This is a genomic window from Pseudoalteromonas sp. MMG024 (genome assembly GCF_021654175.1).
In the GTDB taxonomy this organism is placed as follows: Bacteria; Pseudomonadota; Gammaproteobacteria; order Enterobacterales; family Alteromonadaceae; genus Pseudoalteromonas.
On record NZ_JAKFZO010000011.1, the window covers coordinates 57672 to 115342 of the forward strand.

55 protein-coding genes, 5 tRNA genes and 1 riboswitch (2 of these 61 cut by a window edge) are annotated in these 57671 nt (G+C 41.5%); of the genes, 39 read left to right on the forward strand and 21 right to left on the reverse strand.

Annotated features, from left to right (window positions below):
* From L1068_RS12120 to L1068_RS12135, 4 genes are all read left to right on the forward strand, one after another.
* On the forward strand, positions 1-411 hold the end of the coding sequence (locus L1068_RS12120) for a TonB-dependent receptor (protein WP_237130491.1). Its footprint begins 1725 nt before the window's first position; the window shows 411 of its 2136 coding nt (coding positions 1726-2136); its start codon lies off the left edge, out of view; its stop codon occupies positions 409-411.
* A gap of 128 nt (positions 412-539) precedes the next feature.
* Positions 540-800: a YkoF family thiamine/hydroxymethylpyrimidine-binding protein gene (locus L1068_RS12125; RefSeq protein ID WP_100912601.1), complete on the forward strand. Its 261-nt coding sequence runs from the start codon at positions 540-542 to the stop codon at positions 798-800.
* Positions 801-1415 (forward strand): nicotinamide riboside transporter PnuC, encoded by a 615-nt coding sequence (pnuC, locus tag L1068_RS12130; protein ID WP_237130492.1) that lies wholly within the window; start codon positions 801-803, stop codon positions 1413-1415. It begins immediately after the preceding gene.
* Positions 1408-2190, forward strand: coding sequence for a phosphotransferase (locus L1068_RS12135; protein WP_237130493.1), 783 nt, complete (start codon positions 1408-1410; stop codon positions 2188-2190). Before pnuC ends, L1068_RS12135 begins: the two co-directional genes overlap by 8 nt.
* On the opposite strand, the gene L1068_RS12140 is transcribed toward L1068_RS12135, so the two are convergent.
* Positions 2187-2369, reverse strand: coding sequence for a helix-turn-helix domain-containing protein (locus tag L1068_RS12140; protein ID WP_054979053.1), 183 nt, complete (start codon positions 2367-2369; stop codon positions 2187-2189). The two genes, L1068_RS12135 and L1068_RS12140, sit on opposite strands and share 4 nt — an antisense overlap.
* Positions 2370-2806: 437 nt before the next feature.
* Here L1068_RS12140 and L1068_RS12145 point away from each other — a divergent pair.
* The 8 genes from L1068_RS12145 to L1068_RS12180 all read left to right on the forward strand — a co-directional run bounded on the left by L1068_RS12145 (position 2807) and on the right by L1068_RS12180 (position 11959).
* Positions 2807-2881, forward strand: a tRNA-Arg gene (locus L1068_RS12145).
* A 91-nt stretch (positions 2882-2972) separates the two neighbouring features.
* Positions 2973-3089, forward strand: a riboswitch (TPP riboswitch).
* A gap of 143 nt (positions 3090-3232) precedes the next feature.
* A complete protein-coding gene (thiC, locus tag L1068_RS12150) occupies positions 3233-5191 on the forward strand; it encodes a phosphomethylpyrimidine synthase ThiC (RefSeq protein ID WP_275419486.1) in 1959 nt (652 codons plus the stop codon).
* A gap of 75 nt (positions 5192-5266) precedes the next feature.
* Positions 5267-6268, forward strand: coding sequence for an FAD-dependent oxidoreductase (locus L1068_RS12155; protein WP_237130494.1), 1002 nt, complete (start codon positions 5267-5269; stop codon positions 6266-6268).
* Positions 6269-6277: 9 nt separating this feature from the next.
* Positions 6278-6475 (forward strand): sulfur carrier protein ThiS, encoded by a 198-nt coding sequence (gene thiS / locus L1068_RS12160; RefSeq protein ID WP_237130495.1) that lies wholly within the window; start codon positions 6278-6280, stop codon positions 6473-6475.
* Positions 6475-7260, forward strand: coding sequence for a thiazole synthase (locus L1068_RS12165; protein WP_138634693.1), 786 nt, complete (start codon positions 6475-6477; stop codon positions 7258-7260). The genes thiS and L1068_RS12165 overlap by 1 nt, the downstream gene beginning before the upstream one ends.
* A gap of 36 nt (positions 7261-7296) precedes the next feature.
* Complete coding sequence (gene thiE / locus L1068_RS12170; RefSeq protein WP_237130496.1) at positions 7297-8811, forward strand: thiamine phosphate synthase; 1515 nt, start codon at positions 7297-7299, stop codon at positions 8809-8811.
* Positions 8812-8813: 2 nt separating this feature from the next.
* A complete protein-coding gene (locus L1068_RS12175) occupies positions 8814-9566 on the forward strand; it encodes a HesA/MoeB/ThiF family protein (protein WP_237130497.1) in 753 nt (250 codons plus the stop codon).
* 185 nt (positions 9567-9751) lie between these two features.
* Positions 9752-11959 carry a M14 family zinc carboxypeptidase gene (locus L1068_RS12180; protein ID WP_237130498.1) on the forward strand — a complete coding sequence of 736 codons (2208 nt, stop codon included), beginning with the start codon at positions 9752-9754 and terminating at the stop codon, positions 11957-11959.
* 40 nt (positions 11960-11999) lie between these two features.
* Here the strand turns inward: L1068_RS12180 and asd are convergent, their stop codons facing one another.
* On the reverse strand, positions 12000-12908 hold the full coding sequence (gene asd / locus L1068_RS12185) for an archaetidylserine decarboxylase (protein WP_054979062.1): 909 nt from the start codon (positions 12906-12908) through the stop codon (positions 12000-12002).
* Positions 12909-12962: 54 nt separating this feature from the next.
* Positions 12963-14018 (reverse strand): small ribosomal subunit biogenesis GTPase RsgA, encoded by a 1056-nt coding sequence (gene rsgA, locus L1068_RS12190; protein WP_054979063.1) that lies wholly within the window; start codon positions 14016-14018, stop codon positions 12963-12965.
* A 111-nt stretch (positions 14019-14129) separates the two neighbouring features.
* On the opposite strand from rsgA, the gene orn reads away from it, so the two are divergent.
* From orn to L1068_RS12215, 5 genes are all read left to right on the forward strand, one after another.
* A complete protein-coding gene (gene orn / locus L1068_RS12195; RefSeq protein WP_237130499.1) occupies positions 14130-14675 on the forward strand; it encodes an oligoribonuclease in 546 nt (181 codons plus the stop codon).
* A 250-nt stretch (positions 14676-14925) separates the two neighbouring features.
* Positions 14926-15001: transfer RNA gene (locus tag L1068_RS12200), tRNA-Gly, on the forward strand.
* 139 nt (positions 15002-15140) lie between these two features.
* A tRNA-Gly gene (locus L1068_RS12205) sits at positions 15141-15216 on the forward strand.
* A 105-nt stretch (positions 15217-15321) separates the two neighbouring features.
* Positions 15322-15397 (forward strand) — tRNA-Gly (locus L1068_RS12210).
* 52 nt (positions 15398-15449) lie between these two features.
* Positions 15450-15525 (forward strand) — tRNA-Gly (locus L1068_RS12215).
* A gap of 317 nt (positions 15526-15842) precedes the next feature.
* Here the strand turns inward: L1068_RS12215 and L1068_RS12220 are convergent.
* On the reverse strand, positions 15843-16742 hold the full coding sequence (locus L1068_RS12220; RefSeq protein ID WP_100912614.1) for a phosphoribulokinase: 900 nt from the start codon (positions 16740-16742) through the stop codon (positions 15843-15845).
* A 124-nt stretch (positions 16743-16866) separates the two neighbouring features.
* On the opposite strand from L1068_RS12220, the gene L1068_RS12225 reads away from it, so the two are divergent.
* The gene (locus L1068_RS12225) at positions 16867-17748 is read left to right on the forward strand and encodes a hypothetical protein (RefSeq protein ID WP_237130500.1); all 882 of its coding nucleotides are present in this window, start codon (positions 16867-16869) and stop codon (positions 17746-17748) included.
* A gap of 336 nt (positions 17749-18084) precedes the next feature.
* Here L1068_RS12225 and L1068_RS12230 read toward each other — a convergent pair whose 3' ends face one another.
* The 5 genes from L1068_RS12230 to L1068_RS12250 all read right to left on the reverse strand — a co-directional run bounded on the left by L1068_RS12230 (position 18085) and on the right by L1068_RS12250 (position 21698).
* The gene (locus L1068_RS12230) at positions 18085-18759 is read right to left on the reverse strand and encodes a hypothetical protein (RefSeq protein WP_054979065.1); all 675 of its coding nucleotides are present in this window, start codon (positions 18757-18759) and stop codon (positions 18085-18087) included.
* Positions 18760-18873: 114 nt separating this feature from the next.
* Positions 18874-20223: an FAD-dependent oxidoreductase gene (locus L1068_RS12235; protein ID WP_237130501.1), complete on the reverse strand. Its 1350-nt coding sequence runs from the start codon at positions 20221-20223 to the stop codon at positions 18874-18876.
* On the reverse strand, positions 20220-20780 hold the full coding sequence (locus tag L1068_RS12240; protein WP_237130502.1) for a GNAT family N-acetyltransferase: 561 nt from the start codon (positions 20778-20780) through the stop codon (positions 20220-20222). The genes L1068_RS12235 and L1068_RS12240 overlap by 4 nt, the downstream gene beginning before the upstream one ends.
* Positions 20773-21114 (reverse strand): DUF2750 domain-containing protein, encoded by a 342-nt coding sequence (locus tag L1068_RS12245; protein ID WP_237130503.1) that lies wholly within the window; start codon positions 21112-21114, stop codon positions 20773-20775. The genes L1068_RS12240 and L1068_RS12245 overlap by 8 nt, the downstream gene beginning before the upstream one ends.
* 5 nt (positions 21115-21119) lie before the next feature.
* The gene (locus L1068_RS12250) at positions 21120-21698 is read right to left on the reverse strand and encodes a glutathione S-transferase family protein (RefSeq protein ID WP_237130504.1); all 579 of its coding nucleotides are present in this window, start codon (positions 21696-21698) and stop codon (positions 21120-21122) included.
* A gap of 96 nt (positions 21699-21794) precedes the next feature.
* On the opposite strand from L1068_RS12250, the gene L1068_RS12255 reads away from it, so the two are divergent.
* Entirely contained in the window at positions 21795-22289 is a 495-nt protein-coding gene (locus L1068_RS12255) for a GNAT family N-acetyltransferase (protein ID WP_237130505.1), read from the forward strand.
* A 62-nt stretch (positions 22290-22351) separates the two neighbouring features.
* Here L1068_RS12255 and L1068_RS12260 read toward each other — a convergent pair whose 3' ends face one another.
* A complete protein-coding gene (locus tag L1068_RS12260) occupies positions 22352-23206 on the reverse strand; it encodes a collagenase (RefSeq protein ID WP_237130506.1) in 855 nt (284 codons plus the stop codon).
* Positions 23207-23453: 247 nt separating this feature from the next.
* Positions 23454-23960: a hypothetical protein gene (locus L1068_RS12265; RefSeq protein ID WP_237130507.1), complete on the reverse strand. Its 507-nt coding sequence runs from the start codon at positions 23958-23960 to the stop codon at positions 23454-23456.
* A 197-nt stretch (positions 23961-24157) separates the two neighbouring features.
* On the opposite strand from L1068_RS12265, the gene L1068_RS12270 reads away from it, so the two are divergent.
* From L1068_RS12270 to L1068_RS12280, 3 genes are all read left to right on the forward strand, one after another.
* Positions 24158-25978 carry a sodium:proton antiporter gene (locus tag L1068_RS12270; RefSeq protein ID WP_237130508.1) on the forward strand — a complete coding sequence of 607 codons (1821 nt, stop codon included), beginning with the start codon at positions 24158-24160 and terminating at the stop codon, positions 25976-25978.
* Positions 25979-25997: 19 nt separating this feature from the next.
* A complete protein-coding gene (locus L1068_RS12275; protein WP_237130509.1) occupies positions 25998-26726 on the forward strand; it encodes a transporter substrate-binding domain-containing protein in 729 nt (242 codons plus the stop codon).
* A 278-nt stretch (positions 26727-27004) separates the two neighbouring features.
* Positions 27005-29707 carry a hypothetical protein gene (locus L1068_RS12280; protein ID WP_237130510.1) on the forward strand — a complete coding sequence of 901 codons (2703 nt, stop codon included), beginning with the start codon at positions 27005-27007 and terminating at the stop codon, positions 29705-29707.
* A gap of 98 nt (positions 29708-29805) precedes the next feature.
* Here the strand turns inward: L1068_RS12280 and L1068_RS12285 are convergent, their stop codons facing one another.
* Positions 29806-30312 carry a hypothetical protein gene (locus L1068_RS12285; protein ID WP_237130511.1) on the reverse strand — a complete coding sequence of 169 codons (507 nt, stop codon included), beginning with the start codon at positions 30310-30312 and terminating at the stop codon, positions 29806-29808.
* A 93-nt stretch (positions 30313-30405) separates the two neighbouring features.
* Between L1068_RS12285 and L1068_RS12290 the strand changes: the two genes are divergently transcribed.
* Genes L1068_RS12290 through L1068_RS12300 form a run of 3 tightly spaced genes read left to right on the forward strand, consistent with a single transcriptional unit; the run spans position 30406 to position 33701 of the window.
* Entirely contained in the window at positions 30406-30609 is a 204-nt protein-coding gene (locus L1068_RS12290; RefSeq protein ID WP_054979076.1) for a DUF1289 domain-containing protein, read from the forward strand.
* Positions 30581-32533, forward strand: a complete 1953-nt coding sequence (locus L1068_RS12295; RefSeq protein ID WP_237130512.1) for an ATP-binding protein — start codon at positions 30581-30583, stop codon at positions 32531-32533. Before L1068_RS12290 ends, L1068_RS12295 begins: the two co-directional genes overlap by 29 nt.
* 46 nt (positions 32534-32579) lie before the next feature.
* Positions 32580-33701: a response regulator gene (locus L1068_RS12300; protein ID WP_237130513.1), complete on the forward strand. Its 1122-nt coding sequence runs from the start codon at positions 32580-32582 to the stop codon at positions 33699-33701.
* Positions 33702-33794: 93 nt separating this feature from the next.
* On the opposite strand, the gene queG is transcribed toward L1068_RS12300, so the two are convergent.
* Positions 33795-34934: a tRNA epoxyqueuosine(34) reductase QueG gene (queG, locus tag L1068_RS12305; protein ID WP_237130514.1), complete on the reverse strand. Its 1140-nt coding sequence runs from the start codon at positions 34932-34934 to the stop codon at positions 33795-33797.
* Positions 34935-34951: 17 nt separating this feature from the next.
* Here queG and L1068_RS12310 point away from each other — a divergent pair, with 17 nt between their 5' ends.
* The 12 genes from L1068_RS12310 to L1068_RS12365 all read left to right on the forward strand — a co-directional run bounded on the left by L1068_RS12310 (position 34952) and on the right by L1068_RS12365 (position 47592).
* The gene (locus tag L1068_RS12310; protein ID WP_237130515.1) at positions 34952-36430 is read left to right on the forward strand and encodes an NAD(P)H-hydrate dehydratase; all 1479 of its coding nucleotides are present in this window, start codon (positions 34952-34954) and stop codon (positions 36428-36430) included.
* 11 nt (positions 36431-36441) lie between these two features.
* Positions 36442-36918 (forward strand): tRNA (adenosine(37)-N6)-threonylcarbamoyltransferase complex ATPase subunit type 1 TsaE, encoded by a 477-nt coding sequence (gene tsaE, locus L1068_RS12315; protein ID WP_237130516.1) that lies wholly within the window; start codon positions 36442-36444, stop codon positions 36916-36918.
* A complete protein-coding gene (locus L1068_RS12320; RefSeq protein ID WP_237130517.1) occupies positions 36911-38257 on the forward strand; it encodes an N-acetylmuramoyl-L-alanine amidase in 1347 nt (448 codons plus the stop codon). Before tsaE ends, L1068_RS12320 begins: the two co-directional genes overlap by 8 nt.
* 28 nt (positions 38258-38285) lie before the next feature.
* Positions 38286-40097, forward strand: coding sequence for a DNA mismatch repair endonuclease MutL (gene mutL / locus L1068_RS12325; RefSeq protein WP_237130518.1), 1812 nt, complete (start codon positions 38286-38288; stop codon positions 40095-40097).
* Positions 40098-40129: 32 nt separating this feature from the next.
* Positions 40130-41047 carry a tRNA (adenosine(37)-N6)-dimethylallyltransferase MiaA gene (gene miaA, locus L1068_RS12330; protein ID WP_237130519.1) on the forward strand — a complete coding sequence of 306 codons (918 nt, stop codon included), beginning with the start codon at positions 40130-40132 and terminating at the stop codon, positions 41045-41047.
* Between the two features lie 80 nt (positions 41048-41127).
* Complete coding sequence (gene hfq, locus L1068_RS12335) at positions 41128-41382, forward strand: RNA chaperone Hfq (RefSeq protein ID WP_010561063.1); 255 nt, start codon at positions 41128-41130, stop codon at positions 41380-41382.
* A gap of 18 nt (positions 41383-41400) precedes the next feature.
* Entirely contained in the window at positions 41401-42684 is a 1284-nt protein-coding gene (gene hflX / locus L1068_RS12340; RefSeq protein ID WP_237130520.1) for a ribosome rescue GTPase HflX, read from the forward strand.
* Between the two features lie 101 nt (positions 42685-42785).
* Positions 42786-43955 (forward strand): FtsH protease activity modulator HflK, encoded by a 1170-nt coding sequence (gene hflK / locus L1068_RS12345; protein WP_237130521.1) that lies wholly within the window; start codon positions 42786-42788, stop codon positions 43953-43955.
* A complete protein-coding gene (hflC, locus tag L1068_RS12350; RefSeq protein ID WP_237130522.1) occupies positions 43952-44827 on the forward strand; it encodes a protease modulator HflC in 876 nt (291 codons plus the stop codon). The genes hflK and hflC overlap by 4 nt, the downstream gene beginning before the upstream one ends.
* A 64-nt stretch (positions 44828-44891) precedes the next feature.
* Positions 44892-45050: a DUF2065 domain-containing protein gene (locus tag L1068_RS12355; RefSeq protein ID WP_237130523.1), complete on the forward strand. Its 159-nt coding sequence runs from the start codon at positions 44892-44894 to the stop codon at positions 45048-45050.
* A 200-nt stretch (positions 45051-45250) separates the two neighbouring features.
* Complete coding sequence (locus tag L1068_RS12360; RefSeq protein ID WP_054979088.1) at positions 45251-46567, forward strand: adenylosuccinate synthase; 1317 nt, start codon at positions 45251-45253, stop codon at positions 46565-46567.
* Between the two features lie 392 nt (positions 46568-46959).
* Positions 46960-47592, forward strand: a complete 633-nt coding sequence (locus tag L1068_RS12365; protein ID WP_237130524.1) for a tetratricopeptide repeat protein — start codon at positions 46960-46962, stop codon at positions 47590-47592.
* A 21-nt stretch (positions 47593-47613) separates the two neighbouring features.
* On the opposite strand, the gene recG is transcribed toward L1068_RS12365, so the two are convergent.
* From recG to gmk, 8 genes are all read right to left on the reverse strand, one after another.
* Positions 47614-49731, reverse strand: a complete 2118-nt coding sequence (recG, locus tag L1068_RS12370) for an ATP-dependent DNA helicase RecG (protein ID WP_275419489.1) — start codon at positions 49729-49731, stop codon at positions 47614-47616.
* 50 nt (positions 49732-49781) lie between these two features.
* Entirely contained in the window at positions 49782-50480 is a 699-nt protein-coding gene (trmH, locus tag L1068_RS12375) for a tRNA (guanosine(18)-2'-O)-methyltransferase TrmH (RefSeq protein ID WP_237130526.1), read from the reverse strand.
* A gap of 78 nt (positions 50481-50558) precedes the next feature.
* Complete coding sequence (gene asnC, locus L1068_RS12380; RefSeq protein ID WP_010561054.1) at positions 50559-51017, reverse strand: transcriptional regulator AsnC; 459 nt, start codon at positions 51015-51017, stop codon at positions 50559-50561.
* Between the two features lie 8 nt (positions 51018-51025).
* Positions 51026-52633 carry a FapA family protein gene (locus tag L1068_RS12385; RefSeq protein ID WP_237130527.1) on the reverse strand — a complete coding sequence of 536 codons (1608 nt, stop codon included), beginning with the start codon at positions 52631-52633 and terminating at the stop codon, positions 51026-51028.
* 113 nt (positions 52634-52746) lie between these two features.
* Positions 52747-53139, reverse strand: a complete 393-nt coding sequence (locus L1068_RS12390; protein WP_237130528.1) for a RidA family protein — start codon at positions 53137-53139, stop codon at positions 52747-52749.
* A 15-nt stretch (positions 53140-53154) separates the two neighbouring features.
* Positions 53155-55260 (reverse strand): bifunctional GTP diphosphokinase/guanosine-3',5'-bis pyrophosphate 3'-pyrophosphohydrolase, encoded by a 2106-nt coding sequence (gene spoT / locus L1068_RS12395; protein ID WP_100912641.1) that lies wholly within the window; start codon positions 55258-55260, stop codon positions 53155-53157.
* Positions 55261-55413: 153 nt separating this feature from the next.
* Positions 55414-55692 (reverse strand): DNA-directed RNA polymerase subunit omega, encoded by a 279-nt coding sequence (gene rpoZ, locus L1068_RS12400; RefSeq protein WP_010561050.1) that lies wholly within the window; start codon positions 55690-55692, stop codon positions 55414-55416.
* 77 nt (positions 55693-55769) lie between these two features.
* A complete protein-coding gene (gene gmk / locus L1068_RS12405) occupies positions 55770-56393 on the reverse strand; it encodes a guanylate kinase (RefSeq protein ID WP_237130529.1) in 624 nt (207 codons plus the stop codon).
* A 140-nt stretch (positions 56394-56533) separates the two neighbouring features.
* Between gmk and yjjX the strand changes: the two genes are divergently transcribed.
* Both yjjX and yjjG read left to right on the forward strand, forming a co-directional pair.
* Positions 56534-57076, forward strand: a complete 543-nt coding sequence (yjjX, locus tag L1068_RS12410) for an inosine/xanthosine triphosphatase (protein WP_237130530.1) — start codon at positions 56534-56536, stop codon at positions 57074-57076.
* Between the two features lie 12 nt (positions 57077-57088).
* Positions 57089-57671 carry the 5' portion of a pyrimidine 5'-nucleotidase gene (yjjG, locus tag L1068_RS12415; protein ID WP_237130531.1) on the forward strand. It continues 110 nt past the right edge of the window, so 583 of the gene's 693 nt are visible here — the first part of the coding sequence; the start codon lies at positions 57089-57091; its stop codon lies off the right edge, out of view.

Consider the following 57671-nt stretch of genomic DNA (forward strand, 5'->3'; position numbering starts at 1 on the left):
GGCGCTGTTGGTTACTTACGTACCCGCATGGATGATTTTGCGAATGCTGATGGCGAAAGCAAAGACGGTCGCGAACAAGCCCAGGCTCCGCGTTACAACTACGCGTTCTCGGCACGTTTCGATGCCACTGAAAACTTGTATGTTAATTTAGGCATTGAAGGTAAAGACGATTACTATTTCTCAGATAGCCATGACGCAAAAGCCGACAGTGTAAACTTGGTGAATGCTAAAGTTGGTTACGCCCTAGACTCATGGGAAGTCAGTGCATGGGTGCGCAATATGTTTAATCAAGACTATGCCACGCGCGGTTTTGAATTTGGTAATGATCCGTACAATTACGATGAAATCCATACTTATGTGCAATTTGCTGAGCCGCGTATGGCTGGTGTAAGTTTTACCTATCAGTATTAATTCAATTATAAGTAATGTATTTGGGTTTCAGATGTGGCTGTTAGGCTCTTCTGAAACCTGAAACCTGAAACCTGAAACCTGAAACCTGAAACCTGAAACCTGAAACCTGAAACCTGAAATTAAAAGCTATGAAATTATCTGTAGAAATTAGTAAATACCCGCTGCATCAAGATTATATTCCATTTATTAAAGGGTTTATTGACCGTTTAAACGCGAACGCAAACCTAGAAGTGATTACTAATACCATGTCTACGCAGGTGTTTGGTGACTACGATGAGGTAATGAACGCAGTAACGAGTGAAATTAAACGTTCTCACCAAGAATTTGGTAAGGCAATTTTTGTGTGTAAATTTATTGGTGGTGATTTATCACCTAACAAAGAGGTGTAAATGGAATTTTTATCACAAGCCTTAAGCGGTTTTACAGCAATGAGCTATTGGGAATATATCGCGGTAGCGCTTGGCCTTGCTTACTTAGTGTTTGTGATGAAAGAAAGCTTGTGGGCGTGGCCTTGTGCCTTTGCAAGTACCTTTATTTACACTCTGCTATTTTGGAACGGAGCTTTATTAATGGAGTCATTGCTGAATTTTTATTATTTGGCAATGGCGGTTTATGGTTTCTATTGTTGGAAAAATGGTAAAGAAAAAAAAGAATTACCCATCTCAAGTTGGCAGTTTAATACCCACCTTATCATTATCACTGTAACCAGTTTAATTGCACTAGCCTTGGGTTATGTGATGGATAATTACACGCATGCAGATTTTGCTTACCTAGACTCCTTTACTACCTGTTTCGCGGTAATGACTACTTACTTAGTTGCCAAAAAGGTACTTGAAAACTGGCTTTACTGGCTAGTGATTGATGCGGCATCTATTTATCTGTATCTACAAAAAGGGTATTACCCAACAGTTGTACTATTTGCGATTTATACTGGCATGGTGATTTGGGGCTATTTGCAATGGCGCCAGCATTTTCAGCTGCAAAGAGAGTTGGCTTTTGCTTAATCAATGCCAAGACTACCTAGTTAAACTTGGATTAGAGTTTGTAGCTAAAAAAGCGCTTTATCTTACTCAAGGCGTTAACAATACCTGTTTTCGGGTTGAAACCCAGTGTGGAAAAACTCTGCTATTAAAGCATTTTGATCGTGAAAATAACTTCAAAGTGACTTTAGTTGAGCTGCATTTAGCAAAAGAAGATGTTGTGCCAAGCGTTATAGCGACTAGTGAAAAACATAAGCTGATTGCTTATCAATTTATTGAAAGCGTAGAGTTTAATAAATCGCTTCACCTTAAATCGTTAGTCGCAAAACTAGTTGTTTTACACAATTTGAATAGTGACTATGACTATGAAGAGATAAATCTAAGTACACTCTTTAGTAGTTACACTGAGCTAGCAGAATATAAAAACTATCAAACAACAATTAATCAATTACTTGCGAAGTTAGAAGATTACCCATATGAGCTTGGCGTGTGTCATAACGACTTAGTGCGAGAAAATCTAATTTTTTCAAATAAAACGAGTTGGTTAATCGACTTTGAATATGTGGGGATTAACGATGTTTACTTTGATTTAGCAGCGCTTTGTAGCTCACTGATACTTAATAACAATGACAAAAAACACTTGCTTGCATGCTATTTTAAGTTGCCGAGCGTGTCTTCACAGCAACTAGAAAAGCTAGACTTATATCAGCAGCTTTATAACTTCATTTGTTACTTTTGGTATTTAAAGCATGGCTTTAAAAACCATGCTTTAGCACTAAAACCGTTTATAAACGATTAAATACCACCAATACGCTCAGCTAATTCTTTATAGCGTTTTACATCGTCTTCTTTAAATTTGGCATTGCCTGCATCGTCTTTTTCAGCCGCAATTAATAAGCTTTCACGCTCTAAACGACGGACGCGTTCTTCTTTTACACCAAGAAATTCTGCAACTTGTTCTGTAGTCATTAATGCCATTTTGTTCTCCTAGTAATTAGGGTCTGTTGATCTTTAAAGTTCGTTTTTGCAGCAGTTTGACTGGCTTTTATACAAGGCAGAGGCTGCGTGGCATGGTTATTCCATGTGAGTCAGCCGATAACACTGTAAAAAAGCCAATCAAGCGCTGCCTCTCGGCTCTTTTGAGCGCACTTTTCTTGTTGTTGTTCGATATTCGCTTAGATGACTAGGCCACACATCGAACGCCGCGATAAAAGCACGCTCAAAGAGAGCAAAAATAGAACCGCAAAGGTCAACAGACCCTAGGCATGCTTAAAGTGAATCTTTTAATTAAAGCGTTTTTTATTAAAAAATGCGAGTAAATTACAACTTAATTGTAACTATCTTGTTGATATATTAGCCAAGTGAGTTTTCATTAGCTGGTAATTAGGTAGTTTAGCCATTATTATTGTCGCCGTGCTCTCGTGGTGAAATGGATATCACGTGGCCCTCCGGAGGCCGAGTTCTAGGTTCGATCCCTAGCGAGAGCGCCAATTCTTATTTGGCACAGTCAATTACTTCTCCATTGGTCTTATCAGCGTAATCTTTTATTGCGTCGCTTAGAATAAACGCATAGAATTCAGTCGTTACTTGTCGGAGTGCCTTTTACTTTTTAAGTAAAACTAAGGCTGAGATCGCATTAGCGGGATCCGTGAACCTGAATAGATTAGCATCTACGTAGGAAACAAGCAGCTTGGTGGCAAGCGTTTGTTTGCCATTTGGCAAAAAACCTTTTCACTGTTGTCTTAATTATATTAAGAACTGCCTCCTAGGCGCTGTGTGCGCTTCAATCATCACGAACTTTGGCAAGACCGTCACTCGATTTAATTATTTAAAGGTGCGTCATGTCACAAAGTAATACTAAGCCAGCAAATCAAATGAGCCGTCGCGAAGCGCGACAAGCAGCATCTGATTATATATACAACCTTAAAACTCAGCCGTTTCCTAATTCTCAAAAAACTTATGTGGAAGGTGAAAACCCAGGCGTACGCGTTGGTATGCGCGAAATCACATTAAGTGATACTTTCGCTGGTGGTACTGAAGAAAACCCTATTTTTGAAAAGAACGAACCGGTGCGTGTTTACGACACATCGGGCCCTTATACTGATCCGAATGCTGAGCTGAATGTTGAAGTTGGTTTACCAAAATTCCGTCAAGCGTGGATTGAAGGCCGTGATGATACTGAAGAGCTAGTGTCTGTAACCTCGCAATACACACAGCAGCGAATGGCTGACGAAGGGTTAGATCATTTACGTTTTGAGAATTTACCAAAAGTGCGCTGTGCTAAAGCGGGTAAAAACGTTACGCAAATGCATTATGCGCGTCAGGGAATTATCACACCAGAAATGGAATACGTTGCGATTCGTGAAAATATGGGCCGTGAAAAAATTCGTGAAGAAATTTTAGCGCAGCAACACAAAGGCGAATCGTTTGGTGCGGAGCTGCCAGATTTTATTACACCAGAATTTGTTCGTGATGAAATTGCACGCGGCCGTGCGGTATTACCAAATAATATCAACCACCCAGAATCTGAGCCAATGATCATTGGCCGTAACTTTTTAGTTAAAGTTAATTCAAACATTGGTAACTCGTCAGTATCAAGCTCAATTGAAGAAGAAGTTGAAAAGCTTGTATGGTCAACACGTTGGGGCGCTGATACGGTAATGGATTTATCGACTGGCCGTTATATTCACGAAACACGTGAATGGATTGTGCGTAACTCGCCAGTACCAATTGGTACCGTACCAATTTATCAAGCGCTTGAAAAAGTAAACGGTGTAGCAGAAGACCTAACTTGGGAAATCTTCCGTGATACGCTCATTGAACAAGCAGAGCAGGGTGTGGATTACTTTACTATTCACGCCGGTGTTTTACTTCGCTATGTACCAATGACGGCAAAACGTGTTACCGGTATTGTATCGCGTGGTGGTTCAATTATGGCGAAATGGTGTTTAGCGCACCATAAAGAAAACTTCTTATACACTCACTTTGAAGAAATCTGTGAAATTTTAAAGCAATACGATGTGTGTTTCTCACTCGGTGATGGCCTGCGCCCAGGCTCAGTAGCTGATGCAAACGATGAAGCGCAATTTTCAGAGTTACGTACATTAGGTGAGCTAACTCAAATTGCTTGGAAACACGATGTGCAGGTATTCATCGAAGGCCCAGGTCACGTGCCAATGCATATGATCAAAGCCAATATGGACGAGCAGCTTAAGCATTGTCATGAAGCACCATTTTATACCTTAGGTCCACTAACAACCGATATTGCACCGGGTTATGATCACTTCACATCAGGCATTGGGGCAGCGCAAATTGCTTGGTACGGCACAGCAATGCTTTGTTATGTAACGCCAAAAGAGCATTTAGGTTTACCGAATAAAGATGATGTTAAAGAAGGCCTTATTACTTATAAGATTGCAGCGCATGCAGCAGATTTGGCAAAAGGTCACCCAGGTGCGCAAATTCGCGATAACGCACTTTCTAAAGCACGTTTTGAGTTCCGTTGGCACGATCAGTTTAACCTTGGTTTAGATCCTGAACGCGCGCTTGAGTATCATGATGAAACCCTTCCGCAAGAGTCAGGCAAAGTTGCACATTTTTGTTCAATGTGTGGTCCTAAATTCTGTTCGATGAAAATCACCCAGGAAGTGCGTGATTACGCGAAAGACTTAGAAAATCAGGGGGTCGATATTTCAGATGCGAATGCAATTGAAATCAAAATGATTGATGTTGAGGCAGAAATGAAAGCGAAATCAGAAGAGTTTAAATCGGCTGGTTCTGAAATTTATCAGAAAGTGTAAAACAGTAATAAGCATTCAGAATTCAGTAAGTAAAGGTACTGAATTCTGATTATTCATTAACTGCTTGGGCGTATTATGACAGCAACTTCACAGCGAAAAAAAATAGCGATTTTAGGTTACGGCTTAACGGGGCGCTTAGCGGCTTTACAGCTTTATCAACAGCATCAGGTATCGGTGTTTGAGTCAGGTAAGGTAACTGGTGAGCAAAGTGCAGGTTTTGTTGCGGCAGCCATGCTTGCACCGTTGGCTGAATCGGTATTATGTGAAGCTGATTTAGCAGAGCTTGGCTTGCAGGCGATACCACTGTGGCAGTCGATCCTTGAATTGTTAGACGAGCCGGTGTTTTTTCAACAAAACGGCAGCTTAGTGGTTGCACATCAGCAAGACAAAGGCGATTTAGACTCGTTTGCGAATCGCTTAAAGCCGCTGGCAGAGCAAAGTGCTCAGCAACTGAATAGTGCGCAGCTTGCAGAACTTGAACCATCCCTTGCTGGGCGTTTTCATCAAGGTATTTATTTACCATGTGAAGGTCAGCTTGATAATCGAGCGTTTTTTGCGGCAAGTTACCAACAAGTAAAAGACAAGGTTACTTTCTTTGATTCGTTTTCAGGCAATATTAACGAAAACCACTTTGATGTGATTTTGGATTGCCGTGGCTTAGGTGCTAAACCTTCGCTTAATAACCTTCGCGGTGTTCGCGGTGAAGTAGTGCGCTTGTATGCGCCAGAAGTGACGCTTAATCGCCCTGTACGATTAATGCACCCTCGCTATCCAATCTATATTGTGCCAAAGCCAAATCATGAATTTGTAATTGGCGCGACAGAGATTGAATCGCAATCAACAAAGCCTATGACGCTGCGTTCTGCGATGGAGTTGTTGTCGGCTGCGTATACAGTGCACAGTGGCTTTGCTGAAGCCGAAATACTTGAAATGCAAGCAGGGCTAAGGCCAAGCCTGCCCGATAACCGCCCATTGGTTGAAAAACAAGGTAAGCGCATAGTGATTAATGGCTTGTATAGACATGGTTATTTACTGGCGCCAAAAGTGGTTGAAATGGCGCTTGAACAGATTAACTAAGAGTGCAAAATGAATTTAATAATTAATGGCGAAAAGCGCGATGTTGAAAGCAATACGACGTTGCTTGCTTTGCTATCGCAGTTGGGTGCGAGTGAACCCTATGCGGTGGCGGTAAATCAAAGCTTTGTGCCGCGTGAACAGTGCGAAGGCATCAAATTGGCTGATGGCGATCAGATTGAAATTCTCTCGCCAATACAGGGGGGCTAATGGATAAACCGTTAACTATTTATGGGCAAACGCTGTCGAGCCGTTTATTTATTGGCTCAGCCTTGTATCCATCTCCAGCAGTAATGCAGCAATCAATTAAGGCATCGGGTGCTGAGGTGGTGACGGTATCGTTGCGCCGCCAAGGAACTCTTGAAGCCGGTAATGACTTCTGGCAATTGATAAAAGATACCGGCCTTAAAGTATTACCCAATACCGCAGGTTGTCATAGTGTGCAAGAAGCCGTAACCCTTGCCAAAATGTGCCGCGAAGTGTTTCAGACTAATTGGATTAAGCTTGAGCTTATTGGTGATGAGTATAATTTACAGCCCGATCCGATTGGTTTACTGGAAGCGACAAAACAACTAATTGACGACGGTTTTGAAGTGTTACCCTATTGCACTGATGATTTAGTGATTTGCCAAAAATTAGTAGATTTAGGGTGTGAAGTACTGATGCCGTGGGGCGCGCCAATTGGAACAGGTAAAGGATTGTTAAATCCGTATGCGTTAAAAACCATTCGTGAGCGTTTACCCAATACCACATTACTTGTGGATGCAGGACTTGGCTTACCTTCACACGCAGCAACCGCAATGGAAATGGGGTATGATGCGGTACTATTAAATAGTGCGGTAGCGCAAGCGGGCGACCCAATTGCAATGGCAAAGGCTTTTTCTCTTGCGGTAGACGCAGGCAGAATCGCTTATGAAGCCAAAGCAATGCCAGAAAAAGAGGTTGCAAAACCATCAACCCCTACAATGGGCATGCCTTTTTGGCATCAGCAGTAAATCGCACAACATAAATCAGTTTTAAATTGGGATCTAATGGGTAATTTAATTTGGACTATTGCTGGCTCTGACGCTGGCGGCGGCGCGGGTATTCAAGCTGATATAAAAGCAGCGCAAAGTTTTGGTGTGCATGCATGTAGTGTTATTACGGCGCTTACAGCGCAAAATAGCATGGGCGTTGAAGAGATCAATAGTGTGGCAATCAAGGTGATTGAATCCCAACTTGATGCCCTTGAGCAAGATGTACAACCTAAAGTGATTAAAATTGGCATGCTTGCCAATGAACAGCAAGTAGAGTTCATTGCTAATACACTTAAACGCTACAAAACCACATGGCAAACGCCACCAGTTGTTGTTTACGACCCTGTAGCGGTAGCCTCAAGCGGTGACAGTTTAACTGAAGAAGATATTCTACCGGCGATTAAAACCCATTTATTACCACAAGTCGATGTGATCACACCAAATACACAAGAAACGCAAATTCTTACCGGTGTGTATTTAATTGGCCCAAGTGCAGTGCAAGATGCAGCGAAAGCGTTTAAAGAGTTAGGTGTACCAAGTGTGCTGATAAAAGGCGGCCATTGGGATTATCCAAAAGGCTATTGCATCGATTATGGTGCTCATCAAGGTGAAGAGTATTGGCTAGGCAATAAAGCAATTAACACACCGCACAGTCATGGTACAGGGTGTTCCTTTGCTTCCAGTGTTGCAGCCAATCTCGCGAAAGACTATCCGCTGAATGATGCCTTTATTCTTGCTAAAGCCTATATTAATCAAGGCTTAAAGCATGCAACACGCTATGGTCAAGGTATCGGCCCAGTGGCTCATTGTGGTTTTCCACACGATATAAATGACTACCCAGAAGTGATTGAAGCGGATTCGTGGCTAGGTCAGGAACTAGATCTAGAAATGGATTCTGAGCAAGTCAGTGCCCGTGATTTTGCAAAAATAGAAACGCGTAATTTAGGTATTTACCCCGTGGTTGATTCAGTTGATTGGATTGAGCGCTGTTTAAAAGCGGGTATTAAAACCATTCAGCTGCGTATTAAAGATAGCAGCGATGCTGATCTTGAAGAAAAAATCGCAACCGCGATTACCCTTGGTAAAAAATACGACGCGCGCTTATTTATCAATGATTATTGGCAATTAGCAATAAAGCATGGTGCTTACGGTATACATCTTGGCCAAGAAGATATTTCGGTCGCTAATTTAGCTGAAATTAAACAAGCAGGCATTCGCCTAGGTGTCTCTACTCATGGTTTTTATGAAGTGCTACGTGCTCATAATTATCGCCCAAGTTATTTGGCTTTTGGTGCAATTTATCCAACCACAACCAAAGATATGACCGGGCAAATTCAAGGCCTTGAAAAGTTAAAACACTTTGTACCACTAATGCATGATTATCCTGTAGTGGCAATTGGTGGCATAGACTTAAACCGTGCTGAAGAGGTTGCAAAAACTGGCGTTGGCAGTATTGCGGTTGTGCGCGCAATTACAGAAGCAGCTGACCCGGAAGCGGCCATTGTTGAACTTGAAAGTGTATTGAAGTAATCATGTCATCGTTATCAAACCAAGAACTAATTCGTTATTCTCGCCAGTTACTATTGCCAGAAATTGACGAAACTGCGCAACTTAAATTAAAAGTGGCACGCGTATTAATTATTGGTTTGGGTGGCCTTGGTTCTCCCGCAGCGTTTTATTTGGCAGCATCGGGTATCGGACAGCTAACGTTGGTCGACCATGATGAGGTTGAGTTGTCTAATTTGCAGCGGCAAATTCTCTATAAAGTCAGTCATATTGGGCAAAGTAAAAGCAAAGCCGCGGGCAAAACGCTGCAAGCGCTGAATAACCAAATATCACTATCAACTATCTCAGAACAATTGGATGAGCATAATGCGAAGTTGCTTATCGAAGATTGTGATTTAGTACTTGATTGCAGTGATAATTTCAAAACACGCTATTTAGTTAATCGCCTTGCTAAGCAGTTTGCTAAACCGCTTGTTTCCGGTGCTGCTATGGGCTGGCAGGGTCAGCTTTGTATTGTTGATAATAGAGGAAATGACGCCCCTTGTTATGAGTGTTTATTTCCAAATGACAATCAAAATCATGCGCAAAACTGCGATACCTTGGGCGTTATCAGCCCGCTGCTAGGTGTAATTGGCGCACAGCAGGCAATCGCCGCAATACTTTTACTGTTGGGTGAAGATAACTTACCGCAGTTTTTACAATTTGATGCTCGAAGTTTTAAGCAAAGTGCTTTTGCATTTACCACGTCAAAAACCTGTACAGTGTGTAACAACGTATAAGGCTGGCTGAATTCATACCCAGTTAGAGTAGATACGATTCTACGTAATACTACCTTTCATTTACATTTCCCAACGTTATGATATTTGTGTTTTTACCCGAATTAGGTATTTTAGTTTATATCAATTCTGTTAAGCATGTGAACAGCTACTTAAGTGAATTGGTATTCATGCTAATTGGAGGGAACATGCTTAGAAAATTATTAATTTCGGGTTTAATGCTTGGTGCTACAAATGCAATTGCAAGTGTGCAGCCATCACAACACTATTTAGTCACTTTTCCTAATTCAGATATTGAAGCCAAAGCTAAGATAAGTTTGCATCATAATTTAATTGGCGATCGTCCAAATGGTGTATTGTTTACGCTTAGCAAAGAAGAACAATCCTTATTAAAGCGCTTTGGTGCAACTTTGCAACCAGCAGAACATCTGGCAAAGCAATTTTTAACCAAGCAACAAAACATTTTTGATAAGTTGACTAGCAACAGCACGGGAATACCAGGTTTTAGCTGCTACGCAACGGTAGAAGAAACTTTTCAGCAAGTGGATGATTTAGTAGCAGCTCACCCCGAATACACAGAACTGGTAGATATTGGTGATTCATGGCAAAAGCAAAACAAAGGTGAAGGCTACGATTTAAAAGTTTTAAAAATCGGTAAAAAAGATTTAGTTAATCCGCCAATTTTATTTATTCAAAGCGCAATGCATGCCCGAGAGCTAGCTACAGCCGCATTGACATTAGATTTTGCCAAACAGTTATTAGCAGAGCGTGAAACCAATGCTGATATCAACTGGATTTTAGAAACACAGCACATTCATATTCTCTTTCAAACAAACCCCGATGGACGAAAAATTGCGGAAACAGGCGTTTCTCAGCGTAAAAATGTTAACGAAAATCATTGTTTAGAGGCCAATGTTGGTGTTGATTTAAATCGTAACTTTAGCTTTGGCTGGGGCTCGGTTGATGGCGGCTCTAGTGGTGATGCATGTTCTGCAACATATCGGGGAGATAGCCCAGGTTCAGAGCCTGAAGTGGCTGCAGTTGAGAGCTATGTTCGTAGTATTTTCCCTGATCAACGCGGGCCAAATATTAGCGATGCAGCGCCTGAAAATACTCAAGGCTTGTATTTAGACATTCACAGCTACAGTCAGCTTATTTTATGGCCTTGGGGTGGCAGCTATGATGCTGCGCCAAATGCCAAAGGGTTAGAATCGTTAGGTCGAAAACTTGCGTATTTTAATGACTATCGACCAATGCAATCGGTAGGTTTATACCCGACCGATGGTACTTCAGATAATTTAGCTTATGGTGAACTTGGTATTGCACATATTACCTTTGAATTAGGTACCGCGTTTTTCCAATCGTGTGGTTATTATGGTGCGTTAATCAAGCCAGATAACTTAAAGGCACTACTTTATGCAGCTAAGGTAACAAAAGCGCCTTATCAGTTAACACAGGGTCCAGATATTGCCGATATAAATTTGGCGTTGAATGCGCAGCAGCAAATAGTTTTAAAAGCGAACGCAACGGATGCACGCTTTAAAAACAATAGCTCCTGGCCAATGCAAAATATTTCTAAGGTAAGGTATGCGGTTAATCAGCTGGTGTCAGATGACAATCAACAGCTGGCGATGTTTAGTGATGGTAACGCAGATAGCATCACCGAGCAGTTTGAGATTGTGATTAACAACAATCAACTAATCGACAAAAAAGCAATTGTGTATATGCAAGCGCAGGATAGTGATGGCTATTGGGGCACGATTACGGCACAAAGTATTGATACGAATCCGCCAAGTGTGGCAGGAAACGTTGTGTGTTCTGGCGCTAAATGCCAATTTAATGTGGAAAACCCAGTAAGTGGCTTCAACTACAAATGGCAACTGTCTAGCGGCGATGTGCTCGAAGGGGAAGAGGCGACACATATATTGCCTTCACTTGGCAGTTATTCTGCAACCCTTGTTGTGACTAACTCTATTGGTGTGTCAAATAGCTTAGCTATAGACTTTAATGTTACAGAGTTATTTGCGCCAGAAGCTGTTGTTTCACACCTGTGTAACTATTTAGCGTGTGAGTTTGATGCATCGCTTAGTACCGATGCTGATAGCAACACGTTAAGTTATGCTTGGAAAGCGGAAGACGCATCGGCGAGTGGAATGTTATTCTCGCATAGCTTCTCTCAAGCAGGCAGCTATAAAGTTGAGTTAGTGGTAACTGATGAGCATGAGCAAGAGGCGCGTTATGAGCTAGATTTAAAGGTTGAAGCTGAGCCAGAGCCAGTGCCTCTTCCAGAGGTACCAGAAGACGTTAAAAAGGATTCGTCTGGCAGTAACTCATGGTTAATGTTGTTTATTCTTACTGCTGGCGCAGTGATAAGAAGACAGCGCGTAAAACATTAAAAAAGGGAGCGGTTGCTCCCTTTTTTGATTTTAGTACTGATTACTCTTCAGTAGGCGCGTCAGCTTGTTCGTTTTGCTCTTCTTTATTTTTGATTTTCGCAAATGGCGTACCCATGCGCGTTACTGTACCTGCAACTTCACCATCAAGGAAATCAGCTACTTCAGAACCCCAAGCTAAGATAACGGTAGAGCCCAATTTAAAGCGGCCCATTTCATCACCTTTATTTAAAATAAGTTGATTGTGGCCATTTTCAGGGTAATCCCATGTGAATACGTCTTTACCTGCTGGTGGTGTTACTGTACCAGCCCAAATGGTTTCGATGCTGGCTACAATGGTTGCACCCACTAAAACCATAGCAAGAGGGCCAATTTCAGTATCAAAAATAGCAACTACACGCTCATTGCGTGAGAACAAGTTTGGTACATTTTCAGCGGTAAGTGGGTTTACCGAGAATAAATCACCCGGTACATACACCATTTTGCGCAGTTTACCGCCAATTGGCATATGAATGCGGTGGTAGTCTTTTGGTGCTAGGTAAATAGTCGCAAATTTACCGCCTTGAAACGGCGCTGCTACATTTTCATCACCACCCAATAATTCTTGCAAGCTAAAGTCATGACCTTTTGCTTGAATCAAGCGATCATCAACTACGTCACCAAGTTGCGAAATTTTACCATCTACAGGGTGAGCGATTATGTCTTTATCTTCCGCAATTGGGCGCAGGCCGTCTTTTAATGGACGAGTGAAAAATTCGTTAAAGGTTTTATAGTGAGCCGGATCTTCGTATTTGGCTTCGCTCATATCTATGCCGTATTGCTTAATAAAGCTTTTAATTAAGCTGGTGGTTAGCTTGCCTGCTTGTGCTGCTGCTAATTTACCCACTAAGCGAGATATAAGGTGTTTTGGCATGGCGTACTGCGCGCCAATTTTGAATTTATCTAAACTCACGAGGTCGTATCCCTAAAAAATTTTTCGTATTTTACATCAAGTTGTTGAATGACTCTATACTCTTGGATTGCGCGCACCCGCACGACCATCTTCCATTGATTCTAAAATGCGATGGTAGCTATCAAAGCGTAATTCGCTGATTTTACCTTCGTCAACGGCTTCACGAATAATGCAGCCTGGATCGTCAAGGTGTTTGCAGTCTCTAAATTTACAGCCACCAATAAACTCACGGAACTCTTTAAAGCACCAAGTTACGCGGTCATTTTCTAAATGCCATAAGCCAAACTCTCGAATTCCAGGTGAGTCGATTAAATCACCACCCGAGGCTAAATGATGCAGTGTTGAAACCGTTGTAGTGTGCTGACCTAAGCCTGAAACTTCAGATACTTCTTGGGTTAAGATATTCGCGTCGGGTAATAGGCTGTTCACTAATGTGGACTTACCAACACCTGACTGGCCAACAAAAATGCTGCTTTTATCTTTTAATAATGCTTTAAGTTCTTCGACGCCTTGGCCTGTTTTATTACTAATGAAATACACTTGATAGCCAATATCGCGATAAATATCGAGTACTTCATCTAAGTATTCAATGCCTTCGTCATCGAGTAAATCAACTTTATTAAGCACTAAAATTGGCTCTATTCCCATATCTTCACAGGCTACTAAGTAGCGGTCGATGATATTGGGAGTAAATTCGGGTAATACGGCCGATACCATTAAAATTTGGTCAATATTGGCAGCAACCACTTTTACACCGTCGTAAAAGTCAGGGCGCGTAAGCTGGCTGGTGCGTTCTTCAACAAGTTCAATTACTCCTGCTAAATCACCTTCGCTTACTTTTGCAGGACGAAAAATAACGTTGTCGCCACAAACAAGGCTTTTAATTGTTCGGCGAATATTGCAGCGCAGGATCTCGCCTTCAGCTGTTTCAATATCAGCATGTTGACCAAAGCGGCTGATCACTCTGGCGTTTTGTTGCGGACCAAGATTATCGCTTTGCCAAGATTGCTCTTCAGTCTGCTGATTACCTTTAGCCTGCTTTAAACGCTTTTGATGGTTTGCGCTAATTCTGCGAGATTGACCTTTGCTGAGTTTTTTCCGTTTTGCCACTTTTAGCCTATAACTTAAATAACACTTAAAAAAAGCGTTTTATCTATTGAAGAAGCATAATATGATATATCCAAATTCATTAAATCGAAAGGAAAGCACCGCTAGGTAGTTATGGCTTTTCATGAATCTAATTTAATTTGGCTTGATTTGGAAATGACCGGATTAGAGCCAAGCCAAGATCGCATCTTAGAAATTGCTACAGTAGTAACAGACTCTGAGCTTAATGTTTTAGCTGAAGGCCCTGTAATTGCAGTCCATCAGTCAGAGGAAGTACTGGCCGGTATGGACGAGTGGTGCACTAATCAACACGGTAACTCGGGTTTAACTGAACGTGTTCGCAAAAGTAAGCACAGCGAAGAAATGGCAATTCGCGAAACCATCGCATTTCTCGAAAAGTGGGTGCCAAAAGGTGTTTCGCCAATGTGTGGTAACTCAATTGGACAAGATCGACGCTTTTTAAACGTATATATGCGCGAATTGGAAGATTACTTTCACTACCGCAACATTGACGTTAGCTCAATTAAAGAGCTAGTAAGACGTTGGTCGCCAGACATGCTTAACCTTGTTAAAAAGCAAGGCACACACTTAGCGCTTGACGATATTCGTGAATCAATCGCTGAATTACGTGTTTATCGCCAAAATATCTTCAAAATTTAAAAAATTTTAGCTTTGCTGCTTGCAAAGCTAAATTCTTTATGTAAAATCACGCCCCGCTTAGACGATAAAAGACTTTAAGCATTGGTATGCGAGTACAGTTCAGCTGCTCGAGGTGATAGATGCGACTAAGGTTGCGCTAATGCTAAGTTAAAAAACGGTTGATTGGAATGCGAGTATAGCTCAGCTGCTCGATGTGATAGATGCGACTAAGGTTGCGCTAAAGCTAAGTTAAAAAACGGTTGATTGGAGTGCGAGTATAGCTCAGCTGGTAGAGCGCGACCTTGCCAAGGTCGAGGTCACGAGTTCGAACCTCGTTACTCGCTCCAAATTTTTGGAAAGTGTTGATAGGTACTTGGTTATGCCAAGGTCGAACTTTTAATATTAAGAGTTCAAACCCCGTTACTCGCTCCAAATACAATAGATTAAGACACCCAGAACGTTTTAATCTTATATCTGCATGATTATGCGAGTATAGCTCAGCTGGTAGAGCGCGACCTTGCCAAGGTCGAGGTCACGAGTTCGAACCTCGTTACTCGCTCCAATCATTCAAAAATGCATTATGTAATACGAGTATAGTTTAGCTGCTCGAGGTGATAGGTGCGACAAGTCACGCTATAGCCAAGTTAAAAAACGGTTTACATGGAATGCGAGTATAGCTCAGCTGGTAGAGCGCGACCTTGCCAAGGTCGAGGTCACGAGTTCGAACCTCGTTACTCGCTCCAAAATTTTGGATAGTGTTACTCACACCAAAAATACTAAAATGCATATCGTGACGCGAGTATAGCTCAGCTGGTAGAGCGCGACCTTGCCAAGGTCGAGGTCACGAGTTCGAACCTCGTTACTCGCTCCAACTATTCTTCAAGTAAATCCTGATAAATAAAACGCAAAGGTCGAACTTTTAATATCAAGAGTTCTAACCACGTTACGCGCTCCAATTCATCTTAAAGTAAATTAAGATAAATTAATTGCCCAGGTTTAAATTTCAACACCAAGTGTTCTAACTTTATTACAGTTTGTGGAGAAATTAGATATAAATATTTCAGGGTTCAGAAATGTAATCTAAATTTTTTTAGAAATCTCAAATCTCAAATCTCAAATCTCAAATCTCAAATCTCAAATCTCAAATCTCAAATCTCAAATCTCAAATCTCAAATCTCAAATCCAGTTTTAAATTGGCAAAGAGTTTTGCCTTAAATCTTGCAAAGCACGCTTTTTATTAATGATATCTTCAATAAGAGGTCGTAGGATAAGCTCCATTGCTAAGCCCATCTTTCCGCCTGGTACCACCATGGTATTCATACGTGACATAAACGCGCCATTGATCATTTGTAAATAGTACGGAAAATCTACATCATCAATGCCGCGAAAACGAATAACCACAAAGCTTTCATCAAGTGACGGGATATCTTTTGCGCTAAATGGGTTTGATGTATCAACTGTTGGCACACGCTGAAAGTTAATATGGGTGCGAGAAAACTGTGGTGTAATATGGTTAATATAATCATCCATAGAACGCACGATAGAGCCCATTACAGCTTCATGTGAATGGCCTCGGTCTTGTGTATCGCGAATAAGTTTTTGGATCCATTCAAGGTTAATAATAGGAACCATGCCAATTAGCAAATCAACATGGCGTGCAACATCAACATCGTTGTCTACTGCACCACCATGTAATCCTTCATAGAATAAAATATCAGTGTCATTTTCAAGGTCTTGCCATGGCGTAAATGTGCCGGGTAGCTGGTTGTAAGGAACAGCTTCGTCAAAGGTATGCAAATAGCGGCGGCTTTTACCCGAACCAGTATTGCCGTAGTCAGTAAATAACTGTTCTAACGATGCAAGATCGTTGGCCTCTGTGCCAAAATAGCTAATATGCTTGCCTTCTTGATGCGCTTCGCGAATACGTTTATCCATTTCAGGGCGTGTATAGCGGTGAAAGCTATCTCCCTCAACAAATGCCGCATTAATATTTAAGCTGCGGAAGATGTGTTTAATTGCATTGGTTGATGTGGTCGTTCCTGCACCGGATGAACCTGTGATTGCAATAATGGGGTGTTTGGCTGACATAGAGCACACTATTTTTAGTTGTTTATGTGTTTATATCTGGGCGGCAGTGATTGGTCAAGTTTGTCTTTATTACCATAGCTGTGATATTAATGGAAAAAACACGCATAATAGTTTGAAAATAATAATGAAAAAGACAGTGATCTTTGCTTTGTTGGCATCTGTGTGTAGCACTACTTTTGCTAGTAATACAGCATCGAGTTTACCAAATACCGATGTGTTTTTAGTTAAACTCAACAACAATAAACTCGTTAGCGCTAAAAATATCTCTAACCGTCTTGGATACGATAATCAACCTAACTTTATTGATGGTGGTTTGCTTTATACCGCAGGGCTGCAGACGGGAGAACCGTGGCAAACAGACGTAATGCTTTACGATTTCAAAACCAAACAAACAACGAATTTAACCAACACCAAAGTTAGTGAATATTCGCCAACAAAAGTGCCAAATGAAGACAGCTTTTCAGTTATTTTAGAAGAGCATGATGGTAGCCAGGAGTTGTGGCAGTACGGTTTAAATAAGCCAAAGGCTGCCAAATTATTACGCAAGGAAGTCGGTAAAATTGGTTATCACGCTTGGGGAAGAAATTACGACTTAATTACTTTTGTGCTCGGAGAGCCACATTCCCTTTATTTTGGTAATACACAAAAACAAACTGGTAAACCTGTTGCTGGTAATATAGGTCGCACTTTAGCGTTTAATCAAACGCTAAATGTGTACTCATTTAGCCAATATAAAAATAATCAGCAGTGGATTACGTTATTTAATAGCGAAGACCATTCATTTAAACCTGTATTGCAGCTGCCCGAAGGTGTTGATTATTATGCTTGGCAAGGTGATGATGCGCTGATTTATGGTAAAGAAAATGTAATTTATCGTTGGTCATTAAACAGTGCTAAAAAGCCAAGCAAATGGCTTGATTTAAGTGCACACTGTGAACATAAAGTTACACGATTAAAATATCAAAAAGAGACCGAGTTATTGGCTTTTGTCTGTGATAGAAGTTAGAGCGTGTTGATATTTGCTGCCTATTTCTGCAGCAGTTTATTTGTCATTTAGACGAGGCAGAGCGATTGTGGTGTCGTTATTTTACATAAATGAGCGATAAAGACTTTGTGCTCCCGCAAAGTCACCTTACCCTGCATCCACATAAGGCAATACAGTATAAACGCCAAACAAGCGCAGCCTAAAAGGTTCAACCCAAAGCGTTTTGTTCTTTGTTGTTGCTTCTTGACTTAGCCCGCTAGGCCTACAAAGCAACGCCGCGATCAAAACGCTTTGGATTTGAACAGAATTTAGACCACAAAGATCAACACGCTCTAGTTTTGGGGTTAAAAATCGCGCCTAGTGTCTATCACAAAAGCGTTGCCATGAAATACTGCCTGGCAGCGCTCTCACACCACGGATAATCTGCCACAATAATTTGCTGTTTTCGAACTCGGTCTGTGCGTAGTCCTTAAACCCCATTAAATAATTAAATGCATCTTTGCTACCAGCTTGAATGGATGAAATGCGAATTTGCGCTTCAAAGTTCAATCGAAACGAGCTAATGGCCGCTTTTCTGCCATCTAAATCAATATTAGGGATATGGCATTTTTGCAAGTAACCCGCACGTTCACCTTCACCTGAGAACCATATGCGCACTTTTTCACTGTAACGGCCAGACTTTGCAGGCAAGTCGAACATTAAGCGTTGCTGCCCTTGTTGCTTTAAAAAGTGAAGATAGTCTAAAAAACCATGCTCAATAAGCATGGGGTGCACAGGAATACGACGTGGTTTTATTTTGTTATTGGTATGAAAGTCAAAAAAGTAATGACCATCTTGCTTCGTTACATTATCCAGTGTGAGTTGACCAATTTCGTCACTAAATGTGCCAGTGTAATAGCTTATTAATGGCAGCCAAAAGTGCCAATGCTTAGCTTGTTCTCGTGGCATTTTGTGGTCGCCATAAATATACCCTTTGAATAAGGTATGAATTTCCATATTAGTAAAAGGGCGGCGGCCTAAATGGGTTTTCACTGAATATCCAATAAATGAATGAGTTAGCAACTATTTTAGCAAATATTGGTGGAATAACTAGGGCTTAGGTTATTACTGAGTGAAATCGTTAAATAATGCGCATAAGCGCACTATTTAATAAAAGCGGTCTTTCACTTGTGCATATTGATAATAAGCAAACTGTCCTAGCCGTTTAAAATGCGGAAAAGGTAAGTAGGGGAGAGGTGTGTTGTAAAGAGGTAAGTTTGGTACTGTTTTACCTGCTACCATTTGAGCCATGCGATAGCCAGCCTGCGCACTAAACGACACACCAGCACCACAATAACCCAGTATAAAGCCAAGTTTGCCGTCAAAATTAATGTGCGGCATATCATCGAGAGCGGCGGCAATAAAACCATTCCAGTAATAATCATGCTCGATATTACCAAGGCTTGGAAAACAATCGCTTAGGCCCTTTTTTAAGTTGGCTAAATACACTGATTTATTTTGATGTTTGGCATAAACAGCCCCGCGACCACCGAATAAAAGCCGGTTGTCTGGCAATAATCGGAAATAGTATTTTAGTGTTCGCGTGTCCATACATACTTGGTTGGTTTGTAGGCCTGATTCTGCTAATTGTTGTGCTGTAAGTGGCTTAGAGACAAATATGCTGCTTAAAATAGGCAAATATCGGTTGTTAATAGCCTTATGTGTTAGTTTGCTATTGTATGCATTGCCCGCGATAACTAATTTATTGCAGCTTAGTTGGCAGCCATTAATTGATAATTGAAAGCCACTTACTGTTTCCGTTATATTTTCAACTAACGCGTTTTCAAACAGGGTTACACCGCTCTCAAGCATCGCAGTACGATAGCCAAGTAATAACTTTAATGGATTCACACCAAAACTATCGCTGTAGCGCAGTGCGCCATAGGCTTGTTGATTTTTCATGTAGTGCGCACTGAGCTCGTCTTGACTCAGCCATTGGCAAGGCGGTGTGCTTGAACTTTGCAAGTGTGTTTGAATGTATTCAGCTTGGGCATTTAAGGTTTGCAATGCATTTTGATTATGTGCAATTTTTAAATAACCATTTTCTTGTTTATCACATGCAATATTATGTTTTGCAATAAGTTGCTCGACGCGATTTACAGCATCACTGAATTCGGCATAAATCCCTTTGCTAACATCGACTCCCCACTTCTCGGTCATTTGAGGGTAACTTAAGCGACCTGAGCCTTTAAGTACAAAGCCTGCATTTCGAGCACTGGCACCAAAACCTACCTGATTGGCTTCAAGTACGCATACATCTAAGTGATGTTCAGTTGCTAAATGATATGCAGTTAAAAGCCCCGAATAACCGCCGCCAATTATTGCAACATCAAACTGCTGTTGACTGGTTACGCTTGATCTAGCAGTTGGCAAATCAATAGTACTGGCCCAATAACTAGGGGCAAAGGCTTGTCCTTGGCAGTGAAGATGTTGCAGCGGATCGTATAATTGGCTCATGAAAATTCAATCACCATTTCTGCCGCACTGCAGTAGCAAGGTACGCCGCAAATAGTGCAGTGATAATTCTCTTCAATGCTGTAGTTATACCAGCGATTTTTGTGCTCTTTAATCAATTTTCCGCCTGCATTAGTAAAATATTTTACCGCACCATTGCCAGGGCTTTGTTGCCATAAGTGGCCAATACCCGCTTTGGCACCTTGTTGCTTGAGTGCTTCGATTGATGCATTTAATAGCTTAGGGCCAATGCCTTTACCTTGTTGATTAGGAGCAACGGCAATACATTTAAAGTACGCCATTTTATCTTCTTGGCAAGGCCATAAAGACGGGCTACACCATTTATCAAGTGGCCATTGATTGGCGGCATAACTCAAGCGTAGGCCCACGACGTTACCATCTTCTAATGCAATAAAGTTGGCATTGATACCACTTTTGGTTGCCTTGCTTTGCATTTCAATTAAGTTTGCTAAATCAAGGTAGTTGTCGCCGTGGACTAAGTTAGCAAGCGCAATCGCTTGCTGATAATAGTGTTCAGTAAGAGGGATAATTTTAATCATTTGAAAGTGCTTCAAGCAATGAATCGGCTTCTAGCTCAATTGCGATTTGTTCGTCACTTAAGTCTAAACCAATAAGTAGCTCATCTTCTCTAAGGTGCGGTAATAAATCCACTACGTCATCAAAGTTGATTTCGATAACGTTAAAGTGTTGCCATTCGCCTTTGCACTGTTGTTGCGCCATTTCTGATGATGACCAAATTAACAGTGCATCGCGCTCATCATTAAATTCTGACTGCGCGATTAGTAAACCACTTTCACTTGATAGCACAAATGCTTGTTGTGACTGTTTTAACTGGTTTACAAAGTCATTAATGCGTTCTAAATGTTCGCTCATAGTGTCTAATCTCTTGGTGCTGTTTCGATGCTCGAAGCGCGATTTTTATGCTCTGAATGGAATACTTGAAGCGCACTATAGCGAGTCAAATCGGTTAAATTTCTGAAGATAATCCAATCCAGTAAGCAAAACAGTGATAAAGCGACGTAGTTATAATCGCTAAATGTACCTTGTTCTGCGGCATCGTTTAACACTGATAAAACGCCGTTTACGCGCTCACGTTGTAAATTGAAAAACAGTTTGTCGTCATTGGTGTCGAATTCTGAGCGCTGACAAATTAAAAGCTCAACCAATGAATCATTCGCAGAGTTAATTAGAGTCAGTGTATTTTCTTGGTTCCAGCTTAACGGGGTGAAATCTAATTTTTGGGCCAAGTAACGGTAAATAACGTTTGAATCAAAAATCACTTGTTCACCGTCAAGCAACATAGGAATTTTTCGCGTTGGGTTGAGTTTAACTAAGGTTTCTCGGTCTTTCTCGGCAAAAATATTAAGGTTTAAAAAGTCGAATTCGATATCTTTTTCGATAGCCAGTGCGCGAAGGCGGCGTACATAAGGGGAGGTTAGCGAACCATAAAGTTGCATAAGTAGCTCTCGCTTAATATGAAATTTAGTTATTTATATCAGGTCTTGGCGAGTGATACTATGGCTTGGCAGTGACAATTTTATTTAGAACTTAAAATGAAAACGCGTATAGCAAAACAAATCGATTTACCCGCAATAGTCAACATTTATAACCAAACGGTAGACAGTCGAATGGTAACCGCGGATACCGAACCACAATCAGTGGCAAGTAAACAAGCATGGTTTGATAGCCATACTGACACTCGGCCAATTTATGTTGTTGAAGATAATGAACAGGTGGTTGCTTGGTTAAGCTTTAAGTCGTTTTACGGTCGCCCAGCATATAATGGTACTGTTGAAATTGCCATTTATGTTGACAGTAATCAACGCGGTAAGCAGATTGGGCAAACGTTATTGCACTTTGCAGAATCTCTTGCACCTAAGCTTCAAATCAAAAGTTTGTTGGCATTTATTTTTAGCCACAATACACCTAGCATGCGACTTTTTATTAAAAATGATTTTGCCGTTTGGGGTGAGTTGCCAAATGTGGCAAAAATGGATGATAAAGAATACAGCTTAACGATTTTAGGTAAGCGAGTAGATGAGAGTTAAGTTTAAAAAAGGCTTTAATATTTAACATTAAAGCCTTTACTAGGGATAGGTTAGAGAAGTTATTACTTAAGCTCTGCAAGCCATTGGCTAAAATCATTATCCATTGATTTACCCCATTGTTTTACCAGCGCTTGGTAGCGGGTATATTGACCTTTGCGCGTTAGTGCCAGCATTTGTTCAACTTTGTCGCGCTGTTTTTCCATCATATAGCGCGATGCTAAATAACCCCAAACATAAACGCGTTCAGAGCCGCCATTTTGCTCATAGCTGGTGTTAAATAGTTCGCTTAAATGAATGATTTGTTTTTTTGCTGCTTTTACTGCGCGTTCGTTATCTTTACCTTTTGCGATGTACTCAGCAATTCCTTCACTCCACCACACTAAATGAGGTAATAATGGTGCTGGTTTTGGACAATATTCTGGGCCCGAATGAGAATCGTGCAAGTTAGCGCAAAAGTCACCATACATATTAAAGCGGCCATCAAGGTAATGCACATATTCATGGCTTAAATTCCAAATTTGCCCTTTCTTTTGGTAAGCGACGAATTCAGCTGAGTTATTGGGTAAATGCGGCAAACCTTCCAAATACATGCCGCCATTATCACTTGGAACATCAAAGTGTTTGGTTACATACTGCACATAGGCATCGCGATCTTGATAAATATTGGCTCGTAAGCGGTGATTATTATCATTTTCTACAGGCTTATTTTGAGTATTAAAAACATTATGAAAACTTGCTTCTTGCGCTGATAGCATTTTGCATGCAGCGTTTTCTTGTTCTTTACTAAGCGCTTGATGACGAAGTACGATGGTTTTACTGCAATTTTTCACATTAACCAAAATGTTGTCCACACTGGATGTATCTGCACTGGCATAAGGTGTAAATAAAAAGCTAGATAACAGAGCTAATTTTTTCATCGGTATATTGTATTCAATTTTAATTTTGAACGATTACACCAAATTAATTTACATTGGTCAATTAAGTGTTTTCCAAAGGTGCTCTTGCGTACACTTTTCTCATTGTTAGCTAGGTGAATCTCAATTATAGGCGTGAGAAAGGTGCATTGGGTAGCGTGATACTTGCCTAAATTGCTTAGCCGCATATTGAACGCAGCAACACAAGTGCTCAAATAGAGAAAAATAGAATTGTAACGTTCAACAATCCCTAGGGATAAATTTGGGTTAAACCAGAGTGCCCTTGCATATCGCCAATGATCCAAACTTGTTCGAATGGGTGCGGAGTTGGCATAGCAAAATGATGTTGCAGGGTTTGAATATCGTCATTGCGCCAAAATGGATTTGCGTTGCGGATCACCAGCCACACGCGTTTAGAATCATAATGTTTTAATGCTTTATTAGCTAAAATACGCTGCAGAGCTTTGGTTAAACGAGTTTCTATTGGCTCGAGTAACAGTGCTTTTAGGTTTTCTTTGGTTTCGCTGCTGAGTTCTCGATGCAGAATTGCCATTGCTTCTTTTTCGCTGCCATAAAGGTGGGCAATTTCAATATCAAGCTTATCTTCACCTTGGTAACAGCTTACATCGGGTTTGCTCGGTTGGTTATGCCAAATATGGCGCATGGGTAAGTTAAATTGTTTTTCATATAGGCGTAAAAAGAGCTTGGCTGCTTGATGTTCTAGTTCAATTTTTTCTTTTTCGCTGGCACTTAACATGAAATATTTGGCTGAAAATACGGCTTAAATCGTTGCGATTACTGTAGCGTGAGAGTGATTTAGAATGCAAGTGCTGGTGCGTGAAATGAACGTTAATACACTTGATTTGAAATAAAATTTTATTGTGAAAAAGCTATAGAATTAATTATCCAAGATATACTATTGTAATATTCAATTTATAAATTTGTGAATTCTCAATGTCAGCGGTATATATTGCACTGGTTGCTTTGTTTTCAGTAGCGGCGCAGTGGTTAGCATGGATTTTTAAAGTACCAGCTATTTTATTCCTACTTGTTACCGGTCTTTTATTAGGGCCTGGTTTTAATGTAATTGACCCAGATGCGTTATTTGGTGACTTACTGTTTCCGATAATCTCCTTAGCCGTTGCCGTTATTTTATTTGAAGGTGCACTTACCCTCCATTTTAGAGAATTAAAAGGGCTCGAAAAAGTCGTGCGCAACCTGTGCTCCATCGGTATGTTGGCATCGTTTGTGGTGATCGGCTGCGCCGCTTATTTTGTGTTAGACCTCGATTGGCGTGTGGCTGCCGTACTTGGTGCTGTGCTAGTTGTAACCGGCCCAACGGTTATCGCACCGTTATTAAATGCCATGAGGCCGCATAAAGATATTGATAAAGTATTGCGTTGGGAAGGCATCGTAATTGATCCTATTGGTGCTTTATTCGCCGTATTGGTATTTGAAGCGGTAATGTTGACGGGCCAAGAAAGTATTTTTAACCACACACTTGGCGCATTATTTATGACATTAGTGGTGGGGTTATCACTGGGTCTCTTTGCGGGTTGGTTTACGAGTTTATTAATTCGCCGTCAGTGGCTGCCGTATGAATTGCATAAATTTGGTATTTTAGCGTTGGTATTAGCAACCTTCAGTGTTTCAAATTATCTTAGCCATGAATCAGGATTACTTGCCGTAACCGTTTTTGGTATTTGGCTTGCGAACCAAGATGACTTAGAAATTGATGCTGTGCTTGAATTTAAAGAAGATTTATCAATGATCTTAATTTCAAGCTTGTTTATTTTACTCGCAGCGCGATTACACGTTGACGATATTAAACAACTTGGCGCCAATGTACTTATTTTTATGGCATTTGTGTTGTTTGCGGCACGTCCGCTATCGATTTTGTTATCAACATTTGGCTCAGACCTCAATTATCGCGCCCGTGCATTACTTAGCTGGATTGCGCCGCGTGGCATTGTTGCTGCCGCGGTAGGCTCGGTATTTGCGCTTAGTATGGTTAAAGCCGGTGTGCCTACTTCTGAGAAGTTAGTGCCGCTTATCTTTACCGTTATTATTGTGACGGTTGTTTTGCAAAGTTTAACTGCTGTGCCACTTACCAAGTTGTTAAAGCTTCGCCAGCCTGAACCCGCAACAGTACTTATTATTGGTGCAAACCATGTGGCACGTGAAGTGGCAAGGGGCCTTAAAGATATCGGTGTGAGTGTTTACCTTTCAGATCCTGCATGGGAAAACTGCAAAATGGCGCGCATGGATGGCTTTCCTTGCTATTACGGTAACCCGCAATCAGAGCATGCTGAACGTTATTTGCCGCTAACTGACATTAGTAAAGTGCTAGGCTTATCGCCAAACCGCCTTTACAACGCATTGGGTATTCAACATTTCGCGCATTTAATCGGTGAGGATAAGGTGTTTTCATTGAAATCGTCTGATGTGCACGCGAAAGCAAATAAAGACAGTGCGACTTTCTTATCGCGCCAGAATTTATTTGCACAAGATGCTACGTTTGCGCGTCTTTCGGGGGTGATAGCGAAAGGCGGTAAAGTCAGTGCAACACGCATTGCAGACGCATTTACTTGGGAAGATTATTTGGAAGTAAATAAAGACGCAATTCCGTTATTTATTTGGCGTCAGCAAAAATTTATTGAGCCAGTGCAAATTGGCGGTGAACAAAAACCGGAAGAGGGCGATTCTGTTATTGCGCTACAACCGCCGAAAATGTCTATTTTAAAAGAGTCGCAAGTTAATCAAGCGGCAACATAAAGCAAGGAGCTACTCACTAGTGCGTTCAATTGCGGCAGTATTACTTTTACTATTTTGTTATGAACTGAAAGCCTCTGATGAGGTTGCGTTGTCGGTCGTGACTGAAGAGTGGCGACCATTTAATTATACCGATGATAACGGCGTTATCGTCGGTCGTTCAACAACAAAAGTAAAAGCAATACTCGATAGCTTGGGATACAAATATGATATTCGAAGCTATCCTTGGACGCGTGCCATGAGTATGGCAGAACACGACGAAAATACACTTATCTATTCAATTTTTAGAACGCCAGAACGAGAGCATAAATACCAATGGGTATGTCCGCTTATGGCACCGGTGAAAGTGTATTTGTTTCACCTTGCGGCGCGTGATGATATTAATGTTACGTCACTTGAAGATGCGAAAAATTATGTTATTTCAGTTGGGCGCAATGCGCGTAGTCATGAAACCTTACTCGAAAAAGGTTTTATTGAAGGGCAACATTTAGATGTGTCAGCCGATCCTAGTGCCGAATTAAGAAAGTTTCTTGCAGGGCGAGTGGATTTTTTGGTGCAATCTGAATGGGAAATGTCTGAATCGTTAACGGGAATTGAGCGGCAATATACTGATGTTGTGCGTAGTCTCGAAGTAGCTAATGTGAGTGATCGCTCAGCATGTATCGCCTTCAGTAAAAAAACCGATAAAGAAATTGTTAATCGCGTACAAGCAGCACTTGATAAGTACAATAAAAAGTTTGGCCTCAAGTAGTGTAATTGTGAAAAATCATTGGCTACCTTTGATTTTGTTTTTAGTTAAGTCAACGATAGCTGTTAATTCGTAAACCCTCCTTTATTTTTTATATAACCAAGCGTTCTAAAAAGCTTTTATTGTTTAATTTGAACTATTCATAGGTTATATATCTGAACTTAAATCAAAAATATTGCTTTAATTAGATAAATTTGCGAACGGATATATTGGCAATAATGCGTGAAATGCGTAAGCTTATAACAAGTCGTTAATTTGGTTAAAGTTTGGTTACATAGTCGATGGGTAAAGTTAGAGTTTTATTACTTTCTATTGTGTTATTTTGTGCATTTTTTTCGTCAGAAAGTAATGCCAATTCAGCTGCTTGTATATTGCTGAAACAGCAAATGAGCAATTATCAGCATAGCAAAACCCATCCAACTTATCGCCGCGCTCAGCGTGACTATGAACGCCTGTGTAATCAACCTGAAGCAGTTGAAGATAAAGCAACAGAAAGCGCAAAAACGCAACAAACGAGTTTAAGCGAAGAAGAAAAGCGTTTAGCACAAGAGCGATTTGAAGCTATAGAAGCTAAGCAGCAAGAACAACAAACTTTTGAAACCCAAGAAGATGCTAGTGGTGACTTAACTAAGAATGGAAAAGCAACCAATAGCAACGAACAGCAGGTCGTTGAACTTGACTCAAAAACGCAAACCGAAGCAAAAGAAACGCCTAAAGCGCAACCTGCTGCGCCAGTTAAAAGAGCACCTGTCACGTGGCAAAATGATATTCCAGTAGAAGAATCAAGCTTATTAGAAGCTATGATGTTGCCGATTATTTTATTGCTTGTCGTTTTGGTTGCCATATTTGTTTATGTGAAATTTGTGCGTTCACGCATGGACGAAATTAAAGAGAAAGCCAAAGAAAAAGCCCAAGAAATGTCAAAAGACATTGCTGCAATGGGTTCAAAAGTTGCTGAAAAGAAAAAGAAAAAGTTACCAAAAGGCGCACTCGACCCAGATTTATACTTCCGTCGTCAACGCGTTGAAGTCACACTCGCAAATGGTCAAGAAGTAGTATTAGACAGTGTTATTGCATCGCAATATGGAATTTTCGTTGTACTGCCGCAAAAGCAGCGCGGCGCAATTATCGGTAGCGCAACCTTACCAGAGTGGAAAGAGCAAGTTGGGGATGAACTTATTGGTTTTGAAAGCCCATTACAAGTAGTGAATCAATGCTGTCATGCCGTTGCGCAGATTTTAGGATTAAATGATGAAATAGAGCCGATTGTCGCGTTTAACGATATGGCGGTATTTAAATCACAATTTCCAATTGTGGTGATGCATAAAAAGCAAGTGAACCCATACATTTTAGGCTTCAAAGAGCTGAGATTTAGCGACCAGCAAGTTGATGAATGGATGGCGTTGATTGATAGCCACAACGAAGCGAAGCGAGAAGAGAAAAAACGTGCTGAAGAGCGTCAACGTGAAGAGAATATGAATCGTCACAACGAACCTAAATTTGATACTACAGCGCCATCGCCAGCAGAAGTTGCCGAACAAGAAATGCAAGAAAAGCAGCAAGAAACGGTTTACCCAGAACCAGGCTCATATGAAACCTCAGTGTCTGAGATTGCGCCTGATAATCTAGATATTCACCGTGTAGAAGATACAGATAAGCCCGCGGTTGATCATATTGCAGAGCTTGATGCAATTCTTAATAAAGCAAAACAGTTTACTGAAAAGTTAGACGATATTAGCAGTACAACTCCGCAAATTAGCGATGATGAAACGCAACCTCCTACGCTAAGCGCACAGGGCGCAGAGTCATTAAATAATGAAGCTGAGCAGCCAAGTGCATCGTCAACTTCGGACGAAAGTATTTTAGAGTCAGGGGAGAGCGATTTATCTAATGACTTTACGCCTGATACCAATGCAGAAATCGAAAAAACAACGCAATCACTTTCATCTGATGAATCATTCGATATGCCATTTAACGAAACCACTGCACAGCAGGCCAGTGCATCAGGTTTGGATAATGGCGACTCAACGAGAAATACGTTCGATAACGACCTAATGGATGACAGAGCAGCGCTTACTCACTCCAACGCGTTACAGGAAGAATTAGGTCAATCTGAAGCTCAATCTCAAGATGATGATAGCTTATTGCCACCAGATAGCAGTGAACCTGCTACGGCATACACTGACCCTGATTATTTTAAGTCAACTGATGACGATGCGCCTGAAAATATGGTTCCTCACTCTGAGTTTAAACGCCGCGCGGCAAAACGTGCAGTTGATGACGGCATGTTTGATTATTTAAATCACTACGACAAATCAGCGGAAAACGACGAGCAAGCAGATGGCGAATATTCGCTTGAAGAAGAGTTGGCGCAAAGCCTTGCTGCGGGTAAGGGATTTTTGTCGGGGTTAGATCAAAAAGATGGTTCTCTTGATGACGAGTCAAAATTACCAGCGCGCGACGATGCGGATATGTTAGCTCAAGTTGAAATCAAATTAGATCAAGAGCAAGCTAATTTATCAGCTGATAACGATCTTCTTGAGCAGCCTGACACAAGCTTGCAACAAGAGCCTAATGATTTTGATATCAATGCACTTGAGCAAGACCTAGTTGATAATCAGCCGGTTACTAGTGATAGCGTTGAAAGTGCAGAGAATGATAGCAACGATGTGAATCAAGGCGGTTGGCGTGCAATTAAAGCGCAAATGGATGAGCAATCTGACGATGAGATTTTGCCGCCTTCAGTAGAAAGTGAATCGCAAGATGAACAACCGAAATCAAGCTGGCGAGCATTAAAAGAACAAGTAAATGATGAAATTGACGATGAACTTAACAAGACTGATCAAGACAGTGAAGCAGATAAAAATGACACTGAAAAATCGTCACCATTTTCTAACTTACAGCTCGATCCAGATTGGGCGCCTAAGCCAACTCCGGAAAAGGTATTTAAAACAAAACCTGAAGACGACCCAGATAATAACTAATCAATAAAAAAATGGTCAGCAATCGCTGACCATTTTTTTATTTTATTTGAATTAGCGTCACTAATATTTAGTGATATTAAAGCAAGGTAAAACAATTCTTATTCACATTGCTCGACAAGTGAGCGTAGGTGCTGCCCTAAATCTTGTGTTTTTGTTTTGCCATTAGCAACTAACTCAGAGGTTTGCTGTTGAATTTCAGCAACATCGTACTGCGATAGCATATGCTTTACGTAAGTTAATACATCGCCACCTTGGCGGATAAGATCAGGCAGGCTTTCGAGAGAAAGCTCTTGTTCAGATAGGTTTGACAGCGTTTCAATGAATTGAGATAAATCCATTGAATCCTGCAACGCACCTTCTACCTCAACTAATGCGCCCATCGGGTCCGCATCTAGCTTACCTGCAACACATGCTGCAACTGAGCCTGCTTCAGAGCCTTGTTTAACGGCTTCAATGCCTTGAGCACGGATCGCTTCAATTACTTCTTGTAACTCTTGATGCTCTGCAAAATATTGACGTTCCAATGCCTTCTTAGGATCTTCTGCAAGATCACAGGCTGTTAAAGTAGTGGCGAAAGTCGTCGCTAGTAACAGTGCTTTTTTCATGATTTCTCCGCAATTATTCGCGTTATTTACAGCGAGTATATCGCAATGTTCTAAACTATAAGTAAGTAAAAATATGAAAATAAACTAAATTTTATGTCGCAACAAACAGTTAAAAGTCCGTGTGTTGAAAACTGTTGCTTAAATGAAGATGACGTATGCTTGGGCTGTTTTCGCACCTTAGAAGAGATTTTATCTTGGTCGAGTATGAGTTTATCGCAAAAGCGAACTACGCTTAATTTATGTCAACAGCGGAAACAGCAAAAACAACATGCAAAAAAGGATTTTAATTCTAGATAACTCAAGTGTTTTGGCAATGCGCTTAAAAGTTTTACTGGAGTTATTGACGTGCCAAGTAGATCTACATCATTACAGCGATTTTGAACCAAGTAGCGAACCCACATTTTATGAAGCAATTGTTTTTGCCTCAGGCGTTCCCGAGAAGTTAGTACTGCAAACCCAACAATTATATGGCGATGTGCATGTATTTTTACTGGCCCCTAATGTCGAGGGCAGCAAACTCAGTGACAGCTTTACAAAACTGGTTAATGCGCTACCTCGCGCCCTGGTAATTCATCCATTTTATAACAATAAGGAAGTTATAGGCCTACTTGAAGAAGGGTTAGCGATAGGCGCCGCTAATCTTGATATTAAATTACCTAAAATTTTATTGGTGGATGACAACGAGACTCGCTTAATGCGTTTAGAATCAAGTTTAAAAGGGGCGCACTTTGATGTTATTACCGCAGATACTGAATTCTCAGCGATTGGACGTGCGGCACTACACCAAATTGATTTACTGGTAAGTGATTTTAATATGGGGGAAATCACTGGGATTGATATATTTCGCCAAATTAAATCGATCAATTCAGGTTGTCGTTGCATTCTAGTAACCTCTAAACCACACCAAAGTGCGCTAATTGAAGCGGTGCGGTTAGGCGTTGACGATGTACTGGAAAAACCGCTTGATGAAAGTGTGTTGTTACAAGCCATTTATAAACTATGGCACAGTGAGCAGCTTGAACAAAGCAACCAAGAGCTGGTATCTCGGTTACAAGACACCGTTGATGCGCTTATCGAAAAAGACAGCTTACTACGCGTTATCTATAAAAATACGCCTGATGCGATTGCTATCTTTAGTAACGATGGCACAATTTTAGAAGCCAATGATGCATTTTTAAGTTTATTTGCCAGAGAGCAAGATGAAGTACATGACTTATCATTTTTTGAATTGCTAGACGGTGCTATTTCGAATGAAATTAAAAACAATATTGCCAGCTTTCAACCTCAGTTTAATTTTGAGTTTGTGGTTACAACAGCAAAAGATGACATAGTACCGTTTTCAGGCTCGTTTAGTGAGATTGACGTGCATGGCGAGCCATCCACTGCAGTTATTCTAAAAAATATTGCGCATCTTAAGCGTAAACAACAGCTACTAGAAGAAGCAAAGCAATTACTTGAAGAAAAAGTAAATATTCGCACCCAAGAACTCGAGGCTGCGAAAAACCAAGCGGAGTTTGCTAACAAAAGTAAGTCGGAATTTTTGGCAAACATGTCTCATGAATTGCGTACGCCAATGCATTCAATTTTGAGTTTTTCTCAATTCGGCTTGGATAAACTCAATAGTGAGCCAATCCCCAAAGATAAACTGCAAAAATACCTTTCTCGTATCGAAAGCTCAGGGCAGCGACTTCTGTCTTTGTTAAACAATTTACTCGACCTATCTAAATTAGATGCGGGTAAGTTTCCGTTCAATCCCAGTAAGCACAATTTGAATCAATTAGTGCGAACCAGCATCGACGATATGTCGGGCGCACTATTAGCAAAAACTATTAATGTGCATTTTGTACCAGAAAAAGACCCGTTTTTTGTCGATTGTGATTGTGATCAAATCGCGCAAGTGATCCGAAATTTACTAGGTAATGCAATTAAATTTAGCGATGAACACAGTGAAATTGAAGTCGTAATAGACCATCACAACGACATGGTGCAATTAGCTGTGCGCGATAGTGGACTAGGTATTCCAGATGAAGAGTTGAAAACAATATTTAACAAGTTTGAACAAAGCAGTAAAACTAATCGTGGTGCTGGTGGCACAGGGCTTGGTCTGGCGATTTGTAAAGAGTTTGTCGATTTGCACCACGGCCGTATTTGGGCTGAAAACAACCTTGAAAAAGGTGCGAGTGTATTTGTTAGTTTGCCAGTTTCTAATACTTTTGACTAAGCTAAATTTAGTTCAGTATAAATTAATGGAAAACAAGGAGTAAGTCATGAATTCAAACACAGTACTTGCTGTTGATGACGAACCGTTTAACTTGGAAATAATCGAGGAAATACTGGAAGATCATTACGATCTGCATTGTGTTGCAAGCGGGCCAGAATGTTTAGAGGTGGTTCGAAGAATTAACCCAAGCGTGATTTTATTAGATGTTAGTATGCCAGATATGGATGGTTATGAGGTGTGTCGACGCTTAAAAGAAGACCCTGAAACGTCTAACATCACTGTGATGTTTGTCTCTGCCAGAGGCTCTGTTGAAGAGCGCATCGAAGGCTATAACGTAGGTGCCGAAGACTACATAGTTAAACCGTTTGGCCAGCAAGAGTTACAAGGCAAATTAGACACCTTGTTTAAGGTAGTCGAAAACAAACGTATGCTAGAACAACAGCTGCAAGATGCTACGGACACTGCGTTTAATGCAATGGCCAATAGTAGTGAAATGGGTAGCATAGTGCAGTATGTAGAGCAAATTGGCAAAATTGATGAAAAAGAAGAGCTCGCGCAAGCGCTCATTAATTGCATGCGTAGTTTTGGCCTTAAAACGAGCATTGAGTTTCGTACCAAAAATAATCGCTCTCAATACAGCTCGGAGGGGATTTGCTCACCTATGGTGGTCGAGCTATTTGAGTTGTTGCAAAATAAAGGGCGTTTATATGAGTTTATGCCGAGAATTCTAGTAAATTACCCAAGGGTTAGCCTGCTTATTATGAACTTACCAAGTGATGACCCCGAAAAACTAGGACGTATTCGCGATAATATTTGCTTTGTGGTGGGCGTAACAGAGCATCAACTTGATGCCATTTTAACCCGTAAGCAACTAGGCAACCAAAAGCTTAAGTTACGACAAGCGTTTTCTATGGTTCGCGATAAATTTGAAGATTTAGTGGGTGTACTCAATCTCAGTCATGAAATGAATGAGGCAATTTTTAGAGAATTACAGGAAGAGTTTGAAGATCGGATACCACTGATGGGCTTAGATGAAGATCAGGAGCAATACATTTATAAAAAAGTGGATGACACAATTCAAAAATCGGTTGCTCGCGAGGACTTATTGCAAGATATAACACGCGCCTTTACTGAGCTTGAAAATGATCTAAGTGTTATGCTGAAGTAAACGCTCTGTATTTCAACTTCAATTACTTAAGTTTAAGAAAAACAACCGTTAGAGGCATATTTGCGATTTACATCTGAGGTTACTTACCAAGGGTTAAGCATCTCTTGGTAAGCCTTTCTCAATAATACGAATTAAACGTTTTGTTTTGTTGTCTCTTTGCGCTGTTTTATTGTGTTGTTGTGCGAGTGCCCAATGAATGTGTTCAAGTAGCATTTCAGATGCATCGCTTTGTGCGCTCTCTAATGCGTTTATAATATCGATGTTTGCATCTGCATTTCCTAGCGCTACTGCGATATTGCGTCGCCAGCGCTCAATACCAATACGGCGAATAGCGCTGCCTTCGGTATTTTTTAGAAAGGTCGCTTCATCCCACGCAAAAAGCGTAAGTAAGTCCTGACTTTTTAACTGCTTACGAATATGGAAGTCATCTTCGGCTGTAAGCTGCCCGTAGCGGTTCCACGGACACACTAACTGACAGTCATCGCAACCGTAAATACGATTGCCTAATAGCGAACGAAATTCCTCGGGAATAGCGCCATGTTTTTCAATCGTTAAGTATGAAATACAGCGTCTTGCATCAACCACATAAGGTTCAACAATTGCACCAGTAGGGCACGAAGTAATGCATGCCACACAGCTTCCGCATTTGTTCTCTACCGTCTCTTCGTTTACCGGTAGCGGTAAATCCACAAATAACTCACCTAAGAAAAACCAAGATCCCGCTTCTTGATTCAGTATTAGCGTGTGTTTGCCGGTCCAGCCCAGTCCTGCTTTTTCAGCTAGTTGGCGCTCTAACACGGGAGCTGAATCAACAAAGGGTCTAAATCCTAAGGTAATTTGATGCTGTTCTAGTTCTTGTTCTAACTTTTTACCGAGTTGCTTTAAGCGATTACGCATTAACTTATGATAATCGCGGCCAAGGGCATAACGACTTATATATGCGGTTTGTTTGTTTTTTAAATCTTTAGCAAAACTCGCATCCGGTGGTAGGTAATTCATGCGCACAGAAATAACTCTTTGTGTGCCTGGCACAAGTTCAGCAGGGCGTGCGCGCTTCATGCCGTGAGCAGCCATATACTCCATTTCGCCATGGTAGCCCGCATCTAACCATCGTTGTAATTGTGCTTCGTGCTGAGATAGGTCAATATCGGTGATACTCACTTGATCAAAACCAAGCTCTTTTGCCCAAAGCTTGATTTTTTCTACCAAATTCGGATAGTTAAGAGTAGACATACCAGTAGGTGAAATAAATGACGCCAGAATTAACCACTAATTTACCACAGTTTGCATATAGCGCCCAACAAGTAAAAGACAATGAAGCGATAGTTGCATCGCAGCAAAATGTAGAGATGTACGCGCTGATGCAACAGGCTGCCGCATCGGTTTTTCAGTTACTGATGTTGAAATATGGTAATTGCGATAAAGTTCAAGTGATTGCTGGTGGCGGTAACAATGGAGGTGATGGCTATTGGATGGCTAATTATGCTTTGCAGCATGAGCTTGATGTTACAGTATTCAGTGTTAAGGATGTAAATCAGTTATCGGGTGACGCTAAGCGCGCTTACTTAGATTACATAAAGCAAGGCGGTAAAGTAGTTGATAGCTTAGATACCAGTGCCGACGTTTATATTGATGCGCTGTTGGGCATCGGTTTTTGCGGTGAGTTAAGTGGTGAATATTCAGATGTTATCAATTACATTAACCAACAGCATAAACCTATTATTGCGGTAGATTTACCTTCAGGTCTGAATGCAACAACAGGCGAGGTGGCAAAGGCCTGTATCAATGCTAATTATACAGTGAGCTTTATTGCTCTTAAGCAAGGATTATTAAGCGGTAATGCTAAGCAGCATGTTGGCAATTTATATTTTACAGGACTAGAGTTAGCCGATGCTTTTATTGAGTATGTCAAACCACTTTCTCAGTTAGTAAATTATGACGCGTTAAAAGCATTACTGCCGGTTCGTCATATCAATAGTTATAAACAACAACTTGGCCACGTTTTATTAATTGGTGGCGATAAACCTATGCCGGGGGCTATTCGCATTGCGGCTGAGTCCTGTCTGCGCGCAGGTGCTGGGCTTGTCAGTGTAGCGACGCATCCAGAAAATCGCGCCATTGTGGTCCAAGGGCGTTATGAACTTATGGTACACGCCGTCGAGCACGCAACAGAGTTGCAACCACTAATTGAAAAAGCCGATGTGTGTGTGATTGGCCCAGGCCTCGGCTTGTCAAATTGGAGTAAGACCGTATGGCAGGCAATCGAGAAGGTCAATAAACCAATTATTATTGATGCGGATGGGCTTAACTTGTTAGCTCAAAAGCCAATTGACCTAGCGCACATGATTATTACCCCTCACAGCGGAGAGGCTTCAAGGTTACTGGGTATCCCAAGCTCTGAAATTGAACTTAATCGTTTTGATTCAGTCTCTAAATTAGCAAAGCAATATAACGCAATAGCCTTGTTAAAAGGGGCGGGCAGCTTAGTTGCTAATAGTCATCATACGGTAATTAATACGTCGGGCAGCGTCAGTATGGCAAGTGCTGGGATGGGCGATTGTTTATCTGGTATAATCGCTGGCTTAATTGCGCAGGGCATGCCGAACTTTGAAGCTGTTCAATTGGCTGTTAATATTCACGGCCGCGCAGCGGAAATTGCAGAGCAACAGGGTAAGCGTGGCATGTTAGTCTCAGATCTGTACCCTTTAATTAGAAAACTGGTTGATTAGTGGAGAAGTAAATGGATCAGCAAGATGGGGTTTTTAATTGCTTTTTGGCCGATGAAACTGAAACAGTTGCCATAGGCAGTAAATTGTCTTCATGCATACATGAAGGTGCTGTTATCTTTTTACATGGCGACTTAGGTGCGGGCAAAACGACGCTTACACGCGGCGTTGTGCAAGGTTTTGGTCATACCGGTAAAGTAAAAAGTCCAACCTATACCTTGGTTGAACCCTACGAATTAGCTTCACAAAATGTTTATCACTTCGATTTATATCGCCTTGCAGATCCCGAAGAATTGGAGTTTATGGGCATTCGAGACTACTTTGAAAATAATTCAGTGTGTTTAATTGAATGGCCAGAAAAAGGCGCTGGAATGCTTGCACAGGCAGATCTAGAGATTACAATGGAATATGTCGATAATGCGCGTAGAATTACCATAATGGCGAACAGTCAAAGTGGCAAAACAATAATAAATAAGCTGAAGAATGACTAGCGATTGGTACAATATTAAATCTCTATTTCGAGTAATTACAATTGTCATGATGTTTGTAAGTGTTAACTTATACGCTGCAAACAAAATTGACAGTGTGCGTGTTTGGCCGTCTCCTGAGAGCACCCGCGTGGTACTCGATATGAAAGAGAAGCCTGAATACAGCTACTTCTTTTTGAAAAATCCATTGCGCTTGGTGGTTGATATAAAATCAACACCAGGGCGCGCAGCAACATTTCCAAAAATTGATAAAAAACATCAATTAATTAAAAAAATTCGCTACAGCACACCAAAGCGAAAATCTGATACGCGCTTAGTATTTGAACTGCTAGCACCGGTTAAACCAGTTATCTTTTCACTCGCACCAACAGGTCCGTATAGCGACCGACTTGTATTCGATTTGTACAGTAAAGAAAAACCGAAAGCACAAACCGTTGTAAAAAATCGCGATATTAGCAGTGATAGAGACATTGTTGTTGCAATTGATGCAGGGCACGGTGGTGAGGACCCAGGCTCTATTGGCCCATCAGGTACCTATGAAAAAACGATTACATTACAAATAGCAAAACGTTTGGCAGCTAAGATCAATGCTGAAAAAGGTATGTCGGCAATTATGCCTCGTACCGGTGATTACTACGTAAAATACAATACGCGTACTCAGCGCGCTCGAACCAAAAAAGCGGATTTCTTTATTTCCATTCATGCTGATGCATTTACGTCGCCGCAACCTCGCGGAGGCTCGGTTTGGGTACTTTCGCTAAGACGTGCTAATTCAGAAATTGGTAAATGGATAGAAAATCGAGAGCAACACTCTGAGCTATTAGGTGGTGCGGCAGATGTGTTAAAAGATACTCAGCAAGAGCGCTACTTGGCGCAAGCATTACTCGATATGTCGATGGATCATTCAATGAAAACCGGCTTTGAAGTGGCTGAAGATGTAATTAGTGAAATGCGAAAAGTCACACGCATGCATAAAAAAGTGCCGCAGGCGGCGAGTTTGGCTGTATTAAAATCACCTGATATTCCCTCTATTTTGGTTGAAACAGGCTTTATATCTAACCCAACAGAAGAGCGTTTGCTAAAAACCAGAGACCACCAAGAAAAGCTCGCGACGGCAATTTTTAAATCGGTAAAGGCGTATTTTAGAAATAACCCTCCTGAAGATTCATATTTTGCCAAGTTGAAAAAAGATCAACCGCGTTTTCATAAGGTACGTTCAGGCGAGTCCCTCAGTGTGCTTGCGAGTCGTTATGGGGTAACGGTTAGCTCTTTGAAAAAAGCTAATAAGTTATCGTCGAATACGTTATATATCGGGCAAAACTTAACTATTCCGCGTAGCTAATAGTACCTCGATTTTTGAACTTGTAATTATGTCTATACAAATATTACCCGCTCGCCTTGCCAACCAAATAGCTGCTGGTGAAGTAGTAGAACGCCCCGCATCAGTGGTTAAAGAGCTGGTGGAAAACAGTTTAGATGCGGGTGCAACGCGCATTCAAATTGATATTGAACGCGGTGGTCACAAACTAATACGTATTCGCGATAATGGCTTTGGTATTGACAAAGACCAACTAACTTTAGCGTTGTCGCGCCATGCAACCAGCAAAATAAAATCACTCGATGACTTAGAGCAAATCGTATCACTAGGCTTTCGTGGCGAAGCTTTGGCGTCAATTAGCTCAGTATCGCGCTTAACATTGACCTCTAAAACTGAGGCACAAAGCGAAGCGTGGCAAGCGTATGCTGAAGGGCGAGATATGGCGGTACAAATTACGCCTGCCTCGCATCCTAATGGCACAACCATTGAAGTGGTTGATTTATTTTTTAACACACCAGCTCGTCGTAAATTTTTACGCACCGAGAAAACTGAATTTCACCATATTGATGAACTGCTAAAGCGCATTGCATTGTCGCGTTTTGATGTGGCAATTACGCTTAAGCATAATGGCAAAACCGTGCGCCAATACCGTGCACAAATGCAGCAAGAAAATTACGTCAAGCGTGTTGCCCAAGTTGCGGGGAAAGTGTTTGAACAGCAGGCTGTGTATGTCGATTCTGGTGATGAGCGCTTACGCCTGTATGGTTGGGTATTACCCGTTGGCGATAAAACAGAGCCGCAGTACACTTATGTTAATGGTCGTATGATGCGTGATAAGTTAATTTTTCACGCGATTCGTCAAACATTTGAAGAATATGCTTCAGGCTATGATATTCCGGGTTTTGTTATTTACCTTGAGATAGAACCGCGCCAAGTCGATGTGAACGTACACCCAGCAAAACACGAAGTACGCTTTCATCAAGGGCGTTTAGTACATGACTTTATTGTACAAGCAGTGAGGCAAGCGATTAGTTTTGAACAGCCGCTCGATATCATTCCAAGTAATGAGACTAGCGATTATCTACTACAGCAAATGCATCAATTTGATGCTGGGCATGAACCCAGCGCGGTGACTACGCCGCAAGTGCGTGAACAAAGCGCTTCTTTTTCCGCGCCTAGTGGTAGTTCAGGTTACAAAAAGCCGCTAATGCAGCATCATAAAGTCCCCGATAGCGTAAAACAGCATTCGGTAAATGCCTTCTATCAGGGAGTCGCCGATCAGGTCATTGAATCAGCAGTTCATCACACGCTTAATGATATACCGCAATCAACTAATAGCGCAGAATGCATTGAGTTATTGCCGCTACGCCAAGGAAAAGCACTGCGCAGTGTAAATGGTGAACCGCAGTTGATCGATCTTACGCCAGCAATCCTTACCCTTTGGCAAACGCATGTTGAACAACAAGGGCAACTTGAAAGTAAAAGTCTGCTGTTACCTGTACGTATCAATTTATCGTCAGACTTGCTTGATAAAGTGCAAGACAACATTTCATGGTTAGGAATTCTTGGTTTTGATATTGCCGTCAACTCTCAGTTTTTGTTAGTGAAAAAATTACCTGAGGTTTTATATTCAGTGGATGTTAATCAAATCTTAGATAACTTGTTTGACCATGCATTGCGACAAAATGAAAAAGCCGATCTGACGTTTTGGCTGACTTGGCTGAAAAATATTGCCTTAGTTCAGCCGCTAGGCTACACAATTACTAAGCAATTAGTCGAGTTAGTGGTAAAAAAGCCTGAATTAATTGCCAGTTTTAAAACGAAAACTGTTAAAATTGACATAGAAAACAGTCTTTTTGACTAACCGATTAATTTTTAGTTTAGCAAGGAAAAACGTTGCAACAATTGCCAGTTATTTGCTTAATGGGACCGACTGCTTCCGGTAAAACCGATTTAGCGATTCAGCTATGTCAGCATTTAAATACCGAAGCAATAAGTGTCGACTCTGCGTTGGTATACAAAGGCATGGATATTGGTTCCGCGAAGCCGAATGCTGAAGAGTTGGCATTAGCACCGCACCGACTCATCGATTTAATCGATCCTGCTGATAGTTATTCTGCAGCTGACTTTCGCCGTGATGCGCTAGATAATATTGCCCAGTTACATAGCCAAGGCAAAATTCCGCTGTTGGTGGGGGGCACCATGATGTATTTCAAAGCGTTACTTGAAGGCTTGTCACCATTACCAAATGCAGACCAAGCAATTCGTGCTGAACTTGAGCAAGAAGCGCAACTGAAAGGCTGGCCCGCATTGCATCAAGAACTGACACACGTCGATCCAGTTGCAGCTGCAAAAATTAATGAAAATGATTCACAGCGTATTAATCGCGCTTTAGAGGTATACCGTTTAACGGGTAAACCAATGAGTGAGCTACAAAAGGTTAAGTCAGAACCGTTACCTTTTGATGTTTTACAGTTTGCGATTGCACCGAGCGATCGCGCTGTGTTACACCAACGTATTGAAAAAAGATTTAAAATAATGCTCGATATGGGGTTTGAAAAAGAAGTTCTGGCCTTATATACAAGAAAGGACTTACATCCAGACCTACCGTCTATTCGCTGCGTAGGTTATCGTCAAATGTGGGATTATCTCGCGGGCGAGGATGATTATGATGAAATGGTTTTTAAGGGCATAGCTGCTACGCGTCAGCTTGCTAAACGTCAGTTGACTTGGTTACGTGGCTGGCAAAATATTACTTGGCTAGAATCAGGCGATGAAGAAAACTTGCAACGCGTGTTAAGTTCGCTAAGCTAGTAAAGTGGTGCAGTAAAAATAATTGAATTCGTTAGAGTTATCGAATTTTATAAGAACACCTAGAACTAAGGAAAATAACAATGGCAAAAGGCCAATCATTACAAGACCCATTTTTGAACGCGTTACGCCGTGAACGTATTCCTGTAGCAATTTATTTAGTTAACGGCATCAAGCTACAAGGCAAAATTCAGTCATTTGACCAATTTGTAATTTTACTAGAAAACACTGTAAACCAAATGGTTTACAAACACGCTATTTCAACTGTTGTACCTGCACGAGCTGTTAATTTCCAAGCAACTCAGGGCGGTGCAGAAGACGAGAGCGGTAACTACTAATTAATAGGAGTTTAATGCTTGTTTGACCGTTATGAAGCCGGTGAACAGGCAGTCTTAGTTCATATCGAATTTCCAAATGAAGGCGATCGAGAAGATTTGCAAGAATTGGAAATGCTCGTTTCTTCAGCTGGTGTAAATGCATTGACGGTTGTGCAAGGCAGTCGTCAATCACCGCATGCCAAATACTTCGTCGGAAGCGGTAAAGCTGAGGAAATTGCTGAGATTGTCAAAATCCATGATGCAGATGTAATCATCTTTAATCACGAATTATCCCCCTCACAAGAACGTAACTTAGAGGCGATATGTAAATGTCGCGTGCTTGATAGAACCAGTTTGATTCTTGATATCTTTGCGCAAAGAGCGCGCACTCATGAAGGTAAGCTACAAGTAGAACTTGCGCAACTACGCCATATTTCTACCCGATTGATTCGAGGTTGGACTCACCTTGAAAGGCAAAAAGGGGGCATAGGTTTACGAGGTCCGGGTGAAACCCAGCTTGAAACCGACCGCCGTTTAATTCGTGGCAAAATTAAAAATATTTTAAAGCGCTTAGAAAAAGTAGCTAAACAACGTGAACAAGGACGCCGCGCACGAAACCGAAATGAAATTCCAACCGTATCATTAGTTGGATATACCAATGCGGGTAAATCAACCTTGTTTAATCGCATCACCGATAGCGATGTATATGCGGCGGATCAGTTGTTTGCGACGCTTGACCCAACACTTCGTAAAATTGAGGTGCCAGATTTGGGGCCAACAATTCTTGCTGATACTGTTGGTTTTATTAGGCATTTACCCCATGACTTAGTCGCTGCGTTTAAATCAACGTTAGCTGAGACCCGTGAAGCGGATTTACAACTTCACGTAATTGATGTCGCAGATGCAAGGCGTCAAGAAAATATCGAACAAGTACAAGATGTACTGAGAGAAATCGATGCTGATGAAGTACCGCAGCTATTGGTTTACAATAAAATCGATTTAGTGGAAGAGGTGTCTCCACGTATTGATCGCAACGATGAAGGTCGACCTATTCGCGTTTGGTTATCGGCACAAACTGGGGTAGGTTGTGAACTATTGCTTGAAGCGATTGGCGAATGCTTGGCGGAACAAATGTTCCATGAAAATATGCGCATTCCGCCGCAATTAGGTCGCTTACAAGGTGCGCTTTATCGATTAAATGCGGTGCAAGCTGAAAACTTTGATGAGCTGGGTAATTGGCTATTAGATGTCAGGTTACCTATGTCAGACTGGCAGCGCTTGAAAAAAGAGTTCGGTGAGCAAATACAAGAATTAGTGGTTTAACTTTTCAAAAATATTTGTTTACCGTAAAAATTAGAAAATCCCCTAAGGTTTTGGTAAATTTACCAAAGTTTAATTTTAATTATTAATATTGGAGTGACGCTATGGCCTGGAACGAGCCGGGTAACAATGGCAACGACAAAGACCCATGGAATAACAAGGGCGGTCGAGATCAGGGTCCACCTGATTTAGATGAAGTGTTCCGCAAATACGGCGACCGCTTTGGTGGCTTATTTGGCGGCAAAAAAGGATCAAGCAACGGCGGTTTAAGTGGCCCTGCGCTGGTATTTGTTTTAATTATCGCTATTACTGTTTGGGCTATTAGTGGTTTTTACACGGTGAAAGAAGCAGAGCGTGGTGTTGTATTACGCTTCGGTCAGTTCCATGAAGTTGCTATGCCAGGTCTTCGTTGGAAAATGACGTTTGTTGATCGTGTCATCCCTGTAGATATTGAAGCAGTGCGTTCACTTTCTGCATCAGGCTTTATGCTTACTGAAGATGAGAACGTGGTAAGTGTTGAGTTCGTGGTTCAGTACCGTGTTACCGATGCATATTTATACCGCTTCAGCGTAACGGATGCAGACCACAGCTTACAGCAAGCGCTTGACAGTGCACTGCGTTATGTTGTTGGTCACGCAAAAATGGATGATGTATTAACGAAAGGCCGTGAGCAGGTGCGTCAAGACACTTGGCAGGAACTTGAGAAAATTATCACGCCATATAATTTAGGTATCGTACTGACAGACGTTAACTTTAAAGATGCGCGTCCACCGGCAGAAGTTAAAGATGCGTTTGATGATGCAATTGCTGCACAAGAAGATGAAGAGCGCTTTATTCGTGAAGCTGAAGCATATCAACGTGAGATTGAACCAACTGCGCGTGGTCGTGTAACACGTATGACGCAAGAAGCAGAAGCGTATAAAGAGCGTGTAACGCTTGAAGCGCAAGGTGAAATCGCACGTTTTGAACGTCTATTACCAGAATACCAAGCTGCTAAAGAAGTAACGCGTCAGCGTCTTTATATTGATGCGATGGAAGAAGTATTAAGTAACACGTCAAAGGTAATTGTTGATGTAGAAGGTGGTAATAATATGATGTATTTACCGCTCGATAAAATTATTCAGCAATCGAAAGAAAACGCAATGCCTGCTCGTCAACGCAATGATGTTGATAACTTAAGACAGCAACTAGGTACAACGAAAAACAGCCAGCTAAATTCGGCGAATGACCGCTACTCTAGCGACCGTTACAACTCTGGGAGATACAATCAATGAAAAACTTTGGTTTAGTTATTGTTGTTATTCTAGCGATGCTTAGTTTTTCTGGTCTGTTTGTGGTGCCAGAAGGTCAAAAGGCAATTGTATTAGAGTTTAGTAAAGTTAAGAAAGATAGCGAAGATAGCCCGGTTGTGTATGAGCCAGGTCTGCAATTTAAAATGCCGTTTATCTCTCAAGTACGTAAGCTAGATTCGCGTATTCAAACACTGGACGGTTCACCAGATCGTTTTGTAACAAGCGAAAAGAAAGACTTAATTGTTGATTCGTATGTTAAATGGCGTGTTAAAGACTTCAGTAAGTTCTACCTGCGTGCTCGTGGTGATAAGCAATATGCTGAAACACTACTTAAGCAAAAGGTGAACAATGGTTTAAGAACTAACTTTGGTTCGCGCACAATTCGCGAGATTGTGTCAGGTGAGCGTAGCGCCCTAATGGAAGAGGCATTATCACAAGCTTCTGAAAGTGCTGCGGAGTTAGGTATTGAAGTACTTGATGTACGTGTTAAGAAAATTAATTTACCGACAGAAGTAAGTAATTCAATTTTCCAACGTATGCGCGCTGAGCGTTCTGCTGTAGCGAAAGAACACCGTTCTGAAGGTATGGAGAAGGCTGAGGAAATTCGCGCTGACGTAGACCGTCGTGTAACGGTTATGCTTGCTGATGCAGAGCGTAATGCACGAAGTGTACGTGGTGAAGGTGATGCGTTAGCAGCAAAAATTTATGCTGATGCGTACAACAAAGACGCAGAATTCTATAGCTTCTTACGCAGCCTAGATGCTTACAAAGCAACCTTTAAAAACAAAGAAGACGTTATGGTGCTGAGCCCTGATAGTGACTTCTTTAAGTATATGAAGCAAACCGGTAAGTAAATTACCCAGTTGCAATATAATATTAAAAGCCCTGCACTTGCAGGGCTTTTTTATGGAGAAAATAATGAGCTTTGATGTATTGCTATTGGCGTTTGCTTTGTTTCCAGCGAAGTGGCGCGAGTATTTACGCGAAATAGCGCAATTAGCTGATCCGCAATTGCGGATGATAGGCGTTGCTTTAATCTTGATTGGTTGGCTGCTTTTTATGTGGTTAAAACCATAAAATAAAAAACAACCAAGAGATAAAATAAAAATTAAATTTATTAATAAATTATCTAAAAACAATAGTGCTTAATGAGCTTGTATATACCAATTTAATTGAAGTTATTTAGATAAAATGATGAAAAAAGCTGCTAAACGGGGTGATCTTTGCCCCCATTTTTTGATAGAATCTGCGCCTAATTTTCTTTAAGTGAAGTTACAATGGGTAAAAACGTCGTTGTATTAGGCACCCAATGGGGTGACGAAGGTAAAGGTAAGGTTGTTGACCTACTAACAGATAAAGCGTCTTTAGTTGTACGTTATCAAGGTGGTCACAACGCAGGTCACACACTCGTTATTAACGGTGAGAAAACAGTTCTTCACCTTATCCCATCAGGTGTTCTACGTGACAATGTTAAATGTGTAATCGGTAACGGTGTAGTATTAGCACCAGATGCACTTATGCGCGAAATCGGCATGCTTGAAGAGCGTGGTGTTCCGGTTAGAGAGCGTTTATTAATTTCTGAAGCATGTCCACTAATCCTACCGTATCACGTAGCATTAGACATGGCTCGTGAAGAAGCACGTGGCGCTAAAGCTATCGGTACTACAGGTCGTGGTATTGGTCCAGCTTACGAAGATAAAGTGGCGCGTCGTGGCTTACGTGTTGGCGATTTATTTAACCCAGAGTTATTCGCTGAAAAACTAAAAGAAGTAGTTGAGTATCATAACTTTACACTAGTTAATTACTACAAAGTTGATCCAGTTGATTACCAAGAAACATTAGACGCAGCAATGGCAGTTGCTGACATTCTTAAGTCTATGGTTGTTGACGTTACTGAGTTACTTGACCAAGCACGCACTAATGGTGAGCACATCTTATTTGAAGGTGCACAAGGTACACTACTTGATATCGACCACGGTACATACCCATACGTTACGTCTTCAAATACAACGGCTGGCGGTGTAGCTACGGGTGCTGGTTTTGGTCCATTAAACCTAGATTACGTATTAGGTATCGTGAAAGCATACACAACACGTGTTGGTTCAGGTCCTTTCCCAACTGAACTTTATGACGGTTTAGATAAGCAAGACCCTGTTGGCAAACACTTAGGTGACAAAGGTCACGAGTTTGGCGCAACAACGGGTCGTTTACGTCGTACAGGTTGGTTCGATGCTGTTGCAATGCGTCGTGCGGTACAAATTAACTCTATTACAGGCTTCTGTTTAACTAAACTAGACGTATTAGACGGTTTAGAAACAATCAAAATCTGTACTGGTTACCAGCTTGAAGATGGCACAGTTACAAACGTAACACCACTTGCTGCTGAAGGTTACGAGAAAGTAACACCAGTATACGAAGAGATGCCAGGTTGGAGCGAAAATACGTTCGGTGTAACAACTTACGAAGGCTTACCGCAAGCTGCACGTAACTATATCAAGCGTTTAGAAGAAATCACTGGTGTACCAATCGATATCATTTCGACTGGCCCAGATCGTGTAGAAACGATGATTGTACGCAACCCATTTGGTGAGTAAATTTAGTTTCTAGAAAAAAGCTGCAGTTTGCAGCTTTTTTTATGCCTAAAATTCAAAGGTTGGTATATATTTTGTATCAATTATTTTAAATTGGTATGAGCTCCAGTTTTGTTATACCAATTCTGTTAAGTATGTGATCAGGGATAGCGTTGGATAAATGAAATGGTAACAAGGCAGAATTTTTCTTATGTAGTTGTTCTGCATTGATAAATTCTAACGCAGTTAGCATGATATTTAGCCCGCTAGGATGATCAGCTATTTAAGTGAATTGGTATTCAATATTTGAACACGTTTATCGCGCTAGCTATAAGTGGAGTGCGGTGGTTAGCTCACTGAATGATTAACTAGTTAAGTGGATTGACTTAACTGGCCTCGAATATCTGAGAATTATTATGCGTTTATTTATGCGAACACTGTGTCAAACCTTTGCTGTAACAGGGCTGCTTTTTAGCTCTGCAAGTGTGCTTGCCGAAAACCCTGAACTTCAAGCAGTGCAAATTTACAGCCAAGATGAACTGATTAAACTCATAAATAAAAATGAACATTTAACACGAGTAAAGCTCGATGATTGCCAACTTGTGCAAGATATCGAAGCGCGTGCAAGTAAAATGAAAATCCCTGCATATCAGTTTTTATATGGCGATATGTTGGCATACGCAGTATGTGTAGAACGCGATGTTGATCTTGGCGTGTATTATATGCGCGAAGCGGCAGATCAAGGCTTAGCGGCGGCGCTAGAGCAACTCGGTCGCTATTACCATGTTGGCCAATTGGTGCAGCGCGATATCAATAAAGCCATTATTTATCTACGTGAGGCTGCATCGCTTGGTAATTTAAATGCACAAATTAGGCTTGTTGATTTGTTTAACGCGGGGCTAGGTAGCCCTCGCGATTTTGAAGATGCGTACCGCTGGCTTAATGGCGCTTTAATTTACGATAAAAAGCGCCATCAAGAAGTCGCAAAAAAGCTCGCATTGCTCGCTGAAAAAATGCCACCGAGCGCGTTAGCTCGCGCCAAAAAATAAAAATGCCATTTAGCTTAACGATTATGCCTGTGCGAATTGCTCTTTATTGGGCAACCAACGGGCAATAATTTGCTCAGCAAGGTCGCTATGCTCAGTTAAAAAGCGTTTAGCGACGGGCCTAACTTGTTCTACTAGGGCTTTGTCTCGCACAAGATCAGCAATTCTAAATTCCGCAAGTCCCGTCTGTTTTGTACCAAGCACTTCGCCGGGTCCACGGATCTCTAAATCTCGCTCTGCAATGACAAAGCCGTCGTTGCTATCGCGCAGCACTCCTAAACGTTTTTGACCTGTGCTAGATAGCGGTGGGTGATATAGCAGTACGCAATGCGATGCGACTGAGCCACGGCCAACACGGCCGCGTAACTGGTGTAATTGGGCAAGCCCTAAACGTTCTGGGTTTTCAATAATAATTAAGCTAGCGTTAGGTACATCTACCCCAACCTCTATTACGGTTGTAGCAACCAATACGTCTATTTTGCCCGCTTTAAACTCCGACATGATGAACTGCTTTTCACTTGGTTTCATGCGGCCGTGAACCAATTCGATAGCAACATCGGGTAGCGCTTTAGCTAATTCTTTTGCGCTATCCTCCGCAGCTTGACATTGCAATGCCTCAGATTCTTCAATTAGCGTACACACCCAATAAACCTGACGCTTGTCTTGCAGTACAGACTGCTGTACACGGTTAATAATGTCTTGGCGGCGGGTATCTGGAATAGCCACCGTTGTAATAGGTGTTCTGCCCGGTGGTAACTCGTCAATAATCGATGTTTCTAAATCGGCATAGGCGGTCATTGCTAAGGTGCGTGGAATAGGTGTTGCAGTCATAACTAACTGGTGTGGGTAGCAGTTGCCATTACGGCCTTTTTCACGTAATTCTAAACGTTGGTGTACGCCAAAGCGGTGTTGTTCATCAATAATAATCAGTGCGAGATTATTAAAGCTCACTTGTTCTTGGAATAACGCATGGGTGCCGACAATCATTTGTGCTTCGCCGGAGGCTATTTGCTCAAGTGCTACAGTGCGTTCTTTGCCTTTAGTTTTACCTGCTAACCACGCAATTTTAACCCCTAACGGCTCAAACCAAGCCCGAAAAGCGTTAGCGTGCTGCTCGGCTAAAATCTCGGTAGGTGCCATTAAGGCAACTTGATAACCTTGGCTAATCGCTGTAAGTGCTGACTTTGCCGCAACTAACGTTTTGCCCGAACCAACATCGCCTTGAACTAATCGCATCATAGGGTAGGGCTGAGTCAGATCGTGTTTAATTTCTGCCACTACACGCTGTTGCGCATTAGTTGGTGTGAAAGGTAGCAGGGCAAGTAACTGTGGCTCAAGAGAATTAGTTGGTGGCAAGGCTACCGCCTGATGCACTTGCCCTTTGGCGCGCAGTTTTAAAAGGCTTAAATTTTGTGCCAGTATTTCTTCAAATGCGAGTCGTTGCTGAGCAGGGTGAAGCCCTTGCTCAAGTAATAGCGTACTTTCCTCAGGACTTGGTTTGTGAAGCGTTAGTAAGGCTTTTTTCAAACTGTACCCTTGCGGTTGATACTGAGCTGGCAAGAGTTCTTGAATATCATAGCGCTCTAGTAAGGCTACGGCCTGGCTGCTCAGTTTGCGTAACGACAGCTGCTTTAAGCCTTCCGTTGTTGGGTAAACGGGCGTAAGGGATTCTTCAACTTGGCTTGTCGCATGCTCATCGATGATTTTATACTCAGGATGAGCCATTTCATAGCCGTTCCTACCGCGGCGAATTTCTCCAAAACAGCGTATTCTGCTGCCCGGAGTTAAATTATTTTTTTGTGCAGCGGTAAAAGTGAAAAAGCGTAATGTTAGTCTGCCTGTGCCATCGTTAACTTGGCAATTAAGCATGCGACGTTTACCAAAGCTGATATTGGTATTTTCAATAGTCGCTTCAATGCTGACATGATAGTGCGCTTGCAGCTCGCAAATAGGATAAATGCGAGTGCGATCTTCATAGCGCAGCGGTAAATGAAAGAGTAAGTCTTGTACGGTAAAAATATGCAGCTTTGCTAAACGCTCTGCAATTTTAGGCCCTGCACCTTTTAGTTCAGTGATGGGGTATGAGGCAAGATCAATTGCCATAGCTGTCCTTTCGTTTTTACCGTCCTTGGTTTTTAACAGGTTAAGTTTAAAGTTGCAATAGATAACTGTAAAAATAACCAGTGTTTGGCTTAGGCTTTTTTAACAAAGCGTAGGGTATTCCAAAACGCTTCGTCAGCCACAATTTCACCCTCATCATCGAGTTCTGGGTAAGCTAGGTCTTTTTGTCGGCATTGTTGCGCGATAATAGGGTGGCAGCCTTCAAATAGTAAGGTGTGCTTAGTGTTTTTATCTAAGTGGTCATTAGGCTGATACATGTCTGCATTTTCGCGCTGACGCTGTGCTTCGTATAGAATTAGCGCTGCAGCAACGGATACATTTAATGACTGCACCATGCCTTCCATTGGAATGATAATATGCTGGTCCGCATGAGCGAGTGCTTTGTCGGAAATACCATCGCGCTCTTGGCCAACAATAACGGCAGTTGGTTTTGTGTAATCAATTTCACGAAAATCAACGGCGCTATCTGATAGGTTTGTCGCTAAAATTTGCACGCCTGGAATTTGTTCACGAAGTGCTTTTACCGCATCATCAATATCATCGTGCATATGGGTTTCCACCCAGTTTTTACTACCACCCGATGTATTATTCGTTAAACGACGCTGTTCTCTTGGCCAAACCGCATGAACATGGTGACAACCAACGGCGTCAGCGGTTCTAACAATTGCTGATAAGTTATGATGTTTGTGCACTTCGTCTAAGCACACAGTTAAATCAAGTTGACGTTTGTCGAGTACAGATTTTACGCGTTTGTAACGGTTATCGGCCATGATTATTCTCCGGAAAATTCGCGGCGATTATACCTAGCTGGTGTGTCTCTCGCAATTATTCTGCACCACAGTGAAATGTTATGGCGTTACATCTCGGTTAATTGGGTTTTGTAAGGAGATTAAGGTCTCGGTTGATTGGATTACGTCAATGGCCTGAATTTTATTGATTAGCACGTCTTGCAGGTGATCAATTGAACGTGTCACAACCTTAATAAAAATACTGTAATTACCTGTGGTGTAATAGGCTTCTACCACTTCTTCTAACGCTTCTAAGCGCTTGATAGTGTCGGGATAATCTTTGGCATTTTTTAAGTTAATACCAATAAAACAACATACGTCGTAACCTAGATTTTTTTCGTTAATAGAAACTTTTGTGCCCGTAATAATATTGGCTTGTTTCATTTTCTCAACACGTACGTGAATTGTGCCGGCACTGACTTCAAACTTTTTTGCTAGCTCAGCATAAGGCACGCGCGCGTTGTCCATCAACGCGTGCAGAATCGATTTGTCGAGATTATCCATTTTGTATTGGGTCATAATTTTGGCTAGGTTGTTTTAAACTCTAATTCGATTTTGTTTTTATCGATACGTGCAGTAAGGGGGGGATAAATGCGCGCCGTTTTGAGTACTTTGTTAAAAATACGCAGCTCTACGTTTGAGTGTAGTGCTTTTTGTACTTCGAGATAGCAGTAATCACGGAGCATATGAATGGCACGTTCTAGCTTGGCGGCTTTATTTGGCAGTAACTCAATTAACTGTTCGTTAAGGTTTTGCTTATCAGAGATTTCAATTAACAGGTTTTGTTGTTTATCGGCATCTTCGATAGACAGTGCTTTATCAAACTCAGACTCGAGCGCTTCTAGCTGCTGATTACATAACCGCACTTGTTCAAAAATTTCATCGGTGCGGTTTTTCAATAATACAGCTGCATGACCTAAGTGAATTTCTGTATGTGCTCCTTTATCGGTGCCCACTTCACCACAAATCATGGTTTTAGCATCAAGCACTTTACCGCCAATGAGTTTGCCATCCCCTTTTTCAGGGTTGCCGATCATTAGCTCATTTTTTGCTTTAATGTGGCAGTGGCTTGCCTGGCTTTTAATTTTAACCTGATTGCCAGATAAATACGTATATTGTGCGTAGCTGATGGTTAAGTTGCCTTCACAGCTAATTTTATTCGAAAGCTCATCGTTCTCTTTGTGGTGACCTAAACAGCCTTCTTTAACTTCTATGCTACCTGTGGCGTTTAGCTCCGCAGATTCAACGCTACCAAATACGGTAATGTCGCCTTTTGCGGTTACTTTCATACCCGGTTCAATATTCTCGGTAATGATCACTGAACCGTCAAAATCAATATGGCCTGATTTTACGTCTACATTAGGAATGGTAAATACATCGTCAACACGCATACCGTATTTGTCATCAACAGGAACGCCGGCAATAGTAGCAACTAGGTACTTATCGTCGGTGCCACTTAGTTCAGTGCCGTCACCTGCAATTAATTTTACTTCATCGCCCGGTTTGGCCTTTAGTGTTTCACCAAGTACGTTAAATCCGTCTTTGCCTAAGGTGGCAAAGTGGTGCGTCATCAGGGTATCACCGGGTTTTACACTGGCGAGTGCGCCAAAATCACGCATATCTACAGAACCATCTTCTCGGCGCTTCGGTTGACGAACGCGGTCGGCAAGAGTTTGTACATTCTTTTCAAGTGAACCGTTTTTACCGGCAACAGGAATTTGCCCTTTGGCAATTACGATCGAGAGCTCTTTGCCTGGCATTGCCTCAAATTGCTTACCTAGTAACGACTCTAACCAAACTTGTTTGTAACCGCGGGTGATGTTGGCTTGTTTAATGATTTCAACGGCCTGCTCCATGCTCATCAACTCACCGCCGTAGGCCGTGGTTAACACGGCGGTTGCAGCCATTTTGTCTTCACTGACCGACACTGTCAGTGTTGCATCGTGTTTTTCCGCAACAATCAGTTCGTTAAAGTCGGGATCGCGAAAAGCTTCTTTCACTTCTTTTGTTAAAACATAACAATCGGCGAATTCAGAGTTAGCGAGTGCTTGAAAGACAAAGTCAGCACTCGGCGGCATGGGCGTTTGCTCAGAAACTGTCAGTACAACTTGATTTTCGTTATTAAGAGTAAACACTTAAGCTCCTAGGCCATTATGATTAACAAACTATACATGTTTTTTTAGCATAAAAAAAAGGGCATAACAGCCCTTTATATTTAATTTTTTCATTATTTTATTAATGAATTAAATTAATTGGTTGATGGTAACTCTAAAATGCCATCAATTTCGATTTGTGAACCTTTTGGTAGTTCAGCAACACCAATCGCAGCGCGCGCTGGATACGGTTCGTTAAAATACTGGCTCATCACTTCATTTACGGTTGCGAAGTTAGACAGGTCAGTTAGGAAAATATTTACTTTAACCATGTTTTGAATTTCGCCGCCAGTAGCCTGACATACAGATACTAGGTTTTTAAATACTTGATGTGTTTGCTCAGTGAAATCGTCTGATACCATTTCCATTGTTTCAGGAACCAGTGGAATTTGGCCTGAAAGGTAAACCGTAGTACCTACTTTTACTGCTTGGCTATATGTGCCAATTGCTGCAGGTGCTGTATCAGTGCTAATAATTGATTTTGTCATAATTTATCTTCTTAATTATTTTCGGCGATATACTTTTTGTACATCTGGCATTACTCGAATTCGGCGCATTATGTTAGCGACATGGATGCGGTCTTTCACTGTGATACCTAGATCGATTAGGTATAAGTTACTCTCTTTTTCTTCGGTACTAATTTCAACAATATTTGCCGCGGTCGTTGATACTAAATTCGTTAATTTAGCGAGTGCGCCTTGGTGGTTTATAATTTCAACACGTAGTGCTGCAATATATTCTTTTTCTGGGTTGTCTTCCCATTTCACAACAAAATATTTAGAGCGTTCTTGTTGCCAACCGCGAATGTTCTTACATTCTTGGCGATGAACAGTAAGGCCTTTACCTTGGCTAATATGCGCAACAATCTCATCACCAGGAACAGGGCGACAGCACTTAGAGTAGTTAATTAACATCCCTTCAGTACCAATAATGGCTGCTTTTTTGTTGTGGTTTAGTTCGCCAACATCTTCGCCTTGTTCTTGTAGCAGACGCTTTGCGACAAGTAGGCTTAAAATGTTACCTGAACCAATTTCTATTAATAGTTTATCCAGTGAATCAACATTATGTTCTTCCACTGTGCGTGCCAGCGCTTCTTCACTTACATCGCTTAAATGGTGCTCGCCAAGTGCTGAATCTAAAAGGCGACGGCCTAATTGCAGTGCTTCTTCGTGCTCTTGCTTCTTAAGGTATTTTTGCACGCCCATACGCGCTTTTGCGGTAACAATAAAGTTAAGCCAAGTCGCATTAGGGTGAGCACCTGAGCTAGTAATAACTTCAACCGTTTGGCCGGTATCAAGCGCGGCGCTTAGTGGGTAAGGCTTTCTATTCACCCGCACGCCAACACAGGTGTTACCAACGTCGGTGTGAACTGCGTAGGCAAAATCGACCGCTGTGGCGCCCATTGGTAATTCAATTATGCGACCATCTGGCGTGAATACGTAAATCTCTTCAGGGAAAAGTTCTGTTTTAACGTTTTCAACAAATTCGAATGATGAGCCTGCACTTTGTTGTAATTCAAGTAAGCTTTGCATCCACTGACGAGCGCGTTGCTGCGCCGTATTACCCGCACTATCACCCGCTTTTTTGTAAAGCCAGTGTGCGGCAACCCCTTTATCAGCCATTTGATCCATTTCATGGGTGCGAATTTGAATTTCAACGGGAATACCATGAGGACCTACAAGCGAGGTATGCAAAGATTGATAGCCATTGGTCTTTGGTACGGCGATGTAGTCTTTAAAGCGCGTTTCGATTGGTTTGTATAGGTTGTGCACAACCCCAAGTACGCGGTAGCAGGTGTCCATTGAATTGGCGACAATGCGAAACGCGTAAATATCCATTACTTCGTTAAACATCAGCTCTTTATTTAGCATTTTACGGTAAATGCTATAAAGGTGTTTTTCGCGGCCTGATACTTCAACTTCAATGCCCGATTCTTCAATGCGCGAGATAATCTCGTTTTGAATATTTTGAATAATCTCTTTACGGTTGCCACGTGCTTTAGTGACTTCGTTTTTTAGCGCGCGATGACGCATTGGGTAAAGCGCTTGAAAGCCTAAATCTTCCAACTCATTTTTAATGTCATGAATACCAAGACGGTTGGCTATTGGGGCAAAAATCTCAAGTGTTTCACGGGCAATGCGGCGACGTTTTTCAGGACGCAGTGCGCCAAGTGTTCGCATATTGTGCGTGCGGTCTGCAAGTTTGATAAGAATAACGCGAATATCTTGCGTCATTGCCATAATCATTTTGCGATAGTTTTCCGCTTGGAATTCTTTTTGGTCTTTAAAGCTGAGTTTATCGAGTTTTGACACGCCTTCAACCAGTTCGGCAACAGTATCGCCAAAAATTTCAGCAAGGTCTTGTTGGCTGAAATCGGTATCTTCAATCACGTCATGCATTAATGCAGCCATTAAGGTTTCGTGATCTAAGCGCATATTAGCAAGTATTTGTGTCACCTCAACAGGGTGGGTGATATAGGGTTCACCACTTGAACGTGTTTGACCTTCGTGTGCGTCACGTGCAACCACATAGGCCTTTTGCACAAGTTCAACTTGCTCTGGCGTTAAATATTCTGAGATGTTCTTTTTAAGACCTTCAAAAAGATACATTGATGCTCCAATACTAGCTATAGAGGGGAATTGATAACAATATACGATGAATTGGAAGGGATTGCCAACGACTGTTTCTTATTAAAAAGTCGAACAGTCGCTGGAAAAGCTACTCAGCTAAGAAAAGCGTGAGTAGGGAGCAATAATTATTGCTTATTGGTGACCACCACCAACGATAGCAGCAACCGCAGCTAGCTCAGCCGCTTCTTGGTTTTGCTGATCTTCACGCTCTAGTGAATCTAAAGAATCATTGGTGATGAAACCTTTTTCAATTTCACGTAGTGCGATTACAGTTGGCTTGTCGTTTTCAGCATCAACCATAGGATCTTTGCCACCAGTTGCGATTTGGCGCGCACGGCGAGCCGCAACTAAAATAAGGTCAAAACGGTTACCAATCTTATCTACTGCATCTTCAACAGTTACTCGAGCCATCAGGCACTCCAAAAATTTATTATTCGCAAAAGCGTAGTTTACTTGATGCGAAGAAAATAGCCAATACTTGGATTGATTTAATCCGCTAATAAGTCGTTCAGCAGTTGCTGGTGCTTATGCGTTTGGTTGGTTTGTGCCAAGCGCGAGGCAAAGGCGATGGTTTCCAACTGGTAAAGTGCAGTATCAAAATCGTCATTCACAATGAGATAATCATATTCATTGTAATGAGAGGTTTCTGATTGTGCTTTTGCCATTCGGCTCGAGATAACTTCGGCGCTGTCTTGGCCTCGGCTATTTAAACGCGCTTCAAGTTCTTGCTTTGATGGTGGCAAAATAAAAATAGTGCGTACATCTGAAACAAGCTCTCTTACTTGGCGCGCGCCTTGCCAATCAATATCTAAAAACACATCAATGCCATTCGCTAATTGCGTTTCAATGCTTTGTTTTGACGTGCCATAGTAGTTATCAAACACTTGTGCCCATTCAAAAAAGCCATCGTCAGCAATGACTTGTTTAAATTCATCTTGCGTTACAAAATGATAGTGCACGCCGTTTTCTTCACCCGGACGAGGTGAGCGTGTGGTGTGTGATACCGATACTTTCATATCGCTATGGCGTTCTAACAGTGCGTTGATAAGGCTTGATTTACCTGCACCAGAAGGAGCTGACAAAATAAACAAATTACCACGAGCTTGGCTCATAATCTTTCCTAAAACATAAGTTTCGCTAAACCACCGACTTGCTAATTCAGTAGGCAGTCAGCACAATGGCGATATTATAAAAACTCGCAGCGCATTTAGAAAGCGATAGGCGACTTTTAATTGACAAAGAATTGTAAGAAATGAGTAAAGAAAGCCAAAAAATTATTGTTGGGTCGACAAATCCCGTAAAAATAAACGCAGTAAGCAATGCATTTTCTGCCATGTTTCCAAACATTGATTTCACCTGTGAAGGTGTATTTGCACCATCCGAGGTGGCAGACCAACCAATGACTGCAGAAGAGACCTTACTAGGTGCAAAAAACCGAGTTGCTTACACAAAAGCGCATTTTCAGGCGGATTGGTATGTTGCGATAGAGGGCGGTGTAGATAACTTTAGTTATGGTCCTGCGACCTTTGCTTACATTGTGATTGATAACAAACAGCATGTGCAAGTTGGCCGCAGTAGCAATTTACCTATGCCAAACGTGGTTTATCGTGCGCTTTGCGAAGGTGAAGAACTGGGTCATGTAATGGATAGGTTATTTGACACTGAGAATATAAAACAAAAGGGCGGGGCAATGGCGTTGTTAACTAATAACTTAGTTACGCGAGAGAGCGTTTACACTATGGCCATAACTACCGCGCTTGCACCATTTGTTAATCAACAACTGTTTAATTTGTAAAATGGATAATTAATGAAGTACCAATGGATCGTTTTTGATGCTGATGAAACCTTGTTTCATTTTGATGCATTTGCAGGTTTAAAACAGCTATTTTCAAACTACGATATCGTATTTGAAAAGTCTGATTTTGATGAGTTTCAAGCCGTTAATAAGCCGCTTTGGGTAGATTATCAAAATGGCACAATTACCGCTAAAGAATTACAAATAAAGCGTTTCACACGTTGGGGTGAAACGTTAGACGTGGCACCTGAATTACTTAATCAACAATTTATTGCAGCCATGGCTGATATTTGTCAGTGTTTGCCGGGTGCACGTAAATTACTTGAGTTACTGCATGGTAAAGCAAAGCTTGCGATTATCACTAACGGCTTTACCGCACTGCAGCAGGTGCGCCTAGCTCGCACTGACTTAACCCACTTTTTTGAGCATGTCATTATCTCTGAGCAAGTGGGGGTAGCAAAACCAAATATCGCGATTTTCGACCATGCGCTGCAGCTGTTTGACAATCCAGATAAATCAAACGTATTAATGGTTGGTGATACGTTGAGTTCAGATATTTTAGGTGGTAAAAATGCGGGCCTTGATACTTGCTGGA

Bases quoted from the DNA above. Each gene is read 5' to 3' on its own strand.
- L1068_RS12125 (WP_100912601.1), top strand. From the start codon at position 540: ATGAAATTATCTGTAGAAATTAGTAAATACCCGCTGCATCAAGATTAT.
- pnuC (WP_237130492.1), top strand. From the start codon at position 801: ATGGAATTTTTATCACAAGCCTTAAGCGGTTTTACAGCAATGAGCTAT.
- L1068_RS12140 (WP_054979053.1), bottom strand. From the start codon at position 2,369: ATGGCATTAATGACTACAGAACAAGTTGCAGAATTTCTTGGTGTAAAA.
- thiC (WP_275419486.1), top strand. From the start codon at position 3,233: ATGTCACAAAGTAATACTAAGCCAGCAAATCAAATGAGCCGTCGCGAA.
- L1068_RS12155 (WP_237130494.1), top strand. From the start codon at position 5,267: ATGACAGCAACTTCACAGCGAAAAAAAATAGCGATTTTAGGTTACGGC.
- thiS (WP_237130495.1), top strand. From the start codon at position 6,278: ATGAATTTAATAATTAATGGCGAAAAGCGCGATGTTGAAAGCAATACG.
- L1068_RS12165 (WP_138634693.1), top strand. From the start codon at position 6,475: ATGGATAAACCGTTAACTATTTATGGGCAAACGCTGTCGAGCCGTTTA.
- thiE (WP_237130496.1), top strand. From the start codon at position 7,297: ATGGGTAATTTAATTTGGACTATTGCTGGCTCTGACGCTGGCGGCGGC.
- L1068_RS12175 (WP_237130497.1), top strand. From the start codon at position 8,814: ATGTCATCGTTATCAAACCAAGAACTAATTCGTTATTCTCGCCAGTTA.
- L1068_RS12180 (WP_237130498.1), top strand. From the start codon at position 9,752: ATGCTTAGAAAATTATTAATTTCGGGTTTAATGCTTGGTGCTACAAAT.
- orn (WP_237130499.1), top strand. From the start codon at position 14,130: ATGGCTTTTCATGAATCTAATTTAATTTGGCTTGATTTGGAAATGACC.
- L1068_RS12220 (WP_100912614.1), bottom strand. From the start codon at position 16,742: ATGTCAGCCAAACACCCCATTATTGCAATCACAGGTTCATCCGGTGCA.
- L1068_RS12225 (WP_237130500.1), top strand. From the start codon at position 16,867: ATGAAAAAGACAGTGATCTTTGCTTTGTTGGCATCTGTGTGTAGCACT.
- L1068_RS12235 (WP_237130501.1), bottom strand. From the start codon at position 20,223: ATGAGCCAATTATACGATCCGCTGCAACATCTTCACTGCCAAGGACAA.
- L1068_RS12240 (WP_237130502.1), bottom strand. From the start codon at position 20,780: ATGATTAAAATTATCCCTCTTACTGAACACTATTATCAGCAAGCGATT.
- L1068_RS12245 (WP_237130503.1), bottom strand. From the start codon at position 21,114: ATGAGCGAACATTTAGAACGCATTAATGACTTTGTAAACCAGTTAAAA.
- L1068_RS12250 (WP_237130504.1), bottom strand. From the start codon at position 21,698: ATGCAACTTTATGGTTCGCTAACCTCCCCTTATGTACGCCGCCTTCGC.
- L1068_RS12255 (WP_237130505.1), top strand. From the start codon at position 21,795: ATGAAAACGCGTATAGCAAAACAAATCGATTTACCCGCAATAGTCAAC.
- L1068_RS12260 (WP_237130506.1), bottom strand. From the start codon at position 23,206: ATGAAAAAATTAGCTCTGTTATCTAGCTTTTTATTTACACCTTATGCC.
- L1068_RS12265 (WP_237130507.1), bottom strand. From the start codon at position 23,960: ATGTTAAGTGCCAGCGAAAAAGAAAAAATTGAACTAGAACATCAAGCA.
- L1068_RS12270 (WP_237130508.1), top strand. From the start codon at position 24,158: ATGTCAGCGGTATATATTGCACTGGTTGCTTTGTTTTCAGTAGCGGCG.
- L1068_RS12280 (WP_237130510.1), top strand. From the start codon at position 27,005: ATGGGTAAAGTTAGAGTTTTATTACTTTCTATTGTGTTATTTTGTGCA.
- L1068_RS12285 (WP_237130511.1), bottom strand. From the start codon at position 30,312: ATGAAAAAAGCACTGTTACTAGCGACGACTTTCGCCACTACTTTAACA.
- L1068_RS12290 (WP_054979076.1), top strand. From the start codon at position 30,406: ATGTCGCAACAAACAGTTAAAAGTCCGTGTGTTGAAAACTGTTGCTTA.
- L1068_RS12295 (WP_237130512.1), top strand. From the start codon at position 30,581: ATGCAAAAAAGGATTTTAATTCTAGATAACTCAAGTGTTTTGGCAATG.
- L1068_RS12300 (WP_237130513.1), top strand. From the start codon at position 32,580: ATGAATTCAAACACAGTACTTGCTGTTGATGACGAACCGTTTAACTTG.
- queG (WP_237130514.1), bottom strand. From the start codon at position 34,934: ATGTCTACTCTTAACTATCCGAATTTGGTAGAAAAAATCAAGCTTTGG.
- L1068_RS12310 (WP_237130515.1), top strand. From the start codon at position 34,952: ATGACGCCAGAATTAACCACTAATTTACCACAGTTTGCATATAGCGCC.
- tsaE (WP_237130516.1), top strand. From the start codon at position 36,442: ATGGATCAGCAAGATGGGGTTTTTAATTGCTTTTTGGCCGATGAAACT.
- L1068_RS12320 (WP_237130517.1), top strand. From the start codon at position 36,911: ATGACTAGCGATTGGTACAATATTAAATCTCTATTTCGAGTAATTACA.
- mutL (WP_237130518.1), top strand. From the start codon at position 38,286: ATGTCTATACAAATATTACCCGCTCGCCTTGCCAACCAAATAGCTGCT.
- hfq (WP_010561063.1), top strand. From the start codon at position 41,128: ATGGCAAAAGGCCAATCATTACAAGACCCATTTTTGAACGCGTTACGC.
- hflK (WP_237130521.1), top strand. From the start codon at position 42,786: ATGGCCTGGAACGAGCCGGGTAACAATGGCAACGACAAAGACCCATGG.
- hflC (WP_237130522.1), top strand. From the start codon at position 43,952: ATGAAAAACTTTGGTTTAGTTATTGTTGTTATTCTAGCGATGCTTAGT.
- L1068_RS12355 (WP_237130523.1), top strand. From the start codon at position 44,892: ATGAGCTTTGATGTATTGCTATTGGCGTTTGCTTTGTTTCCAGCGAAG.
- L1068_RS12360 (WP_054979088.1), top strand. From the start codon at position 45,251: ATGGGTAAAAACGTCGTTGTATTAGGCACCCAATGGGGTGACGAAGGT.
- L1068_RS12365 (WP_237130524.1), top strand. From the start codon at position 46,960: ATGCGTTTATTTATGCGAACACTGTGTCAAACCTTTGCTGTAACAGGG.
- trmH (WP_237130526.1), bottom strand. From the start codon at position 50,480: ATGGCCGATAACCGTTACAAACGCGTAAAATCTGTACTCGACAAACGT.
- asnC (WP_010561054.1), bottom strand. From the start codon at position 51,017: ATGACCCAATACAAAATGGATAATCTCGACAAATCGATTCTGCACGCG.
- L1068_RS12390 (WP_237130528.1), bottom strand. From the start codon at position 53,139: ATGACAAAATCAATTATTAGCACTGATACAGCACCTGCAGCAATTGGC.
- spoT (WP_100912641.1), bottom strand. From the start codon at position 55,260: ATGTATCTTTTTGAAGGTCTTAAAAAGAACATCTCAGAATATTTAACG.
- rpoZ (WP_010561050.1), bottom strand. From the start codon at position 55,692: ATGGCTCGAGTAACTGTTGAAGATGCAGTAGATAAGATTGGTAACCGT.
- gmk (WP_237130529.1), bottom strand. From the start codon at position 56,393: ATGAGCCAAGCTCGTGGTAATTTGTTTATTTTGTCAGCTCCTTCTGGT.
- yjjX (WP_237130530.1), top strand. From the start codon at position 56,534: ATGAGTAAAGAAAGCCAAAAAATTATTGTTGGGTCGACAAATCCCGTA.